This window comes from Martelella endophytica (genome assembly GCF_000960975.1).
In the GTDB taxonomy this organism is placed as follows: Bacteria; Pseudomonadota; Alphaproteobacteria; order Rhizobiales; family Rhizobiaceae; genus Martelella; species Martelella endophytica.
On record NZ_CP010803.1, the window covers coordinates 2,743,522 to 2,800,915 of the forward strand.

At 62.0% G+C, this 57,394-nt stretch carries 47 protein-coding genes, 2 pseudogenes and 1 riboswitch (2 of these 50 running past the window's edge); of the genes and pseudogenes, 22 read left to right on the forward strand and 27 right to left on the reverse strand.

All coding sequences use genetic code 11. From position 1 onward, the window contains the following. From TM49_RS12475 to TM49_RS12490, 4 genes are all read right to left on the reverse strand, one after another. Positions 1-894 carry the 5' portion of an ABC transporter ATP-binding protein gene (locus tag TM49_RS12475; RefSeq protein WP_045681666.1) on the reverse strand. 174 nt of this gene lie to the left of the window's left edge, so 894 of the gene's 1,068 nt are visible here — the first part of the coding sequence; it begins with the start codon at positions 892-894; its stop codon lies beyond the left edge, outside the window. After that, entirely contained in the window at positions 891-1,721 is an 831-nt protein-coding gene (locus TM49_RS12480; protein ID WP_045681667.1) for a carbohydrate ABC transporter permease, read from the reverse strand. The genes TM49_RS12475 and TM49_RS12480 overlap by 4 nt, the downstream gene beginning before the upstream one ends. Continuing rightward, a complete protein-coding gene (locus TM49_RS12485; protein WP_045681669.1) occupies positions 1,718-2,620 on the reverse strand; it encodes a carbohydrate ABC transporter permease in 903 nt (300 codons plus the stop codon). The genes TM49_RS12480 and TM49_RS12485 overlap by 4 nt, the downstream gene beginning before the upstream one ends. Before the next feature lie 107 nt (positions 2,621-2,727). Further along, positions 2,728-3,948, reverse strand: coding sequence for an ABC transporter substrate-binding protein (locus tag TM49_RS12490; protein WP_045681671.1), 1,221 nt, complete (start codon positions 3,946-3,948; stop codon positions 2,728-2,730). A gap of 193 nt (positions 3,949-4,141) precedes the next feature. Here TM49_RS12490 and TM49_RS12495 point away from each other — a divergent pair, with 193 nt between their 5' ends. Beyond that, positions 4,142-5,179 carry a LacI family DNA-binding transcriptional regulator gene (locus tag TM49_RS12495; protein WP_045681673.1) on the forward strand — a complete coding sequence of 346 codons (1,038 nt, stop codon included), beginning with the start codon at positions 4,142-4,144 and terminating at the stop codon, positions 5,177-5,179. Here TM49_RS12495 and TM49_RS12500 read toward each other — a convergent pair. After that, positions 5,170-6,063 carry an NAD(P)-dependent oxidoreductase gene (locus TM49_RS12500; RefSeq protein WP_045681675.1) on the reverse strand — a complete coding sequence of 298 codons (894 nt, stop codon included), beginning with the start codon at positions 6,061-6,063 and terminating at the stop codon, positions 5,170-5,172. The genes TM49_RS12495 and TM49_RS12500 overlap by 10 nt on opposite strands. 208 nt (positions 6,064-6,271) lie before the next feature. Between TM49_RS12500 and TM49_RS12505 the strand changes: the two genes are divergently transcribed. Both TM49_RS12505 and TM49_RS12510 read left to right on the forward strand, forming a co-directional pair. After that, positions 6,272-7,888 carry an FMN-binding glutamate synthase family protein gene (locus tag TM49_RS12505; protein ID WP_045681677.1) on the forward strand — a complete coding sequence of 539 codons (1,617 nt, stop codon included), beginning with the start codon at positions 6,272-6,274 and terminating at the stop codon, positions 7,886-7,888. A 173-nt stretch (positions 7,889-8,061) separates the two neighbouring features. Further along, on the forward strand, positions 8,062-9,669 hold the full coding sequence (locus tag TM49_RS12510) for an APC family permease (protein WP_082074727.1): 1,608 nt from the start codon (positions 8,062-8,064) through the stop codon (positions 9,667-9,669). 35 nt (positions 9,670-9,704) lie between these two features. Here the strand turns inward: TM49_RS12510 and apaG are convergent, their stop codons facing one another. Together apaG and TM49_RS12520 are read right to left on the reverse strand one after the other, a co-directional pair. Next, the gene (gene apaG, locus TM49_RS12515) at positions 9,705-10,097 is read right to left on the reverse strand and encodes a Co2+/Mg2+ efflux protein ApaG (RefSeq protein WP_045681681.1); all 393 of its coding nucleotides are present in this window, start codon (positions 10,095-10,097) and stop codon (positions 9,705-9,707) included. Positions 10,098-10,136: 39 nt separating this feature from the next. After that, positions 10,137-11,321 (reverse strand): O-succinylhomoserine sulfhydrylase, encoded by a 1,185-nt coding sequence (locus TM49_RS12520; RefSeq protein WP_045681684.1) that lies wholly within the window; start codon positions 11,319-11,321, stop codon positions 10,137-10,139. A 32-nt stretch (positions 11,322-11,353) separates the two neighbouring features. After that, a riboswitch (SAM riboswitch) is annotated at positions 11,354-11,431 on the reverse strand. Positions 11,432-11,501: 70 nt separating this feature from the next. Here TM49_RS12520 and TM49_RS12525 point away from each other — a divergent pair. The 8 genes and pseudogenes from TM49_RS12525 (at position 11,502) to TM49_RS12560 (ending at position 20,173) form a co-directional block, all read left to right on the forward strand. Next, the gene (locus TM49_RS12525; protein ID WP_045681685.1) at positions 11,502-12,590 is read left to right on the forward strand and encodes a 2'-deoxycytidine 5'-triphosphate deaminase; all 1,089 of its coding nucleotides are present in this window, start codon (positions 11,502-11,504) and stop codon (positions 12,588-12,590) included. A 21-nt stretch (positions 12,591-12,611) separates the two neighbouring features. Then, positions 12,612-13,388: an HpcH/HpaI aldolase family protein gene (locus tag TM49_RS12530; protein ID WP_045681687.1), complete on the forward strand. Its 777-nt coding sequence runs from the start codon at positions 12,612-12,614 to the stop codon at positions 13,386-13,388. Positions 13,389-13,421: 33 nt separating this feature from the next. Beyond that, positions 13,422-14,248 (forward strand): annotated as a pseudogene (locus TM49_RS12535) (TolB family protein). 326 nt (positions 14,249-14,574) lie between these two features. Further along, entirely contained in the window at positions 14,575-16,182 is a 1,608-nt protein-coding gene (locus TM49_RS12540) for a peptide ABC transporter substrate-binding protein (protein WP_045681689.1), read from the forward strand. A gap of 139 nt (positions 16,183-16,321) precedes the next feature. After that, entirely contained in the window at positions 16,322-17,239 is a 918-nt protein-coding gene (oppB, locus tag TM49_RS12545; RefSeq protein ID WP_045681691.1) for an oligopeptide ABC transporter permease OppB, read from the forward strand. A gap of 3 nt (positions 17,240-17,242) precedes the next feature. After that, positions 17,243-18,169, forward strand: a complete 927-nt coding sequence (locus tag TM49_RS12550; RefSeq protein ID WP_144409552.1) for an ABC transporter permease subunit — start codon at positions 17,243-17,245, stop codon at positions 18,167-18,169. Position 18,170: 1 nt separating this feature from the next. Further along, on the forward strand, positions 18,171-19,151 hold the full coding sequence (locus TM49_RS12555) for an oligopeptide/dipeptide ABC transporter ATP-binding protein (protein ID WP_045685195.1): 981 nt from the start codon (positions 18,171-18,173) through the stop codon (positions 19,149-19,151). Continuing rightward, complete coding sequence (locus TM49_RS12560) at positions 19,148-20,173, forward strand: ABC transporter ATP-binding protein (RefSeq protein ID WP_045681693.1); 1,026 nt, start codon at positions 19,148-19,150, stop codon at positions 20,171-20,173. Before TM49_RS12555 ends, TM49_RS12560 begins: the two co-directional genes overlap by 4 nt. Before the next feature lie 83 nt (positions 20,174-20,256). Here the strand turns inward: TM49_RS12560 and TM49_RS12565 are convergent, their stop codons facing one another. The 5 genes from TM49_RS12565 to TM49_RS12585 form a co-directional block, all read right to left on the reverse strand. After that, the gene (locus TM49_RS12565) at positions 20,257-21,309 is read right to left on the reverse strand and encodes an ABC transporter ATP-binding protein (RefSeq protein ID WP_045681695.1); all 1,053 of its coding nucleotides are present in this window, start codon (positions 21,307-21,309) and stop codon (positions 20,257-20,259) included. Position 21,310: 1 nt separating this feature from the next. Further along, complete coding sequence (locus tag TM49_RS12570; protein ID WP_045681697.1) at positions 21,311-22,600, reverse strand: MGH1-like glycoside hydrolase domain-containing protein; 1,290 nt, start codon at positions 22,598-22,600, stop codon at positions 21,311-21,313. A 2-nt stretch (positions 22,601-22,602) separates the two neighbouring features. Beyond that, complete coding sequence (locus TM49_RS12575; protein WP_045685197.1) at positions 22,603-23,850, reverse strand: carbohydrate ABC transporter permease; 1,248 nt, start codon at positions 23,848-23,850, stop codon at positions 22,603-22,605. After that, complete coding sequence (locus tag TM49_RS12580) at positions 23,850-25,148, reverse strand: carbohydrate ABC transporter permease (protein WP_045681699.1); 1,299 nt, start codon at positions 25,146-25,148, stop codon at positions 23,850-23,852. Before TM49_RS12580 ends, TM49_RS12575 begins: the two co-directional genes overlap by 1 nt. A 61-nt stretch (positions 25,149-25,209) precedes the next feature. Next, the gene (locus TM49_RS12585; protein ID WP_045681701.1) at positions 25,210-26,559 is read right to left on the reverse strand and encodes an ABC transporter substrate-binding protein; all 1,350 of its coding nucleotides are present in this window, start codon (positions 26,557-26,559) and stop codon (positions 25,210-25,212) included. Between the two features lie 359 nt (positions 26,560-26,918). On the opposite strand from TM49_RS12585, the gene TM49_RS12590 reads away from it, so the two are divergent. After that, entirely contained in the window at positions 26,919-27,710 is a 792-nt protein-coding gene (locus tag TM49_RS12590; RefSeq protein ID WP_045681702.1) for a DUF1206 domain-containing protein, read from the forward strand. A gap of 14 nt (positions 27,711-27,724) precedes the next feature. Here the strand turns inward: TM49_RS12590 and TM49_RS12595 are convergent, their stop codons facing one another. From TM49_RS12595 to TM49_RS12620, 6 genes are all read right to left on the reverse strand, one after another. Further along, positions 27,725-29,080, reverse strand: coding sequence for a mechanosensitive ion channel family protein (locus tag TM49_RS12595; RefSeq protein WP_082074728.1), 1,356 nt, complete (start codon positions 29,078-29,080; stop codon positions 27,725-27,727). Positions 29,081-29,213: 133 nt separating this feature from the next. Then, complete coding sequence (locus TM49_RS22660; protein WP_052699832.1) at positions 29,214-29,825, reverse strand: hypothetical protein; 612 nt, start codon at positions 29,823-29,825, stop codon at positions 29,214-29,216. A gap of 220 nt (positions 29,826-30,045) precedes the next feature. After that, positions 30,046-31,122 carry an ABC transporter ATP-binding protein gene (locus TM49_RS12605; RefSeq protein ID WP_045681706.1) on the reverse strand — a complete coding sequence of 359 codons (1,077 nt, stop codon included), beginning with the start codon at positions 31,120-31,122 and terminating at the stop codon, positions 30,046-30,048. Positions 31,123-31,142: 20 nt separating this feature from the next. Beyond that, the gene (locus TM49_RS12610; RefSeq protein ID WP_045681707.1) at positions 31,143-32,027 is read right to left on the reverse strand and encodes a carbohydrate ABC transporter permease; all 885 of its coding nucleotides are present in this window, start codon (positions 32,025-32,027) and stop codon (positions 31,143-31,145) included. After that, a complete protein-coding gene (locus TM49_RS12615) occupies positions 32,020-32,955 on the reverse strand; it encodes a carbohydrate ABC transporter permease (protein ID WP_045681708.1) in 936 nt (311 codons plus the stop codon). The genes TM49_RS12610 and TM49_RS12615 overlap by 8 nt, the downstream gene beginning before the upstream one ends. A gap of 157 nt (positions 32,956-33,112) precedes the next feature. Further along, positions 33,113-34,408, reverse strand: a complete 1,296-nt coding sequence (locus tag TM49_RS12620) for an extracellular solute-binding protein (protein WP_045681709.1) — start codon at positions 34,406-34,408, stop codon at positions 33,113-33,115. 212 nt (positions 34,409-34,620) lie between these two features. Between TM49_RS12620 and TM49_RS12625 the strand changes: the two genes are divergently transcribed. The 6 genes from TM49_RS12625 to TM49_RS12650 all read left to right on the forward strand — a co-directional run bounded on the left by TM49_RS12625 (position 34,621) and on the right by TM49_RS12650 (position 42,630). Next, the gene (locus TM49_RS12625) at positions 34,621-35,820 is read left to right on the forward strand and encodes an ROK family transcriptional regulator (RefSeq protein WP_045681710.1); all 1,200 of its coding nucleotides are present in this window, start codon (positions 34,621-34,623) and stop codon (positions 35,818-35,820) included. Positions 35,821-35,867: 47 nt separating this feature from the next. Next, positions 35,868-36,968 carry a Gfo/Idh/MocA family protein gene (locus tag TM49_RS12630; RefSeq protein WP_045681711.1) on the forward strand — a complete coding sequence of 367 codons (1,101 nt, stop codon included), beginning with the start codon at positions 35,868-35,870 and terminating at the stop codon, positions 36,966-36,968. A gap of 51 nt (positions 36,969-37,019) precedes the next feature. Then, positions 37,020-37,661 carry a ThuA domain-containing protein gene (locus TM49_RS12635; protein ID WP_045681712.1) on the forward strand — a complete coding sequence of 214 codons (642 nt, stop codon included), beginning with the start codon at positions 37,020-37,022 and terminating at the stop codon, positions 37,659-37,661. Between the two features lie 276 nt (positions 37,662-37,937). Then, positions 37,938-38,969 carry an aldo/keto reductase gene (locus TM49_RS12640; RefSeq protein WP_045681715.1) on the forward strand — a complete coding sequence of 344 codons (1,032 nt, stop codon included), beginning with the start codon at positions 37,938-37,940 and terminating at the stop codon, positions 38,967-38,969. Between the two features lie 108 nt (positions 38,970-39,077). After that, complete coding sequence (locus TM49_RS12645) at positions 39,078-40,847, forward strand: IlvD/Edd family dehydratase (protein ID WP_045681717.1); 1,770 nt, start codon at positions 39,078-39,080, stop codon at positions 40,845-40,847. A 358-nt stretch (positions 40,848-41,205) separates the two neighbouring features. Beyond that, a complete protein-coding gene (locus TM49_RS12650; protein WP_144409553.1) occupies positions 41,206-42,630 on the forward strand; it encodes a hypothetical protein in 1,425 nt (474 codons plus the stop codon). Positions 42,631-42,671: 41 nt separating this feature from the next. Here TM49_RS12650 and TM49_RS12655 read toward each other — a convergent pair whose 3' ends face one another. From TM49_RS12655 to TM49_RS12670, 4 genes are read right to left on the reverse strand one after another with little or no spacing between them, the layout of a single operon-like run. Continuing rightward, entirely contained in the window at positions 42,672-43,880 is a 1,209-nt protein-coding gene (locus TM49_RS12655) for an MFS transporter (RefSeq protein WP_045681721.1), read from the reverse strand. A 60-nt stretch (positions 43,881-43,940) separates the two neighbouring features. Continuing rightward, positions 43,941-45,410 carry a M81 family metallopeptidase gene (locus TM49_RS12660; protein ID WP_045681722.1) on the reverse strand — a complete coding sequence of 490 codons (1,470 nt, stop codon included), beginning with the start codon at positions 45,408-45,410 and terminating at the stop codon, positions 43,941-43,943. A gap of 7 nt (positions 45,411-45,417) precedes the next feature. Next, the gene (locus tag TM49_RS12665) at positions 45,418-47,337 is read right to left on the reverse strand and encodes a beta-N-acetylhexosaminidase (protein ID WP_045681724.1); all 1,920 of its coding nucleotides are present in this window, start codon (positions 47,335-47,337) and stop codon (positions 45,418-45,420) included. A gap of 34 nt (positions 47,338-47,371) precedes the next feature. After that, a complete protein-coding gene (locus TM49_RS12670) occupies positions 47,372-48,235 on the reverse strand; it encodes a MurR/RpiR family transcriptional regulator (RefSeq protein ID WP_045685199.1) in 864 nt (287 codons plus the stop codon). A 297-nt stretch (positions 48,236-48,532) separates the two neighbouring features. On the opposite strand from TM49_RS12670, the gene TM49_RS12675 reads away from it, so the two are divergent. Together TM49_RS12675 and TM49_RS12680 are read left to right on the forward strand one after the other, a co-directional pair. Beyond that, the gene (locus TM49_RS12675) at positions 48,533-49,015 is read left to right on the forward strand and encodes a hypothetical protein (protein WP_045681726.1); all 483 of its coding nucleotides are present in this window, start codon (positions 48,533-48,535) and stop codon (positions 49,013-49,015) included. A 55-nt stretch (positions 49,016-49,070) separates the two neighbouring features. Next, positions 49,071-50,531 (forward strand): M81 family metallopeptidase, encoded by a 1,461-nt coding sequence (locus TM49_RS12680; RefSeq protein ID WP_045685200.1) that lies wholly within the window; start codon positions 49,071-49,073, stop codon positions 50,529-50,531. Between the two features lie 143 nt (positions 50,532-50,674). Here the strand turns inward: TM49_RS12680 and TM49_RS12685 are convergent, their stop codons facing one another. The 5 genes from TM49_RS12685 to TM49_RS12705 all read right to left on the reverse strand — a co-directional run bounded on the left by TM49_RS12685 (position 50,675) and on the right by TM49_RS12705 (position 56,187). Continuing rightward, positions 50,675-51,808, reverse strand: coding sequence for an ABC transporter ATP-binding protein (locus TM49_RS12685; protein ID WP_045681728.1), 1,134 nt, complete (start codon positions 51,806-51,808; stop codon positions 50,675-50,677). Between the two features lie 88 nt (positions 51,809-51,896). Beyond that, positions 51,897-53,114 (reverse strand): ABC transporter substrate-binding protein, encoded by a 1,218-nt coding sequence (locus TM49_RS12690; RefSeq protein WP_045681729.1) that lies wholly within the window; start codon positions 53,112-53,114, stop codon positions 51,897-51,899. Positions 53,115-53,257: 143 nt separating this feature from the next. Continuing rightward, on the reverse strand, positions 53,258-54,115 hold the full coding sequence (locus tag TM49_RS12695; protein ID WP_045681733.1) for a carbohydrate ABC transporter permease: 858 nt from the start codon (positions 54,113-54,115) through the stop codon (positions 53,258-53,260). Further along, a complete protein-coding gene (locus tag TM49_RS12700) occupies positions 54,112-54,996 on the reverse strand; it encodes a carbohydrate ABC transporter permease (protein WP_045681734.1) in 885 nt (294 codons plus the stop codon). The genes TM49_RS12695 and TM49_RS12700 overlap by 4 nt, the downstream gene beginning before the upstream one ends. A gap of 12 nt (positions 54,997-55,008) precedes the next feature. Next, positions 55,009-56,187, reverse strand: a complete 1,179-nt coding sequence (locus tag TM49_RS12705; RefSeq protein WP_045681735.1) for a Gfo/Idh/MocA family protein — start codon at positions 56,185-56,187, stop codon at positions 55,009-55,011. Between the two features lie 314 nt (positions 56,188-56,501). On the opposite strand from TM49_RS12705, the pseudogene TM49_RS23925 reads away from it, so the two are divergent. Together TM49_RS23925 and TM49_RS12715 are read left to right on the forward strand one after the other, a co-directional pair. Next, positions 56,502-56,870: pseudogene (locus TM49_RS23925) on the forward strand (hypothetical protein). A gap of 41 nt (positions 56,871-56,911) precedes the next feature. Next, positions 56,912-57,394: the 5' portion of an alginate lyase family protein gene (locus tag TM49_RS12715; protein ID WP_045681737.1), read on the forward strand. It continues 33 nt past the right edge of the window; 483 of the gene's 516 nt are visible here — the first part of the coding sequence; its start codon is at positions 56,912-56,914; its stop codon lies off the right edge, out of view.

The following is a 57,394-nucleotide window of genomic DNA, read 5'->3' on the forward strand; positions in this document are numbered from 1 at the left end:
TGGCAGGTGGAACTGTGCCTCGGCATCGGAAACCAGCGTCAGATGTTCCGGCCGCATGCCAACTTCCACCGGCTTGCCGGGTTCAAGCTTTCCTTCATACGGGATCGTCTTGCCGTCGGCGATCTCGAGCTTCAGAGAATGACCGTCTTCGCCGACGACAGCGGGAATGAAGTTCATTGCAGGCGAACCGATAAACCCAGCCACAAAGCGATTGACCGGACGGTCGTAGAGCTCAAGCGGAGCGCCTTCCTGCTCGATGATGCCGGCGCGCATCAGAACGACACGGTCGGCCATTGTCATCGCCTCGATCTGGTCATGGGTGACATAGACAGAGGTCGCGTTCAGCCGGTCGTGCAGCGTGCGGATTTCCTTGCGCATATGGACACGCAATGCCGCATCGAGGTTCGACAGCGGCTCGTCGAACAGAAACGCCTTCGGATCGCGGATGATGGCACGGCTCATCGCCACACGCTGACGCTGACCGCCGGAAAGTTCGCGGGGATAGCGCGCAAGAAGCTGGGAGAGCCCGGTGGTTTCGGCCACTTCGCGGGCCTTTGCCTGGGCGTCCTTCTTCTTCATGCCGTGGGTGCGCAGCGAGTAGGTGAGGTTTTCCTCGACTGTCATATGCGGATAGAGCGCATAGGACTGGAACACCATGGCGATGTCGCGCTTCCTCGGCGGCGCATCGTTCATGCGCTGGCCAGCGATATTGACCTCGCCGCTGGAGATCTTCTCGAGGCCGGCAAGCGTGCGCAGAAGCGTGGACTTACCGCAGCCCGATGGGCCGACGAGAGCGACGAAGGAACCCTTCTCGATGCTGAGATTGATGTTCTTCAGGGCGTGGTAGCGGCCGTAATACTTCTCAACCGCGTTGAATTCGATCTGGGCTGTCATTTCAAAGCTCCCGAGGTCAGGCCGGAGACGATCTTGCGCTGCAGAAGAACAAAGACGGCGAGAATGGGGGTCACGTAGATCGACGAATACGCCATGATCTTGTCCCACTCGACCGTGTTCGGTCCCATGAAGGTGTTAAGTCCGACGCTGGCAGGCTGGTACATAGCGTCGGAGATGAACGTCTTGGAATAGACGAACTCACCGAAGGCCTGCATGTAGATGAGGATCGCGCTGACGAGGATGCCGTTGCGCGCCAAAGGCAGAACGATATGGAAGAACGCTCCCATACGGGAATTCCCGTCGACAAGGGCCGCTTCTTCCAGCTCCATCGGAACGCTCATGAAGGTGGCGCGGACCAGCACGACGAAGAACGGCATGCTCTTTGCCGAGATGGCGAGCACCGTGGCAAGGCGCGGATAGTCGAGAATGCCAAGCTGGGAGAAGCCGACGAAGATCGGCGTCACCATCAGCGATGACGGCAGAACCTGCAGCATGAGGATCAGAAACAGGCCGACATCGATCCAGACGCTGCGATAGCGGGCCAGAACATAGGCGCAGCCCGAGCCGAGAGCCGCGATGACGATCACCGAGAGCGTCGCGATGTACAATGAGTTCCACAGGTAGCTGCCCATGCCGCGCGACTGCCAGACATCGACGAAGTTCTGCCACTGCGCATGGGTCGGGATGAAGATCGGTGGCGATGCGAAAGCCTCGGACGAGGTTTTGATCGCGGTGACATACATCCAGTAGAGCGGGAACAGATAGATGACGGCGAGCGCGAGGGCGCAGGCAATCAGGATGGTGTTGCGAATGGATTGGTTGGTCATCCCCGTACCTCCCCGCGGGTCGAGCGGACATAGAATGCGGCCGCTACGACAACGATGACGATCATCAGCACGGAAACGGTGGCGCCACCGGCGAAGTCGAACTCGTTGAAGGACAATTGCCATGCCCAGTACTGGGCGACGTTCGATGCGTTGTTCGGACCACCATTGGTGATCGAGGCAAACAGGTCGAACTGCTGCAGCGTGAAGATGAGACCGAGCGAAAGCAGGGCACCGATCGTCGCGCGCATCATCGGCAGTGTGATGGTGAAGAAACGGCGCAACGGTCCGGCGCCATCAAGTGCAGCAGCCTCATAGAGGTCCTGCGGAATGGCGGACAGGCCGACCGAAAGCAGGATCATGTTGAACGAGGTGCCGAGCCAGATATTGGCGATGATGACACTCCACAGCGCGAAATCGGGGTTCGAGCGCCAGAAGATCTGTGTGTCGATCACGCCAAGCTGGATGAGAATGTAGTTGATGACGCCGAAGTCACCCGACAGCAGCCAGTTCCAGATTGCGCCGGCGACGAGGCCGGGCATGACCCAGGAAACAAGGAAGAGACCACGGATATAGGTCGATCCGGGAAACTTCTGCTGGAAGAAGAGCGCCAGTCCAAAACCGAGCACGAATTGTCCGATGATGGAGCCGAGAACAAAGATCAGCGTGTTGCCGAAAATGGGCCAGGTCTGTGGGTCCGAAAGGATCCGCTTGTAATTTTCCAGGCCGGCGAAGGGGCGGATGATCGAGCCGAGGCTGAACATGTCAACCTCCTGGAAACTCATGATCACGTTGTAGAGAATGGCTGCGCCCGATATCAAGATCAGAAAGGCGAGGGGGACGCCGATCAGGATGATGTCGAAGCCGCGCCCGTCCCAGAGAGTCGATAGCCGGTTTCGCATAGTAAACTCCTCAACCGCTGCCTTTTGTTGCAAGGCTTCGCCGGAGCCCCTACCCCGTCGGTGAAACGGGGTAGGGGTATCAGCTCGTCTGCGGTTACGCGTTTAGATCAATTGACGAGCTTGTCGATCTGCGACTGCGCCTGATCGAGGGCTTCCTGTGGCGTCGCGTCGCCGGTCAGAGCAGCCTGGAGGGCGTTCTGGATGGCCTTGGAAACCTTCGGCCATTCTGCCGACGGTCCACGCGGCTGGGCGTACTGGAGCTGTTCCTGGAACACCTTCAGAGCCTGATCCATCTCGGCATCGCCGGTCGACGGAATCTCGATGTCCTTTTCAGCCGGAAGCTGGCCGAAGCGCTGATACATGTCCTTGTCCTGCGAGGCCATGTATTCGAGAACCTTGAAGGCTTCTTCCGGGTGCTTGGTCGACTTGAAGACAACCCAGTTGTAGTCACCGATGGCCGAAGAACGCGGGCCGCCTTCTTTCTCGACTGGCAGAAGGGCAAGCTTCCAGTTGAAGTCGGCTTCCTTGGACAGGCGGTCGAGCTCCCACGGTCCGGAAATTGCCATGGCGGCGTTGCCGGTGATGAAGGTCGACATCGAGTTCCACTGGCTGCGCGAAATGGTATCCGGGGAGGCGAGACCTTCATCGAGGATCTGCTTCCAGAACGTCAACGCTTCAACGCCGCCCGGGCCGTTAACCTTGTCCCAGCTGCCGCCGGCCATCTGCACCCAGGGGAGGAACTGGAACGTGCCCTGTTCGCTGGCCTGTGCGGAGAAGGCGAGGCCGTAGACTTCCTTCGACGGATCATTCAGCTTGCGGGCGTCTTCAAGCAGTTCGTCCCATGTTGCAGGCGGGGTATCGATGCCGGCAGCCTTGAACATGTCTTCGTTGTAGAAAAGCGCGATCGTGTTGGTGGCTTTCGGAATGCCGTAGAGTTCGCCATCCCAGGTGGCCGAAGCGATCGGACCGGCATAATAGTCGTCGACATGGATGACGTCGGAGGTTTCTGCCATATCCGTCAGGTCGAGGAGGGCGCCCTTGGAGGCGAGCATCGCATTGAACGGCACGTCGACGGCGTAGATGTCAGGTGCCTTGCCGACAGCATAGGCGCGCATGACGTCGCTCATCAGATCGGCAAACTGGATCTGGCGGTATTCGACGTGAATTTCGTCCTGGCTGGCGTTAAAATCGTCAACGAGCTGCGGCGCCGGCTGGTCCGGGCGGTCAACAGCCCAAAGGTTGATGGTCACAGGGGCTGCAAAGGCGGGGGCCGACAGCGTGATGGTGGCGATAGCGGATGCGCAGACAAGCGCACTAAGATATTTCATAAAGGACCTCCCGATATCCCCTCCAAGTCAGAGGGGCGGTTTTGATTTGCGCCATTTCGCTTCTCCCGCAGCGTTCGGCCAAGGCCGAATGTTTCCGGCGGAAAACGCTTCAAACAGGCGCCGTAAACGTTTACGACGATAGACCTCTCTTCGGGAAACTGTCAATAGAGGTACGTAAAGCAGGGGAAGAATAATGAAGGGCATCAGGCAGCTTGCTGACCATCTGTCGATCTCCACAGGCACTGTCTCACGGGCTTTGAACGGCAAAGCCGATGTCAACGCCGAGACGCGCAAACGCGTTCTTGAGGCGGCGGAAAAGCTCGGCTACGTGCCGAATCAGGCCGGCCGCAGCCTGCGGCAGGGCGTGACCGGAACCGTTGGTCTTATCCTCAGCCAGGACGCCTCTATCGGTGCTGGCAGCGAAAATTTCTTCCCGCGTGTTATCGATGGTCTTCAGCAGGCGCTTTCCCGTCATGGTCTCGATCTCGTGCTTCTCCTGCGTCCTCGTGGCGAGAAGCAGGACGAGTTCCTGCGGCGGATGGTCGCTCGCCGGATTGTCGACGCACTCATCATCACCTCGACCCGCGTTTACGATCCGCGGTTTCCCTTTCTGACGAAATCGGGCATGCCGTTCGTGGCCCTTGGACGCTCCGAGACCAGCAGGCCGGAGAACCGCTGGGCCGACCTCGATTTCGAGGGTATCGCAGAACGCGCAGTCACGCGGTTGTTCGAGCGCGGCCATCGCCAGATTGCGCTTGCCGGACCGCGTCCGGATGCCAATCTTGGTGCGCTTTTCCTGAAAGGTTATCGCAGGGGACTTGATAGCTGCGGGCTGACTTTCGACCCGGATCTGGTTTTTCAGAGCGACGGTCAGGAGGCGGGCGGCTACGAGATCGGCAGCCGTATCCTTGAAAGCAAGCACAGGCCAAGCGCGATCGTGCTCAACGCGGAGATGATGTCGATCGGGCTTTATCGCCGGTTGGGCGAGGCGGGGCTGACGCCAGGAAAAGACCTCGCCATTATCGCGGAGCGCGAAAGCCCCGTCGGTCGTTTCCTGTCGCCGCGCCTCACATGTTTTCGTATCGACGCAGCGGCGCTCGGGTGCTCCCTCGGGGAGATGCTGCTATCGACCCTGCCGGCGTTTGCGGAACAATATGCAGATGTGCCACGCCAGCAGATCTGGCCGTTCGACCTGGTGGAGGGCGAGAGCGACCCGCCGCTTCAGGCCTGATCGGGCCGGGCGCCGTCCGTTCTTCTCTCGAACGCCTTCACCACGGCGATCATGTCGTCACTGCCTAGCCCCAGCGCCTCGGTCTCGGCATAAAGGGCCAGACTCGCCTCCATCAGTGGCGCAGCGATACCGGCCGCGTGCGCGGCATCGACGACAAGCCTGCTGTTCTTCAGCACATCCGATATGCCGGCCTGTCGCCCGAAATCTCCGGCCTTCAGCTTCTCCGCCTTGATGCGCGAGACGTCGCTTGCCATCGGCCCTGCGGCGAGGATGGCGGCGTATTGGGCGAGATCCAGGCCCTGACGTGCGGCAAAGTGGGCGCCCTCGGCAAGGCCGGTCACCATGGTGATCAGGAACACGTTGACGGCAAGCTTCATCGTCAGCGCCGCAGGCACCGGCCCGCATTCGAAATGGCTGCCGAGCATCGGCGACAGCAGCGGCGCGACAGCGGCCACGGTCTCCGGTCTGCCGGCGAGCATGCCGACCAGCGTGCCGGTCTCGGCCGGCTTGCGCGAACCGGAAACCGGCGCTTCGACATAGTCCCCGCCGGCGGCCCGGATGTCGGCATCGAGCGCCTTCGAATAGCCGGGCGTGAAGGTCCCCATGCTGACAATCACATGATCCGCGACCAGACTTTCGAAAGCGGGTGTGCCGCGGCCGAGCACCGCGTCCACGGCCGGTTCGTCCGCAAGCATCAGGATAACCGTCCGGCAGGCCGCAAACAGGTCTGACGGGTTTTCGGCAATGAGCGCGCCTTCCTGCTCCAGCGCAGCGGCGCGCTGACGCGAGCGGTTCCAGACCGTCAGCGGTGTTCCCGCGCGAAGCAGATTTCTGGCCATCGGCTCCCCCATGGTGCCGATGCCGATGAAGCCGATGGGTGTCATTGTCGCAATCCTCCGAAGCTTTGTGACAGTTTAGGCCGAGGTGGAGGATGAAAACAGTCTAGGCTTGTGATAGCGAGATCATCGAAATTGATGGCATTCGTCATGAATGCAGGCTATTTCCCGTTCTGGTTGGTGTACAGCGTGCACGCGGCCGGCCAAGTTGAGAAAAACACGTCTCGCCGCGTTCCGGGCGGCACAGGGAGGTTTCATGTGGGATGCTCTCATGCGGTGCATCATTCCGATCGTCGCCGCTATCGTCACCGTCATCGCCATCGCAGCGGGGTGGTTCTGGCCGCTGCTGATCACCGTGCCGACGCTGGCGATCGCCGTCTATGACTGGTTCCAGTCATCCTGGACGATCACCCGCAATTTCCCGGTCGCCGGTCGTATCCGCTGGATGGCACTGGCGTTGAGGCCGTTCATCCGCGCCTACGCGGTGGAGGACGACACCCACGGCACGCCCTATTCCTATGCCGCGCGTCAGCTGATCAGGGCCCGTGCGCATGGCCTGTCCGATACCATTCCCTTCGGCACGGAGCTCGAACTCTACGAGGACCCGCATCACTGGATCTGTCACAGCATGGCGCCGGAGGCCGAACCCGACCTGTCGCCGCGGGTGACGGTCGGCAACGAACAATGTTCGAAGCCTTACTCCGCCTCGATCCTGAACATCTCGGCCATGAGCTTCGGGGCGCTTTCCGCCAATGCCGTCAGGGCGATGAATATCGGCGCACGCGAAGGTGGTTTCTATCAGGACACGGGCGAGGGCGGTCTCAGCCGCTATCACCTCGAAAACGGTGGCGATGTGGTCTGGGAGCTCGGCTCCGGCTATTTCGGCGCCCGCGACAAGGATGGCCACTTCGATCCTGAGATGTTTCGCGACAAGACCGCCAATGATGCGGTCAAGATGACGGAGATCAAGGTGAGCCAGGGCGCCAAGCCCGGCCATGGCGGCATGCTGCCCGGCCCCAAGGTGACCCCGGAGATCGCCGAGGTGCGCGGCGTGCGCGTCTACGAGAACTGTCTGTCGCCGCGCGGCCATTCGTCGTTCTCGACGCCCGCGCAGATGCTGGAATTTGCGGCGCAGATGCGCGATCTTTCCGGCGGAAAGCCGGTCGGCATCAAGTTCTGTGTCGGCCAGCCGCATGAGCCCTTTGCGCTGGTGAAAGCGATGCTGACGACCGGCATCTATCCCGATTTCATCGTCATTGACGGCGCGGAAGGCGGCACGGGTGCCGCACCGCTCGAACTCGCCGACTGGGTCGGCATGCCGCTCTGGGATGGTCTCGTGCTGATGCGCAACGCCCTTGTCGGCGCCGGCGTCAAGAAGCATGTGCGGCTTGCCGCCAGCGGCAAGGTTTTTTCGGGCATGGGCATCGCCCACAACCTGGCGCTCGGCGCCGACTGGTGCAATGCCGCCCGCGCCTTCATGATGTCGGTGGGCTGCATTCAGGCGCAGCGCTGCCATACCGGCACCTGTCCCACCGGCGTCACCACCCAGGACAAGTGGCGCCAACGGGCGCTGGTGCCGGAAGAGCAGGGCCTGCATGCCGCCCGCTTCCACAAGAAGACGCTGGAAGCGCTGGCCGATATCGTCGCGGCCTGCGGTTTCAAGCATCCGAGCGACCTGCAGCCGCACCACATCATGCACCGGATCGGCTCGCACGATGCCATTCCGCTCGACAAGCTGCACACCTTTCTGCCCGAGGGTATTCTGCTCGATGAGCCCGATTCGACGATGTTTGCAGACTGGTGGCGGGCGGCAAGTTCCGACAGTTTCAGGCCTGTCGAAGACCTCGTGAAGCTGCGCGCGCGCGCAAGCTGAGGCTTGCCTATCCCCAACCGATGCCCTCCCGCATGATTTCATGTGGGAGGAGATTGACAGCCGAACCACAGCGTTCAAATACTCTAAATTGCAGAAATGCAATTCATTGTAGTGAACCAGCAGGGGTGGTCGACTGCAATCCTTTTGGCGCGTTGAACCTTGGGGGTAATACAATGGCAATGCGACGCGATATTGGGTTGGTTGGACTGACTTTTGTGGCCGTTGGCGGCGTGCTCGGTTCGGGGTGGCTGTTTGCCCCGCTCGACACCGCGCAACTGGCCGGTCCGGCTTCGATCATTTCCTGGCTGATTGGTGCGGTGGCGATGCTGCTTATCGCACTTACCTATGCCGAAAATTCCACTCTGTTTCCGATTGCCGGCGGTATCGCCCGCATACCGCAGTTCTCCCATGGCCGGCTCCTGGCGCTGGCGATGGGCTGGAGCGCCTGGGTCGGTTATTGCACGACCGCGCCGATCGAGGTGAAGGCCTCGCTCGGCTATGCGGCTTCCTACCTGCCATGGTTGACCAACAGTGCCGGCGGCCTGACCTTCTCTGGTTATCTCGCCGCAGCCGTTTTCCTCGCCGTCCTCACCGTTATCAACGTGTTTGGCGTCGCCTGGTTCGCGCGGGTCAACACCACCATGACCTGGTTCAAGCTGGTTGTTCCGGTGATCTTCATCGTGGTCATCGTCGCCTCCCGCTTCGAATCCTCCAATTTCACCTCGGCCGGCGGCTTCGCTCCGTTTGGGGTGCAAGGCATCTTCGCCGCGGTCTCGACCGGTGGCGTCGTGTTCGCGTTCATCGGCTTCCGCCATGCCATCGACCTTGCGGGCGAAGTGCACAATGCGCAAAGGGTCATTCCGCTCGCGCTGATCTTCTCGGTGCTGATCTGCCTTGCGATCTATGGCGGGCTGCAGATCGCATTCGTTGGCGCCATCGATCCGGCCTCGCTTGCCAGCGGCTGGCAGACCGTCGAGGCAAGCCATGAGCTCGGTCCGCTTGGCGCCCTTGCCACCTCGCTCGGCGTGCTCTGGCTGCTCAGCCTGCTGAATGTCGCTGCGGTGGTCTCTCCGGCCGGTTCCGGCCTCGTCTCGGTCTCGTCCAACGCCCGTCTGGCGCTTGCCATGTCGAACAATGGCGTGTTCCCGCGGATCTTCGCGACGCTGAACAGCTTTGGCGTTCCGCTATGGGCGCTGGTGCTGAACTATGTCGTGGCGCTCTTTATGCTGATCATCCTGCCGTTCCAGCAGATCCTGGCGCTCAACAGCGCCGCCGTGGTGCTCTCCTTCATCGCCGGCCCGGTCTCTATGGTGGCGTTCCGCTATCTGGCACCGAATGCCCGGCGCCCGTTCGTGGTGCCGGCTGCCGGCGCCGTCGGCGCTGTTGCCTTCGCGATTGCGACGCTGATGATCTACTGGTCGGGTTGGAGCACGATCTGGGTGCTGCTGACGCTGCTCGCTGTCGGTGCCGTGCTGTTCTTCGCGCGGTTTGCGATCATCGGCCGCGAGGACCTCGAGCCGAAGAGCGCCATCTGGTTCCTCGTCTACATGGCGGGGCTTACGATCGCTTCCTATTTCGGCGGCTTCGGCGGCGGGCTCGGCCTCATACCGCATCCGGTGGACTCGCTCCTTGTTGCCCTGTTCGGCCTTGCCATGTTCGGCTTTGCCGTGCGCGGCCGGGTGTCGCAGGAAGTGTTCGACCGGTTCCGCCACGAGCAGCGCGTGTTCGAACGCAAGGAATATGGTCACGCCGATGAAGAGGACCTGATGTCGCGCGAATAGCACCACAGAGGCGCCCTCCGAGGCGCCTTTTTCTATCAGTGGTAAGCCCGGTCTTCGTAAGGGGAATCGAGCGACATTGGCGGAATGGTGACCTGCAGCAATTCCTCCGCGCCGCGTTCGATCATGTAGTGGCCGACCATGATGCCTGACGGAGTATCGAGCGGCGCAGCGGAGCTGTATTCGAATTGGCCGCCGCTTTCGAGCAGCGGTTGTTTTCCGACTACGCCGCTGCCCTCAACGATTTCGGAGGCGCCGTCGGCGTTGGTGATCGTCCAGTGACGAGAAACGAGCCGCACCGGATGCGACCCGTGATTGATGATCTCGATATGGTAGGACCAGACGAACTCATCCTCGTCCGGGTTCGAACGCTCTTCAAGGAAGAACGCCTCTGCCCGAACTTCGATGCCATGCGTGACTGCCGTTTCCATGGCCTCCCCCAAGGCCCACGATTTCACGCCATCTTTCGCTCAAGTCGGCAATTTTGCAAGCGCCTGGGCGAAATCCTCCAGCAGGTCGTCGGTATCCTCGATGCCGGCGGAGAAGCGGATCGTGCCGCCCGAGATGCCGAGCTCGGCACGGGCCTCGTCGGAGAGGTTCTTGTGGGTGGTGGTGGCCGGATGCGTGATCAGGCTCTTGGAATCACCGAGATTGTTGGAAATCGAGACGATGTCGAGCGCATCCTGGAAGGCAAAGGCCGCTTCCTTGCCACCCTTCAGTTCAAAGGCGATCAGGGAGGAGCCGGCGGTCATCTGCTTGGCGATGATATCCGCCTGCGGATGGTCGGCGCGGCCGGGATAGACGACGCGCGCAACCTGCTTCTGGTCGGCCAGGAAATCGGCGATCTTGCCGGCGCTTTCAGTCTGCTGGCGGACGCGAAGCGGGAAGGTCTCGAGCCCCTTCATCAGAAGCCAGGCATTGAACGGCGACAGCGCCGGTCCTGTGTGGCGGAAATAGTCCTGCAACTCTTCCTCGATCCACTCCTTCGATGACAGCACGACGCCGCCAAGGCAGCGGCCCTGACCGTCGATATGCTTGGTCGCCGAATAGATCACCACGTCTGCGCCGAGTTCGAGCGGCTTCTGGTAGAGCGCGGTAGCGAATACGTTGTCGACGACGAGGCGGGCGCCGGCCTGATGGGCGAGCTTGGCAACGCCTGCAATATCAACGACTTCCAGCGTCGGGTTGGTGGGGCTCTCGAGGAAGAACAGCTTGGTGTTCGGACGGATGGCAGCTTCGAAATTGGCAAGGTCGCGGCCATCGACCAGTGTGCACTCAATGCCGTATTTCGGTGCCAGCGTTTCGACCACCCAGCGGCACGAGCCGAACAGCGCACGCGCCGCCACGATGTGATCGCCGGCGCGCAGCTGGCAGAGAATGGCGGCGGAAACGGCGGCCATGCCGGATGCGGTGGCGCGGGCTTCTTCCGCGCCTTCGAGCGCGCACATGCGCTTTTCGAACATGTCATTGGTCGGGCTGCCGTAGCGGGCGTAGATGAAGCCTTCTTCCTCGCCCTTGAAGCGGGCCTCGGCCGCGGCGGAATTCTCGTAGAGGAACCCTTGGGTCATGAAGATGCCTTCCGACATTTCGCCGAACTGCGAACGCAGGCTGCCGCCATGCACGAGCTTGGTTTGAGGACGCCAGGACTTCTTCATTGTCTTTCTCCAAACAAAAAAACCGGTCGCGAGGGACCGGTTACCCGGTCTTTTAGCAAGTTGTTTAACGTGGCTGCAAGCCGACCGGCCAAATCACCACAGGATAAGTGTCGCATAGTCCTTCAGGGCGCTTGCGTCAATTCCGAAAGCTTGGTTTTGTCGCGCCACAGGAGCAAAAACATGTCGCACACCCCCGGAATTCTCGCGGATAACGCCATTGCCGGTCTCTTCGAAACGGGCCGTCTCACCGCGGAGGCGGCGCTCGATGATGACCAGATCCAGCCGGCCAGCCTCGATCTTCGTCTGGGCGCAAAAGCCTATCGCGTGCGGGCAAGCTTCCTGCCGGGGCCGGGACACCGCGTCGCCGACAAGCTCTCCCGCCTCAGCCTGCACGAAATCGACCTTACCGAAGGGGCAGTGTTGGAAACGGGCTGCGTCTATCTTGTCGAACTGATGGAAGGCCTGTCGCTCGATCCCGCCATGTCGGCCTCCACCAATCCGAAGAGCTCGACCGGAAGGCTCGATATCTTCACCCGCGTTCTCGCCGATCATGCGCAGGAATTTGACATCATTCCAGCGGGTTACAACGGTCCGCTCTACCTCGAGATCTCGCCGCGCACCTTTCCGGTAATCGTACGCAAGGGCTCGCGCCTGTCGCAGATTCGCTTCCGCGTCGGCCATGCCGTGCTTGCCGAGGATGAACTGATGGCGCTGCATCATGCAGAAACGCTGGTCGCAAGTGACATGCCGAATGTTTCAGGCGGCGGCATCGCGCTGTCGATCGATCTCGCGGGCGAAGGGCTGGTCGGCTATCGCGGTAAGCATCACACCGGTGTCATCGATGTCGATCGCAAGGCGGGCTACGACGTCCTCGATTTCTGGGAGCCGATCGAGGGACGCGGCAAGGGCGAACTGATCCTCGATCCGGACGAGTTCTACATCCTCGTCTCGCGGGAGGCCGTGCACGTGCCGCCGCTCTATGCCGCGGAGATGACGCCGTTCGATCCGCTGGTCGGCGAGTTCCGGGTGCATTATGCCGGCTTCTTCGATCCGGGTTTCGGCCATGCCGGGGCAGGGGGCAAGGGCTCGCGCGCTGTGCTGGAGGTCAGAAGCCACGAGGTGCCGTTCATTCTCGAACATGGCCAGATTGTCGGCCGGCTGGTCTATGAGCGGATGCTGACGCCACCGGCGCGGCTCTATGGCGCCGGCCTCAATTCCAACTACCAGGCGCAGGGCCTCAAGCTTTCGAAGCATTTTCGCGCCGGCTGAACTATTTCCAGGGAGGAAGAGATGACGGTGAGCGCACCGAGAAACGCCTTCAAGCGCCGGCTGCTGGCCGGCGAGACGGTTTATGGGCTGTGGCTGATGTCGACGAGCCCGGTGATGGCGGAGGCGGCCTCGCTCGTCGGCTTCGACTGGTTGCTGTTCGACACCGAGCATTCCCCGATCGATATCGGCGGCGTTCAGCCGCTGCTGCAGGCCGCTGCCGCCGGCGCTTCCGCCATTCTCGCCCGGCCTGCCTGGAACGATCGTGTGCTGATCAAGCGGATGCTCGACATCGGGGCGCAGACGCTAGTCGTGCCCTTCGTCGAGACCGCCGACGAGGCGCGCCAGGCCGTGATCTCGACGCGTTATCCGCCGCTCGGTCGCCGCGGTGTTTCCGGCGGCACGCGCGCCAGTCGCTACGGTTTCGCTCCGGACTATTTCACCACCGCCAACGACGAGATCTGCCTTCTTGTGCAGGTCGAGACCCGCGAGGCGGTCGCAGAACTCGATGCGATCGCCGCGGTCGATGGCGTCGATGGCGTGTTTATCGGCCCTGCCGATCTCGCCGCCTCTCTCGGCCACCTCGGCAATCCCGGTCATCCGGACGTGGTGGCGGTGCTGAAGGATGCGCTTGCCCGCATTCTCGCCGTCGGCAAGGCTCCGGGCATTTTGGCCATGAACGCGGAAACGGCGCGGACCTATGCCGAATGGGGGTATCGCTTCGTCGGCGTCGGCACGGACATGGGGCTTTTCGCAGCCAATGCGAAGGCCGCCCTTGCCGCGGTCGCCAGCCCTTCATAGACGGGTTTGTGGGGAGTCTCGGGAGGAGAAGGCATGAAGAGCCATGTCGCGGTGTTCGACACCAGTACCGGCACGAGCGAAACCGTTCTGGTCCACGACGGCCACATAGAGGCGCCGAACTTTACGCGGGTGGTGCTGCGCTGCTGGTCAATGGCGGCGGCAGGCTCTATCGGCTGCCGCTGGATGCGCCGGCCTTGCATGCGATCGACTCCGGCTTTGCGGTGAAGCTCAACAATGACCATGGCATTTCCCCGGATGGGACGACGCTTGCCCTTTCCGACTCGACCGAGGAAGGTCAAAGCGCGATCTATACCGTCCCCGCCGCCGGCGGCACGCCGAAGCGCGTCACTGACAAGGTGCCGTCCTACTGGCACGGCTGGTCGCCGGATGGCGGCACGCTTGCCTATACCGCCCAGCGTGGCCCGTCCTTCGAGATCTACACATGCCCGGTCGGCGGCGGGGCGGAATTCCAGGTGACCGACGGTTTCGACCATTGCGACGGGCCAGATTACACGCCGGATGGCAACTGGATCTGGTTCAACGGGGAGAGGGACGGCGTGATCGATCTCTATCGCGTGCATCCCGATGGCAGTGGGCTTCAGCGGATGACCGATGACGAGCGCGTCAACTGGTTCCCGCATCCCTCGCCGGATGGCGCCAGTGTCCTCTATCTTGCCTATGAGAACGGCACCGAGGGCCATCCCGCCAACCGTCAGGTCGAATTGCGGATGGTGCCAGCTGATGGCGGTGCGCCACAAATCCTGACATCGCTGTTCGGAGGCCAGGGGACGATCAACGTGCCGTGCTGGGCCCCGGATTCGCGACGCTTCGCCTACGTCTTCTTCAGCGAGGTGGAATGAGCGCGGCCCCTTTGACAGCCACAACCATGACGCAGCTCGCTCTTGGCTCGAAGACGCCGCGCAGGTGGAAAGTCGCGGGCCGTCGGACGGTGAAGCATGATAGCGCTTCCAGGCGCAAGCGACGTCCAGCATTTTAAAAGTATCAACATTTATAAGCCATTAGAATTCTTGGCTTTCGTCAGATCGGTCAAAAAAATGTTGAGGAATTGACAATGAAGGCTGGATTTTGATCATTTGAATCTAATAGGTTTCGAGCACCTTATGGTCGTTTACTCAACAATCTGCACGCTGCCAAAAAGCTGTGCCATTTCGACGAGGAGTTCCACATGAAGAAGACTCTCCTGCTCTCCGCGTGTCTGAGCCTTGTGCTCGCCGCCCCAAGCCTTGCCGCCAGCCCGAAGCCCGACGAAAAGCTCGCCGACAACCAGACGATTAACTACTGGCTGCTCGATGCGAACAAGACCAAGGATCCGCAGAAGAACTCCGACGTGGAAGGCTCCCACATCGCCCGCCAGCTGTTCGAGGGCCTGTTCAACCAGTCCTACGAAGGTGAGCTGGTGCCCGGCGCGGCGCTCAGCTACGACGTCTCCGACGACAAGACAGTCTACACCTTCCATCTCCGTCCGGAGGCCAAGTGGTCGAACGGCGATCCCGTTACCGCCGACGATTTCGTCTATGCCTGGCAGCGCCTCGCCGATCCGGCGACCGGTTCGACCTATGCCTGGTACGAAGAGCTGATGAATGTGAAGAACTCCTCGGAAGTGATTGCCGGCGAGATGGAGCCCTCGGAACTCGGCGTCAAGGCCGTCGACGAGCACACATTCGAAGTCACGCTCAACAGCCCGATCCCCTATTTCATCAAGATGACCACCCACACCTCGACCTTCCCGGTCAACAAGAAGGTCGTGGAGCAGTACGGCGACGAATGGACGCTGCCGGGCAATCTCGTTGGCAACGGCGCCTACAAGCTCGTCGATGACAAGCTCGGCCAGGACATCACGCTTGAGCGCAACGAGAACTACTGGGGCAATGACGACACCGTCATCGACACCATTCATTTCCAGGCGGTCAACGACAAGAACCAGGCGCTGACCCGTTATCTCGCCGGCGAATTCGACTATATCGAGCTGCCGGCCGGCCAGTTCCCGCGCCTGAAGGAAGAGTATCCGGACCAGGCCCACGCCGTTCCGCGTTCGTGCACTTATGCTTTCCTCTTCAACCTTTCCGACAAGGGCCCGGAAGCGCTGAAGGATGTGCGCGTACGCAAGGCGCTGTCCTATGCGATGAACCGCGATGTGGTCGTCAACAACATCACCCGCGGCGGCCAGAAGCCCGCCTATAGCTGGACCTATTACGCCACCGCCGACTTCACCCCGCCGGTAACCGACTATTCGCAGTGGACCCAGGACGAGCGCAACGAAAAGGCCAAGGAGCTTCTCGCCGAAGCCGGTTACGGTCCCGACAATCCGCTCAACCTGACGCTCTCCTACAACACCTCGGACGATCACAAGAAGATCGCGATTGCCGCCCAGCAGTTCTGGAAGGCGATCGGCGTCAATGTCACGCTCAACAACACCGAGTGGAAGGTCTATCTGGACGACCTGAAGAACCACAACTTCGACATCGGCCGTTACGCCTGGTGCGGCGACTATGACGAAGCTTCGACCTATCTCGACTATTTCCGTTCGGGCGGCATGAACTATGGCGGCTTCACCGATCCGGACTACGATGCGATGATGAAGGCTTCGCTGACCGCCGAGAACCCGGCGGCCGACTACGACAAGGCCGAACAGATCCTCGCCGAGCAGATGCCGCTGGTGCCGATCTACTTCTATTCGACGCCGGTCATGGTGCCGGAGGATGTGAAGGGCCTGCCGGTCGAAAACGTTCTGCAGAACTGGTACGGCAAGGATCTTTACCGGGTTGCCGAGTAACGTCGAAACCGACTTCGCGGGGGCGGCGGGTTCCGCCGTTCCCCAACTGAAGCTCCCCATCCATCTTTGCCCAGCCTCGCCCCATATCAAGACCGGGCGAGGCGGGCGACGTGGTCCAGAAGGTCGAGCATAGCCGCACATGACCGGTTACATCATCAAGCGCCTGTTTGTGGCGATCCCGACGATCCTTCTGCTGATCGTCTTTTCGTTCTTTCTCATGCATGCCGCGCCTGGCGGCCCTTTCACCTCCGAGCGCGCCCTGCCGCCGCAGGTGCTTGCCAACATCAATGCCAAATACGGTCTCGACCAGCCGCTCATAAAGCAGCTCATCGACTATATCTGGGGCATTGCCACCCGCTTCGATTTCGGCCCGTCCTTCGTCTATCCGGACCAGACGGTGAATTCGATCATCGCCCAGGGTTTTCCGGTGACGCTGACCTATGGTTTCCTGTCGGCGATCGTTGCGGTGCTGGTCGGCGTGACGCTGGGTGTCGTGGCGGCCGTGCGGCACAACACCTGGCTCGACAGCCTCGCCGTCGGCGTTTCCGTCGGCGCGCAGGTACTGCCGAACTTCGTGATGGCGCCGATCCTGGTGCTGGTGTTCACGCTGTGGCTGCGCTGGCTGCCCGGCGGGGGCTGGGGCGGTCCCTCCTATATCATCATGCCGGTGATCGCGCTTTCGACCTCCTACATGGCCTCGATTGCCCGCATCACCCGCTCCTCCATGCTTGAGGTGATGAATTCGAACCACATCCGCACCGCCAAGGCCAAGGGCCTGCCGATGCGGAGGATCGTGATGAAGCATGCGCTGAAGCCGTCGCTCCTGCCTGTCATTTCCTATCTTGGCCCGGCCTTTGTCGGCATGATCACCGGTTCGGTGGTCATCGATGTCTTCTTTTCCACCGGTGGCATCGGCAAGTTCTTCGTCGATTCCGCGCTCAACCGCGACTACGCGGTGATGATGGGCATCACCATCCTGCTCGGCGCGCTCACCATCGCCTTCAACCTTCTCGTCGATATCCTCTATGCCTGGATCGACCCGAAAATCAGGTACTGAGCCATGATCATCGAGAAGCAGAAAATGCACAGCCTTTCCGAGGCGCTTGCCGAGCAGGCCGAAAAGGGCCACTCGCCCTGGGCCGATGCCCGCGTGCGGTTCTTCAAGAACCGACAGGCCGTCATCGGGCTCTGTCTGCTCGTCTTCGTCGTTGTCTTCGCGGTCGCGGGGCCGTTCATCGCCCGCTGGCCGATCGACGAGATCGACTTCATGGTGATGGGCGATATCGCGCGCGATGGCGGCCCTTCGTTTGCGAACGGCCACTATTTCGGCACCGACGACCTCGGCCGCGATCTCTTCGCCCGCACCGTGCTCGGCACCCAGATATCCCTCGCCGTCGGCCTCATCGGCGCGTCGATCGCGGTCCTGGTCGGCACCATTTATGGCGCGACGTCAGGCTATTTCGGCGGCCGCATCGACAATCTGATGATGCGCACCGTCGATATCCTGCTCGCCATTCCCTACATGTTCGTGCTGATCCTGCTTCTGGTGATGTTCGGCCGTTCCATTGTCCTGCTATTCGTCGGCATCGGGCTTTTGTCGTGGCTCGACATGAGCCGGATCGTGCGCGGCCAGACGTTGTCGCTCAAGGGGCGGGAATATATCGAGGCGGCGCAGGCAACCGGTGTGGCGCCGCGCACCATCATCCGCCGCCATATCGTGCCCAATCTTCTCGGCGTCGTCATCGTCTATGCGACGCTGCTGGTGCCGGGGATGATCCTGTCGGAGAGCTTTATCTCGTTCCTCGGCCTCGGCGTGCAGGAGCCGCTGACGAGTCTTGGCGCGCTGATCTCGCAGGGGGCGTCGACCATGAACTACGGCACGCTCTGGCAGCTGATCTTCCCGCTGTTCTTCTTTATCGTCACGCTGTTCTCGTTCTTCTTCCTGGGCGATGGCCTGCGCGATGCGCTCGACCCGAAGGATCGATGACATGGCGCTACTCGACGTCAACAATCTGAGTGTCCGCTTCACCACCAATTCCGGACCGGTCTATGCCGTGCGCGGCGTCAACATGCAGCTCGATCGCGGCGAAACGCTCGCCATCGTCGGCGAAAGCGGCTCGGGCAAGAGCCAGACCGTTTTCGCGATGATGGGCCTGCTGGCCGCCAACGGCGAGGCCTCCGGCTCGGTGACGTTTGACGGAACCGAAATCCTGAATGCCCCGCCGAAGGTCATCAACCCGATCCGCGCCAATCGCATGGCGATCATCTTCCAGGATCCGATGACCTCGCTGAACCCCTATATGCGGGTATCGGAGCAGATGGCCGAGGTGCTGCAGCTGCACAAGGGTATGAGCCGCCGTTCCGCCGTTGCCGAAGCCGCGAGGATGCTTGATGCCGTGCGCATTCCGGACGCGAAATCGCGGGTCAATCTCTATCCCCACGAATTCTCCGGCGGCATGCGCCAGCGGGTTATGATCGCGATGGCGCTGCTCTGTCGCCCCGATGTGCTGATCGCGGACGAGCCGACCACTGCGCTCGACGTGACGGTGCAGGCGCAGATCATGAAGCTGCTTGCCGACCTGCAGCGCGAATTCGGCATGGCGCTGATTCTGATCACCCACGATCTCGGTGTCGTCGCCGGTTCGTCGGAGCGCGTGATCGTCATGTATGGCGGGCAGATCATGGAGAAGGGACCGGTCAATCCGATCTTCAAGGATCCGACCCATCCCTATACCCGCGGTCTGCTGAACTCCATTCCGCGCGTCGACCGGCAGGATGAGGCGCTGCTGTCGATCCCCGGAAACCCGCCGAACATGGCGAAGCTGCAGCAGGGCTGTCCCTTTGCCCCGCGCTGCGAATTTGCCGGCGAGGACTGTGTCGAGCATCTCGATCCGCTGACGGAATTCGCCCCTGGCAGGCTGAGGGCCTGCAACCGCCCGGTCTCCGTGGTCACGGGAGAAAACGCATGACGACAGAAACGCTTCTGAAAGCGGATGACGTCCGCGTCACTTTCGAAATCCACCGCCGCGGCAGCATGCCCTGGACCAAGCCGCAGCCTCTGCATGCCGTCAATGGCGTCAGTTTCGAACTGAAGCCCGGCGAGACGCTCGGCATCGTCGGCGAGAGCGGCTGCGGAAAGTCGACGCTCGCCCGCGCCATCATCCGCATGGTGCCGGCCACGGGGGCGGCGACATGGGCAGACGGGACCAACCTTCTGTCGCTGACACCGAAGGCGATGATGCGCTATCGCAACGACATCCAGATGATCTTCCAGGATCCGCTGGCGAGCCTCAATCCGCGCATGCAGGTCGGCGATATCATCGCCGAGCCGCTTCTGACGCATAATCCCGGCATGTCGCGGAGGGAAGCGCGCGAACGGGTCGGCGAGATGATGAGCCGCGTCGGCCTTCTGCCGAACCAGATCAACCGCTATCCGCACGAATTCTCCGGCGGCCAGTGCCAGCGCATCGGCATTGCCCGGGCGCTGATCGTGCGGCCGAAGCTGATCATTTGCGACGAGCCGGTCTCCGCACTCGACGTCTCGATCCAGGCGCAGGTGATCAACCTGTTGATGGAGCTGCAGCGGGAGCTTGGCCTCGCGCTGATGTTCATCGCCCACGACCTCTCCGTCGTGAAGCACATCTCGACACGGGTGATGGTGCTCTACCTCGGCCGGGTGATGGAGGTGGCGCCGAGCGCCGATCTCTACACCAACCCGCAGCATCCCTACACGCAGGCCCTTCTCTCGGCCGTGCCGATCCCCGATCCGGATATCGAGCGCAGCAAGAAGGTGCTTGCGATCGAGGGTGACCTGCCGAGCCCGCTCAATCCGCCATCGGGCTGCGTCTTCCGCACCCGCTGCCCGCGCGCCACTTCGCTCTGCGCCGAGAAGGAACCGCCGCTCGCGCCCGCGACAGGCAATGAAGCGCATCAGGTGGCGTGTCATTATCCCGGCCCGGCGAAGGCGGAGGAGTTGCAGGAGGCTGTGTAGGGAGAGCCCGCAAAGCCCCCAACCAATCTCCCCCCTTGAGGGGGAGATTGAATTGAGAGGGCGGAGCAAATCGTCAACTCAGATCAAATCGCCAGTCCCGCCTCATTGAAGAAATGCAGCTTCTCCGGGCGGAGCCGCAAGCCGATTTCCTTGCGCCGCATGCCGGCCTCGATCTCGGCGACGCGCACGATCAGGCGGCCGGCCTTGCCGCAGTCGACATAGAGATAGGTGTCGGAGCCGAGATATTCGTCGATCTCGACCGTGCCGGTCACTTCGCCCTTGCCGGGTTCGACGAGCTCGATGTGCTCGGGGCGAATGCCGAGCGAGGTCGGCGTTCCCTCCGTACCCTCCGGCAGCACGCCGCCCCCGTGGCCCTCGATCGCGTATTGTCCGTCGTTGCCGGAACACGGCAGAATGTTCATCTTGGGCGAACCGATGAACTGCGCGACAAACAGATTGTCGGGGTGATCGTAGAGTTCGCGGGGCGTGCCGATCTGCATGATCCGGCCATCCTTCAGCACCACGATCCGGTCGGCAAGCGTCATCGCCTCGACCTGATCGTGGGTCACGTAGATCATCGTCGTGCCGAGCGTCTCGTGCAGACGGGCAATCTCGAAACGCATCTCGACGCGTAACGCCGCATCGAGATTGGACAGCGGTTCGTCAAAGAGAAAGCCCTTCGGCTCGCGCACGATCGCGCGGCCGATGGCGACGCGCTGGCGCTGGCCGCCGGAAAGCGCCTTGGGCCGACGATCGAGATAATCGTCAAGCCGCAGGATCTCGGCAGCACGGCCGACCTTCTCGTCGATTTCCTTCTTCGGACTGCCTGCGGTCTTCAGAGAGAAACCCATGTTCTCGCGCACGTTCATGTGCGGATAGAGCGCGTAGGACTGGAACACCATGGAGAGCCCGCGCTCGGATGGCAGCCGATCGGTGACATCGTCGCCGTTGAGCAGAATGCGGCCGCGGCTCGTTTCCTCAAGGCCGGAAATCATCCGCAGCAGAGTCGATTTTCCGCAGCCGGAGGGGCCGACGAAGATGACGAATTCACCGTCTTCGATCTCAAGGTCGATACCCTTGATCACCTGCAGCTCGCCGAACCATTTCTCCACGTTCTCAAGCCGGATAGAGCCCATACTATTCTCCTTCAGCCTGCAGCATGTCGTCGCCCATCGCCCAGGCGAGATGAATGGCCGCCGTCCAGGTAAACAGCTTGCCGCCCAGACCCTCGCCGGAAAGCGGATCGAAATATTCATAGAAGCCGGATTTTTCGACGGCCTTGCGGGTATCGCCGCGCAGCCGCTCTGAAAGCGCCGTCTCGCCTTTTTCCGCAAGGCCGATGGCGATCATGTAGTTGACCACCGACCAGATCGGCCCGCGCCAGTAGCGCCGGCTTTCGAACCGGTCGTCGCGCGGATCCCAGCTCGGGAAGCCATAGGTGCAGCGGTCTAGAACGGCAGCGATTTCGGCAATCGAGCGCGCCTGCTGCTCCGGCGTTCCGGCATCGCCGTAGAGCGCCATGGCGGAGGCATTGGTGAAGGCCGTCGACAGTCCGCCGGAGCGCAGGTCCTTGGCGACGAAACCGCCGACCTCCTCGCTCCAGAAACTGCCGCAGCCTTCCTTCGAGCGCTTCAGCCATGCCTCGCATTCTGCGCGGATACCGGGTTCATCGAATTCATCGGCAAGTTCGGCCAGATCGCGATCGCCACGCATCAGCGCAAACTGGACGCAAGGGTCGACCATGAAGAATGGGCCGTTGCGCGCGATCTCCAGATGGTCCCATCGGCATTCATGGCCGAATTTCACGATGGCGAGGTAGCGGTTATATTGCTCCGCCGTCGGCCGTTCGGACGGATCGACATGGGTGATATCGCGGCGCGGAAGATCACCGAGGTCCTCCGGCACGGCCACCTCAGCCATCCCGATATCCCAGTCCGGGCAGTTGTCGCGGCCGGATTCCCACGGGTGGATGATGCCGACGACGCCGGTTTCGTCCGGGTCGCGGTAGGTGTGGAACCAGTGGTGCCACCTGAAGAGCCTGTCGAACAGCGCTTTCGCCCTGGTGCGATCCATCGCGCCGCCGGTCTTCAGCATCGTCAGCATCGCGCTTGCGGCGACCGGCGGCTGGGAATGGCCGGAAGAGGGGGGCACGGTGTTCGATTTCCACATTTCCGGGCCGGGGAAATAGTCGGGATCGGTCTTGTGGAAGATGATGTGCGGCACCATGCCGTCGGCCCACTGGCCGGAAAACAGTGTCTCGATCTCCTGCCATGCCCGATCGCGATCAAAGGTGGCAAAGCCGAGGGCCGCGAAGACGGAATCCCATTCCCACTGGTAGGGGTAGAGCCGTGCTGTCGGCACGGTGTAGCCGCCCCGGTCATTCATCCGCAGAATGTCGATCGCCTGTTGCTTGAGGGAGGCGTGCATGGTCATCCTTTCACGCTGCCGGCGGTGAGCCCCGCCACGAGGAAGCGCTCGAACCAGAGGAAGACGAACAGCACCGGCACGGTGGCGATGACCGCACCCGCCATCAGATGCTGGCGTGGCACTTCGGAGGAATTGAGCGAGACGACACCACGCGAGAGCGTGAACATGTCGATGTCATCGAGAAACATGAAAGCGAACAGGAATTCGTTCCACGCGATCATGAAGACGTAGAGCGCGACGGAGGCCAGCGCCGGCAACGCCAGGGGAAGGGTGATCTTCATGATCACGCCCGGCCGTTTCAGCCCGTCCATCAGGCCGGCTTCTTCGAGCTCCGAGGGCAGGCCGCGGAAATAGCCCTGCAGCATGTAGAGCGCGACGGGGATGGTGGTCGCCGGATAGACGATCATCAGACCGAGAAGCGAGTTGCGAAGTCCGAACTGCGAGAATACCGAATAGAGCGGGATCACCAGCACGATGGCCGGCACCATGTAGATCAGCAGGATCGAGCGCGACAGGAAGGCCTGTCCGGGAAATCTCAGCCGCGCCACAGCATAGGCGCCGGGCACGGCGAAGACCAGCGTGATGATCACGGTCGCGACCGAGACGATCGCCGAATTCATCAGGAAGGTGCCGAAATAGTATTTGGTGAACAGCTCGATATAGGAGCTGAACAGGCCGGACAGTCCCTGACCGAGATCGATGGAGAGATCGAGCGGATTGGCGACCAGCGATTGCTGGTTCTTGAACGACGTCATCACCATCACATAGAAGGGCAGCGCCACGACGATGGTGAAGAGCGTCAGCCCGAGCCCCTTCATGAAGCGCAGGAAGATGATTTCGAGGTGATAGCGGCCGATATTGCCGGCGCGCTGATCATGAAGGCCAGCAATGATTGACCACCAGACCGCAGCCAGGAAGCCGACGAGCGCCAGCACCTGCAGACCGGTCGTGTAAAGCATCGACAGGCCAAAGGGTTCGCCGAATGTCAGAAGCATCAGCACGGCGAAAACCGCGATGATCAGGGCAGCCTGCACTTTTGCGCCACGGGCCCTTGGCCGGTCGCGTGTCTTCACCGGCGCCAGCACGTAGATTGCAGCGCCCACGGCCCCGGCGAGGGCCGCGATCAGGATTTGCGGTGCGCTCGCCTCTCCGGCGAACAGCGTGAAGATCAGGCCGATGACGATCATCCAGACAGCACCCCAGAAGGCCCCGAGCAGGACGGCAGCGATGAAACCGGTTCCGATGCGCATCATCCCTCGTCCTGCGGTGAGAATTTGAAGAAGACCAGCGAGAAGAACAGCAGCACGGCGAAGACCACCACTGCGACCGCGGCACCCGCGCCGAGATTGGAGACGGCAAAGGCCTGTTCATAGACATCGACCGTCAGCGTTCGTGTGCCCGCTGCCCCGCCGGTGAGCAGGAAGATGTCGTCGAACTTGTTGAAGGTCCAGATGAAGCGCAGCAGGAACAGCACGGCCAGAATGCCGACAAGCTGCGGCAGCGAGATGTACCAGAACTGCTGCAGCGGCGTCGCGCCGTCGATTTCCGCGGCCTCGTAGACATCGGTCGAAAGCGACTGCATGCGCGCCAAAATGAACAGGAAGGACAGCGGGAAATACCGCCACGCCTCGAAGGCGATCACGGTTGTCAGTGCCACGGGGAAGTGGAATGTCAGGCCGAAGACGGAGATCGGGATATTGCGCTGACCGAAGAAATCGATCGGCGCGCCGATCATGCCGGAGCGGACCAGCAGCGCATTCAGCGTGCCCGAATAGGGATCGAGCAGGATGATCCATGTGAAGGCGACGGCGATGACCGGGGCCACGTAGGGAAACAGAAACAGTCCACGCAGTGCCGCGCGCCCGCGAAAACTCTGGTTCAGCAATTGTGCGGCGAAAAGCCCCAGCACCAGCGCGCTCGCCGTGCCGAACACGGTGTAATAGAAGGTCACCCTCAGCACCTTCCAGAAATCCGGCGAGGAGAAGATGCGGGTGAAATTGTCGAGCGTGAACTGGAAATTGGTGAGGATGTTCTCGGCAATGCCGAAGGTCTTCGGCTCGCTCTCACGCAGCTCCACCGGCGAGGTGATATAGGCCGTATCGGCAATCACCTGCATGCGGATACGATCGCGGAACTTCTGCGGCAGGTCGCCGAGCGTGCAGGTGATTTCGCGACCGTCGAGGGTGCAGCGCTCGTCAAGCCCGGACACTTCCAGCCCGTCGGGAATGATGTCGATGAAGCCCGCTTCGTAGATCGAGGCATCCTGCGAGGTGTTGCGAAGCCGGTATTCGATCTCGGCCTCGTCGCCTGCCTGTTCGAGATCGCCCCTCAGGCGCTCGTTGACATTGAGCTGCGGCGGGCGCAGGTCGGCCAGCTGGACGGGTTTGAACGAAATCCAGAAATTCGCGATCAGCGGCAGCAGCACGACCGCCAGCACGATCAGAAAGGTCGGCGCCAGCATGGAATAGGCAAAGCGCATCTCGCGCCGGGCCATGCGGCCGATGGTCTTCGGCGGCCCCTTCGGCTCTGTTTCGGTCGTTTCTGTCATGCGCTCTGCTCTTAACGGAGGGAGCCGGGCCTCAAGCAAGGCCCGGCGGCTTTCAACAAGATCAGTTGATCTCCGAAAGCTCCGCGTTGAGCTTTTCGACCGCCTGCGGCCCGTCAATCTCGCCGTCGATATACTGGCGGACGACCTGGTTGATCACCTGGCTGTTGACCATCTTGGAGGCAAGCGCGAGCTGACCTTCCTTGACGCCCCAGCGGTTTCCGCTCTCAAGCCCGGTGACGATCTTCTGCACCGTTTCCGTCGGGTAGACTTCACCAAGCGGTGCCTTGCGGTCGACGCCGACGGGCAGGGTTGCCCATCCGTCGACAAAGCTGTTCGGCTCCTCGGCGGTGCCGCGGCGAACAGGGAACTTGCCTTCGGGGGCCATAGACAGCGTATCGAGGTAACCCTCGTTCATCGAGAACTTGATGAACTCTTCCGCGACGTTGATGTTGGCATCGGCGGTGACGCCGAGATAGCGGACATCGGCCCATGCGGCGCCATCCGGGTTCGAAGGGCCGGAGAAGGTGGTGACGACGTCGGTCTTCTGTGCCAGTTCCGTCGAGGTCGGATCATCGTTGATGGTCGGCGGCGCACTGTCACGCAGGCCGGCCAGCTCATCGAGAATGAAGGGCGACCAGATGATCATCGCCGCCTTGCCGGAGAAATAGAGCGAGCGCGACTGGTCCCAGTAGAGCTCGCCGGCGGGCGAGGCGTCGGCAAGCTGCTTGTAGAATTCGAGAACCTCGATGGTCTTCGCCTCGTCGAGCGGCTTGAAGCCGTCAGCATCAACCGGGGTCACGCCATTTGCCAGGAAGATGTGTTCCAGCATCTGGCTCATATAGTTGTCATCGATCTTCGTGGCGGCGACGAAGCCGTACATGTCCGGCGGATTGTTCAGCGCTGCGATCGCCTTCTCGATATTCTCGTAGGAGTCCGGTGCGGCAAGGCCCTTCTCGTCGAACAGATCCTTGCGGTAGATGATCATCTGCGTCCAGCCGTCAACGGGAACGGCCGCCGTCAGGCCATCGAACTGGGCCATCTCGATTGCGCCCGGCGCGAAAGTGTCGATGCCGAGGTCACTGACGATTTCGTCGTTGATTTCCGCGTCGAGGATGCCGGCCTCTGACCAGGGCAGGACATATTGCAGCGTCAGATAGATGACATCCGGAAGATCGCCACCGGCAAAGGCCGCAGTCGCGCGGGTGCCGAGTTCGCTTTCCGTCACCGGAATGATCTGAACCTCGTTGCCGGTCTCTTCCTTGAAGGCATCGGCGATTTCCTGCTGCTTGGCCAGCCGCTCGGGCTGTTCCTCGGTGGTCCAGAAGCGGATCGTGTCGGCATGGGCCGCTGTTGCGGCCATGGTGGCGGCGCTGGCGGAAATCACCAGTGCAGTCGTCAGTCGGGTCAGCATCTATGTCCTCCTCGGCATTGCCTCCCAGCAATGCGCTGATGCCCGGTCGGTCATGGTGCATTCATCAGGACACACGGGACCGGGCCATTCAGGCTGGCAAACCAGCCGGCGATGTTCGCCTCGGCACATGGCAGGGAGCCATGCCACAACCCCGTTTCGAAGGTTTGCTGCAACGCGGAAAAGCGGGATGCGGAACGCCATCGACGCTGGAAGTGTAGCGTCGTTTCGCGCTGGGGGTCAAGGCGAATACCGGTTCTGGGTTGTCCTTGCCGCAGGCGCGGAAGGCATTGCGGCTAATGGCGGAACAAAGGGTACAGCCGGGCGTTGCGTCACAGACATGACATTGAGAAAGGCTGCCCATGGCGAAGAGCTCGAACTGGCTGAAACATCTGGCACGGACCGGATATCTCTCACGGGGGCTGGTCTACACCATCATCGGTCTCTTCGCCGTGCTTGCAGCCTTCGGCTCGGGCCAAAACAAGGATACGAAGGGGGCCCTGCAGACCTTGCTCGGCCAACCCTTCGGCACGGTCCTGGTCGGCCTGCTGATCATTGGCCTCGTCAGCTATGCGGTCTGGCGGCTCACGCAATCGGTGACGGATACGGATCACCATGGCCATGGGCCGAAAGGCCTTGCCGTGCGGGCCGGCCTTCTTGCCAGCGCCTTTACCTACTCGGCGCTCGCATTCTACGCCCTGTCGCTCGTCGTGTTTTCCGGCGGTGGCGACGGCGGCGGCTCATCACCGGCGAAGATGATGGCCGGCGTCATCGGCCTCGGGCCGGTCTCGCTGGGGCTTGCGGCGATCTTCGCAGGCGTCGCGGTGGCGCACTGGATCAAGGCAGGCACGGGCAAATATGCCGATCACCTGAAGGCTTCGGACAGAGTCATGACCTTCCTGCACCCGATTTCCGTCGGCGGGCTTTTCGCCCGCGGCGCCGTCTTCGCCGTGCTTGCGGTGATGCTGGTGGTGCGTGGCCTTTCCAGTGGCTCCGGATCGGATACGCCCGGCGTCAAGGATGCGCTCGAATTCGTTCAGGAGCTTCCCTTCGGCGCCATTCTGCTGGCCGCGATGGGTGTCGGACTGCTGCTCTTCGCAGCCTATTCGTTTGCCGAAGGCATCTGGCGGGAAATCAATCTCGAGGACGCGTGAGGCGCAATAACGCTCTATTGGCGTCCGCCGAACTCGGTGGGCGCGCGTTCATCGAGAAGGTCGCCAGCGCCCGTGGCATCCCGCTCGCGGGCGACCCGCCTCTGGAACTCCTCATCGACGGCAGTATCCTTGGCAAGCGACGTTTCCGGCGGGGTTGTTTCCGGGGCAGGAGCTTCCGGCGCCGGCAGGGCTTCCCTGACGCCTGAGGGTATGTCGCTGTCGAAGCGCAGCCGGTAGATCGGTTCGGGCAGCGAAAAGCCGTTCGCCTCGAGTGCCCGCTTGACCAGCCGCATTGCCTCGGAACGCGCCTTCAGCAGATTGGTCCGGCGCTGGTCGACCCAGCCGACAAACACCAGCACGACATTGGAGTTGCCGAGATTGTCGATCCAGGCGTCGGCAGGCGGGTCTTCAAGCACGAACGGCTGCGCCTCGACCGTATCGAGCCCCACGGCCAGAGCCCTGTCGAGATTGCTGTTGGCGCCGACTCCGACTTCGAAGGTGAAGCGCCGCTGCGGATTGACGGTGTAGTTGGTGATCGCGCTCTTGAACACGGTCGCATTGGGGATGCGGTTGTGGTTGCCGTCGATGTCCATCAGGATCGTCGCGCGGGATGTGAGGCTGATGACGAAGCCCTCGAAAGTCTCGATCTTCACATAGTCCTGTGGCCGGAACGGCTGGCGGACGCTGAGGAGGATACTGGCGATGTAATTCTCCACCGTATCGCGCACGGCGAAGCCCACGGCCAGGCCGACAATGCCGGCCGCGCCGAGCAGCGTGCCGAGCAGGGCGGTGGCGCCGAGGACATCCAGCGCCAGCACGCCGCCGACGACGATGAAGACAATCCGCACCAGCTGGCGGAGCAGATCGGCAATGAAGGCATTGGGCGCGAGGCGTGTAAACGGCCATCCGCGCCGCGCCAGGAACGCGCCGAAGAGCGCGACAAGAGCCCAGAAGATCAGCGCGACGGCAATCAGCGGAAGGTAGCTCACCGCCTGCAACGTGCGATCATGAAGCCGCTCATAGACCGGCGTCAGACGCTCGCCGACGGAGGTCTCCTCGCTCAGGCGATTGGTGACGGCGACGACACCGCTGACGCGCGCGGCGATCTTCTCGGCCTGGGTCATCAGGCGGTTTTCAGCGACAAGGCCGGTGAGGGTCACCACGCCTGAGCGGACCGATACGGAAACCGTTTCAAGCCCGTCGATCTCGTCGAATATCCCCTCGATCCTTGTTGCGATGGCCTCGTCCGGGATGGTCTCGACGCCAGCGGCGATTGCCGGCCCTTCGGCGTTGGATTGCGCTGTGACGGCGAACGGGAAAAGCAGTGACAGGAGCAGGGCGATCGGTCCAAACATCCTGACGAGCGGCATTCCTGTTCTCCTCACTCTTGCGCGTCGTCCCAGCTCTGTAGCCTGGCCTGAAGGGCGCATCTTTCTGAATAGTAGAATAGCGGAAGCCGCCAAAAGGCGGCCCCCGCATTGCGTGCAAAAATATGCTTGCGATCTAAAGGCCCGTGCGGCGAAAGAACGAGGGCACGAAGGTGTCGACCGAAAGGCCCTGGTCGCGGTGTTCGCCGCCGGCGATTGCCGCAAACCATGCACCGGCTGCACCAAGTGCCGCACCAGCGCCGGTTGCAAAGGCCGAAATCGTCGAGGCCGTATGCATCATCTGCATCGTTTCGGCGGTAACGTCGCCGCCGGCCGCGGGTGCGGCGATCGCGGCGATAGCTGTCATCAGAGCGGTTCCGGCGCCGAGCACGAACGTCGCGAGCGCCCAGACGACGATACCGTGAATGCCGTCACGAAATTCGCTCTCGGCTTCAACAGCGTCGCCGAAATGCGAGCGCATGCGGCCTGCGACATAGCCGCCGGCCGAGGCGCTGGCGAAGCCGACGAGGACCAGCCACAGACCGACGAGGAACAGACCCCATGACAGGCCGGTTTCCGGATTCGGATCACTGACAGCAAGGCCAATGCCCGTTCCGAACTGGGTCAGCACGATGGCGAGCGCGCCGGTGACGACCGCGCCGCCAAAAATCGCGCCCCATTCGAGGTAGGACACGCCGGGGGCGGGCGCCGGCGGAGCGGCGGGGGTTACATCATCAAGCGCTGCCATGATCAGGCCAGCCCGAGAACAGAAAGGATAAACATGACGACCACGATCAGGCCAACGAGATAAATAATACCGTTCATTTCTCACTCTCCGGTTGATTTGATATGAAATAAACGGATGTCCCGGCCGAACGTTCCGGCCGTTCTGGAATTTTGGACAAAGAAGAGTGCGAGGCGGCGGCCGGTACCCTGCTACCGAAGTGCAGATTCCGGCCACGCACGGCTCAAAGGGCGGCGCCACTTTCTTGGTCGAAGAGGTGAACGCGTTCGGGATCGATCTTGGCCTCGAAGGGCTGGCCGTGGTGGATATCGCGCTCGCCGTCGACGATGGCGGTCACCTGCTGGCCGCCGAGTTCGAAGACGACGTGGCTCTGAGCGCCGGTCGGCTCCACCAGAAGCGCCGTTCCGTTGATGACGGAGCCGCTGCCGATATCGGGATTGAGGTGCTCCGGCCTGAGGCCGACGGTGACCGCCTGTCCACGTTGCATTCCGGCGTGGTTCCGCGAGATCGCGAGCAGCGTGCCGTCGGAGAAGCGGACGGCCGGCGCATTGTCGAGCGTGTCGACGGTGCCCGGCAGCAGGTTCATCGCCGGCGAGCCGATGAAGGCGGCGACGAACAGGTTGGCAGGTTTCTTGTAGAGCTCGATCGGCGTGCCTTGTTGTTCGATGTGCCCCTTGTTGAGGACGACGACCCGGTCTGCAAGCGTCATCGCCTCGATCTGGTCGTGGGTGACGTAGATGGAGGTCGTCTCGACACGCTGGTGCAGCGTCTTGATCTCAGAGCGCATCTGGACGCGCAGCTTCGCGTCGAGGTTCGAAAGCGGTTCATCGAACAGGAAGACGGCCGGGTTGCGCACGACCGCGCGGCCCATGGCGACGCGCTGGCGCTGGCCGCCGGAAAGCTGCGACGGCTTGCGGTCGAGGAGCGCCGTCAGATCGAGCATCCGGGCGGCCTCACCGACGCGCGCCTCGATCTCCGATTTCGGACGTTTGGCGAGGCGGAGGTTGAAGCCCATGTTCTCCGCCACGGTCATGTGCGGATAGAGCGCGTAGGACTGAAACACCATGGCGATGTTGCGCTCGCGCGGCGTCAGTTCGTTGACGACCTCGCCGCCGATGGAGATGTCGCCGCCGGTGATCTCCTCAAGGCCCGCGATCATGCGCAGGAGTGTGGATTTGCCGCAGCCGGAGGGGCCGACAAGGGCGACGAATTCGCCATCCTTGATGTCCATCGAAACGCCATGGATGACTTCCAGCGCGCCATAGGACTTCCTGACAGAATTGAGTTCGACGGATGCCATGTCTCAAGTGCTCCCCGGGTTCACGACTTGACGGCGCCGGCGGTGAGTCCGGCGATGATGTGTTTCTGGGCGACGAAGAAGGCGATGATCGTCGGCAGGATGGTGAGGGTGATGAAGGCCAGAACAAGCTGCCATTCGGTGGCGAATTCGCCCTTGTAGACCATGATGCCGAGCGGCCAGGGATAGCGGTTCTCGGTGTTCAGCATGATCAGCGGAATAATGTAGCTGTTCCAGCTCTGCACGAAGGCGATGATGCCGACCGTGGCGATGATCGGCCGCGACAGCGGCATGGTCACATGCCAGAAGAAGCCGATATAGCCGCAGCCGTCGACGAAGGCGGCGTCGAACAGCTCTTCCGGAAGATTGCGGAAATAGTTGCGGAACAGAAGGATGCTCATGCCAAGCCCGAAGGCGACCTGCGGCAGGATCACGCCCCAATAGGTATCAAGCAGGCCGAGATCGCGGATGCGGATATAGAGCGGCAGGATGGCGGTCGCCGCCGGAAACATCAGCCCGATCAGGAAATAGTTGAGCAGATATTCCGATCCGAAGAAGCGGATATGGGCGAAGCAGAAGGCGGCGCAGGCGGCAAAGACGATGGTGAGGAACACGGTGAACACCGCGATCAGCAATGAATTGCCCATCTGCAGCCAGTAGCGCTTCGACATCAGGATGTCGGTGTAATTGCTCCATTGCCACTGCTCCGGAAGGCCGAAAGGACTGCCACGCAGATCCGGCAGTGTCTTGAAGCCACCAAGCGCTGTGGTGATCAGCGGCACGATGACGATGCCGGCGACGATCAGCAGCGATACATAGAGATAGGTCTGGGTTCCGACATTGAGCTTTCGGCCCTCGCCGCCGGATGTCGCGGCATCGATCGGTGCGCTTTCTGTGAGCTCAGTCATTTTTCATGAATATCCGTTTGTAGCTGAATGCCAGCGTGACGCAGATGATGAATAGGATGACGCCGACGGCGCTGCCGAAACCGACCTGCATGCGGGTGACGCCGAAGGTGTAGAGGAAGGTCACCATTGTCTGGGTCGAGTTCGCCGGCCCGCCGCCGGTCAAGGGCATGATCAGGTCGAAGAGCTGCAGCGAGCCGATGACGGCGAAGAACACCGAGAGACGCACCGTCGAGCCAAGCATGGGCAGCGTCACCAGCCGGAACTTCTGCCAGCCGGTGGCCCCGTCGATATCGGCAGCCTCGAGGATGCTCTTGTCGATCGCCTGAAGGCCGGCGATGAACAGCATCATGTGGAACCCGAAATACTTCCAGACGATGACGCCGAGGATGGCGGGCATGGCGGTGTTGGCGTCGGCGAGCAGGAAAGGGGGCTCGGCGCCGAAGAAATGGAAAATGCCGGCCACAAGCCCGAAATCGCCGTCATAGACGAAGCGCCAGATCATGCCGGCTGCGACATCGGCAAGCACATAGGGCAGGAAAAAAATCAGGCGGAAGAAGAGCGCGCCCTTGATCCGCTTCGTCACCATCGTCGCCAGCCATAGCGCCAGCGGCAGCTGGATGACGATCGACACGACGATGATCAGGCCGTTGTTGACGAGCGCCTTGGTGAAGGCCGAATTGCGGAAAATGAGCTGGTAATTGCGGAAATCGACCCATTTCGTGGGCGTTCCGTAGCCGTTCCAGCTGAAGAAGGAATACCAGGCGGCCTCGCCCATCGGCAGGATCACCAACACGGTGAAGACGAGCAGCGCCGGTGGCAGGAAGATGATCAGCACCGGCCACTTGGTGTGAGCGAGCGAGCGCCGCCGTCTCGGGGCCGGAGGCGCCGGGCCGACAGGCGGCGGAAGAATGGTATCTGTCGTGGTCATTCGCATTTTCCCGTCTGGGGCGGCGTCTGCCGCCCAGGCACAGTCGGGAACGCGCGTACCATCCTGCTCGAGCGATGAGCCGGCGGCGCGCAAGCCCCGTCTGCCGAAAGGCTTGTGACCCGGGCGCCGGCATCACACCGGCGCCCGGTTTCGGGACTTACATGTTTTCCAGTTCGAACGTGTCCTGGATCTGCTGGGCGGCGTCCTCGGGCGAGATCTGCCCGGACATGATCGCAACGCTCATGTCGTTGACGACGGCGCCGACATTGGGGCCGAGGTCCTGGTCCAGGTAGTTCTGGTGCCAGGTTTCCCTGGACAGCGCGTCGGCACTGATCTTCAACAGCGGGTCGGTGATCGTCTCGGCGACGCCCTTGGTGACCGGAATGGTCTTGGCGACGGCGCTCCAGCGCTTGGCGACATCCGGGCTGGTGAAGTATTCGAGGAAGCCTTCCGTCTCGGCCGGGGCATCCGCTGTGACGGCCCAGCCGGTCAGACCGCCGAGATTGTCGGTGACGACGCCGGGCGCGCCTTCGACGGTCGGGAAGGGGAAGATGCCGATATTGCTCGGATCGAGGCCCTTGCCGTCTGTCGCATTGCTGGCCTGAGTGCGGCCGGTGCTTTCGAAGGACAGGATCATCGCCGCGCGGCCATCGCCATAGGTGGCGAGCGCGTCGTTCCAGGTGGCGCCGAGATAGCCGTTCTGGAAGGGCTCGAGCGCGCCGAGTTCGGCGGCAAGCTCGCCTGCCTTGACGAAGGGTTCGCCGGCAAAGCCGTCGCCTTCGCCCGCCTTTGCGGCGGCAAAGCCATCCTTGCCGGCCTCGCGCATGGCGAGATAGCTCCAGTAGAAATGCAGCGGCCACTTGTCGCCGCCGCCGCCGGCGATCGGCGTGATGCCGGCGTCCTTGAGTTTCTTCACCGCGGCGATGAAGTCGTCCCAGGTCTTGATCTGGGTGCCATCGACGCCAGCCTGGTCGAAGAGTTCCTTGTTGTAGAAGAACGAGACGACGCCGGTCTGTGCCGGTGCGGCCCAGACCTTGCCGTCGATGGTCATGCCATCGATGGACGAGGCATTGAGCTGGTTGCGCCACTGGCCGCCATTGGCGTCGAGCGCCGGCGTGATGTCGCGCAGCACGCCGGTTTCTTCCTGCGCCTTCAGCACGCCGCCACCCCAGGTGTAGAACATGCTCGGCACTTCCGACGACTGCAGCAGGGTCGGAAGCTTGGCCTTGAACGCCTGGTTTTCGAGGAATTGCATGTCGACAGTGACGCCGGGATTGGCCTGCTCGTACTCGTCGACGATCTGGTTCCAGAGCGCGATCACCGGCTCCTGGTTTTCCAGATGCAGCCATTTGATGGTAGTATCGGCGGAAGCCGTGACGGTGGTTGCCGTAAGCGCGGCAACACTCACCGCAACGGCGGCGCTGTTGCGCAGCCATTTGCGTATCACTGACATTTGCACTCCTCCCAAAGTACTTTTTTCAGTCTCCGAATTAAATAAACGACCGGACCCGACTTTTGTCAACTCCCATTTTCGTGCGCGACCTGCGGAACGTCCCGTAAAGGCAATGAATATGGAAAAATTTGCTTGCGCACCGAGGATGATCAGGACTAAAACTCCCTCAAATTAATTCGCGACGCGGAAAAATAACGCGCGTTGGGAGGACCATGAAGACCGCCGATCCGGAACTCATGCGGGCCATCAATCGGCTGAGCGTGCTGGATACCATCCGCCGTCACGGGCCGATTGCCCGCATCGAGATCAGCCAGAGAACCGAGCTTTCCACCAGCACTGTTTCCGCCATCACCGGTTCGCTGATCGATGACGGGCTGATCCTGTCGCGCCACGAGGGCGACCTCAGGAATGCCACGGTGCGCGGCCGCCCGCGGGTGATGCTGGAGCTCAACCCGAACGCCACGCGCGTGGTCGGCGCCAAGATCGCGGCGACGCGGATGACCTTCACCGTCACCGATTTCTGCGGCGATGTGCTTTCGGAATTCTCGCTGCCGGTGCGCATCGAGCGCATGCCGATCGACGTCATTGCCGATCTTGTCGAGGATGGGGTGCGCTCCTGTGTCATGGAGGCCGGCCTCACGCTGGCCGAAATCGAAGTGGTGTGCCTCAGTCTCCCGGGCGTCGTCGAACATCGCACCGGCGTCGTGCGCTCAAGCCCGATCTTTTCTGACGAGAATGTCGATTTCGCCGCGGTGATGTCGCCGCGCTTCGGCATCCGCACCATCGTCGAAAGCGACGTGCATGCCGTCACGCTCGCCCATCACTGGTTCGGCAAGGCGCGGCATCTGGAGGACATGGTGCTGGTCTCGCTCGAGCGAACGCTGGGTCTCGGCGTTTTGCACGATAACAGCCTGTTTCGTGGTGCCGGTGGCCTCAGCCACAATCTCGGCGACCTTGTGCTCGGCACCAGCGCCGACAGTGTGCAACGGCTCGCGGGTCTTGCCGGCGAAAGCGCCATTCTCGGCGACGGACCGCAGGAAGGGCTTTATGCCGAGGCGATCCGTCTCGGGCGCGGCATGTCGCAGGTGCGCACGCTGATCGCGGCGGAGGACGACCGCATCATCGCGGCGGCCGCGCGCGCCGGAGAGGCGGTCGGCGTCACCATCGCCAATATCGTCACCCTGTTCGCGCCGCCGCTGGTCATCGTCGTCGGCTCCAGCCTGGCGCTCGGCCAGCCATTCGTCGAGCGGCTGCGGGAAGCCTATGCGGCGGCCATGCCGCCTTCGCTTGCCGATGTCAGCGAACTCGTCTTCGACGATGCAACGGAATTCTTCTGGGCGCGGGGCGCTGCGGCCGTGGCGCTCTACGAGCTCTACGAGTCGCCCTGGGGCACGACGGGGCCCGCCTTGTGAACCTGATCTGAGGACAAAGCGGCGTGGAGGCCGCGGGAGGAGACAGTATGGAAAAAGTCGGTATCGGCATCATCGGATGCGGTAACATCTCGGGCGCCTACCTGAAGGCGATGGCCGGGTTCGACATTCTCGACATTCGCGGGGTGGCGGACATGAACCAGGCCGTGGCCGACGCCAAGGCCGCCGAGTTCAACGTGCCGTCGACGACGATCGACGCGCTGATGGACGATCCGAAGGTCGAGATCATCCTCAACCTCACCATTCCGCGGGCTCATGTGGAGGTCGGTCTCCGGGCGCTCGCCGCCGGCAAGCACACCTATTCGGAAAAGCCGCTCGGCATCAATTTCGCCGAAGGCAAGAAGCTTGCTGATGCGGCCGAAAAGGCCGGGCTGCGTATCGGCGCCGCACCCGACACCTTCCTCGGCGGGGGCCATCAGACCGCCCGACAGGTGGTCGACAGCGGCGAACTCGGTCTGGCCGTCGGCGGCACGGCGAATTTCATGCGGCCGGGGCACGAATCCTGGCACCCGAACCCGGACTTTTACTACGATATCGGCGGCGGCCCGATGCTCGACATGGGGCCTTACTACATCACGGACCTCGTCAATCTGTTCGGCCCTGTGAGCAAGGTCGCCGGCTTCGCCACCATGCTGCGCAAGGAGCGGATGATTACCAGCGAGCCGCGCCGCGGCGACATGATTTCGGTGAAGGTGCCGACCCATATCGCCGGTGTGCTGTCATTTGAAAACGGCGCTGTGGTTCAGGTGACGATGAGCTTCGATGTCGCCGGCCACAAGCATCTGCCGATCGAGATTTACGGCACGGAAGGCACGATGCTGGTGCCGGATCCCAACTTTTTCGCCGGTCCCGTGGAGGTCCTGAAGAAGGGCGGCGAATTTGCCGATCATCCGGTGACCGAACCCTACGCAGACGGCAACTACCGCTCGCTGGGCCTTGCTGACATGGCCTACGGCATTCGCAACAACCGCCCGCACCGGGCAAGCGGCAGTCTGGCGCTGCATGTGCTGGAGGTGATGGAAGCCTTTGGCGTCGCTGCTGAAACCGGTCGAACGGTCGACATCACCACCGCTACGGAGCGGCCCGAGCCGCTTTCGGCCTCGCTGTTCAACGGCCGGCTCGGTCGCTGAACGAAATTCAGTATGGCCGGCGCTTGCGCCGGCACTCAAGGAGGAAGAACCATGCGTGAAGCACTTATCGTCTGGGGTGGCTGGAGCGGCCACGAGCCCGAAGAATGCGCCCACATCATCCGTGACATGCTGCAGGAGGACGGTTTCAAGGTCTATCTCGAACATTCGACCGAGGCCTTTGCCGATCCGCAGATCCATGACCTGAGCCTGATCGTGCCGATCATGACGATGTCGAAGATCGAAAAGGAGGAGGTGAAGAACCTTTCCTCGGCGATCGAAAGCGGTGTCGGCCTTGCAGGCTATCACGGCGGCACGGGCGATGCCTTCCGCGACTCTGTCGATTATCAGTTCATCGTCGGCGGCCAGTGGGTGGCCCATCCCGGCAATATCATCGATTACCGCGTCAACGTGACGAAGCCGGACGACCCGATCATGGAGGGGATATCCGATTTTCCGTACACCTCCGAGCAATACTACATGCACGTCGACCCCTCCAACGAGGTGCTGGCGACCACCACCTTTGCCGGCGACCATGCCTACTGGATCGACGGCGTGGTCATGCCGGTCGCCTGGAAGCGCAAGCACGGCAAGGGCCGCGTGTTCTATTCCTCGCTTGGCCATGTCGCCAAGGAATTCGAGGTGCCGGAAATGGCCACCATCTTCCGTCGCGGCGCCAACTGGGCGGCGCGGTAAGCGAGCCTTAACAGAGGCGACTGCTCGTAGCGGTGTCGTCCCGTTTTGCGTCATGCTCGGGTCAAGCCCGAGCATGACGCGTGAGAGGTGGGGCCGTAGATCGGGCCGGCAACATTGACGACGTCCCGGCCACAATTATGCAATTCTGGAGAACAATTATATCTCGATAATCAATTTGCGTGATGGAAGTGGCTGTTCTATCCCGAAAGCAGGTCCCGGTGAATTCGCGGGACGGAGGAGGGCCATTGGCCCCTGGGAAAATCGAAGGAGTGAACAATGGAATATCGCAAACTCGGCAATAGCGGCACGGTGGTCACCAATTACTGCCTCGGCACCATGACCTTCGGCGATGAATCCGACGAGGCGACGTCGTTCCGGCTGATGGACAATTATATCGAGGCCGGCGGCAATTTCATCGACACCGCCAATGTCTATTCGACCGGCATTTCCGAAGAGATCATCGGCCGCTGGCTGAAGGACAAGCCCGGCATGGCGACCGAACTGGTGATTGCCACCAAGGGCCGCTTCCCGATGGGCGATGGCCCGAACCGCATCGGCCTGTCGCGCAAGAACCTGTCGGAAGCACTTGAAGCCTCGCTGAAACGCCTCGGCGTCGAGCAGATCGACCTCTACCAGATGCATGCCTGGGACGCACTGACGCCGATCGAGGAGACGCTGCGCTTCCTCGATGACGCGATCTCTGCGGGCAAGATTGCCTATTACGGCTTCTCGAACTTCGTCGGCTGGCATGTGACCAAGGCCGTGTGGCTGGCGAAGATGAGTGGCTTTGCCGCGCCGGTGACATTGCAGCCGCAATATAACCTGCTTTCGCGTGGCATCGAGCACGAGATCGTGCCTGCCTGCCAGGATGCAGGCATGGGGCTGTTGCCTTGGTCGCCGCTCGCCGGCGGCTGGCTTTCGGGCAAATACAAGCGCGACCAGAGGCCGACGGGCGCGACCCGTCTCGGCGAGAACCCAGAGCGCGGCATGGAAGCCTATGACAAGCACAATTCCAAATCCGCGACCTGGGATATTCTCGGCGCGGTCGAGGATATCGCCAGTGCACACGGCGTCAGCATGGCGCAGGTGGCGCTGGCCTGGCTTGCGGCCCAGCCGGCTGTGACCTCCGTCATTCTCGGCGCCCGAACCGAGGCACAACTTGCCGACAACATGGCGGCGGCAAAGCTGAGGCTTTCGGACGAAGAGCTGAAGCGCCTCACCGAGGTCAGCACCCAGCCGATACCGGACTATCCCTATGGCATCGGTGGCGTCGGTCAGCGGCATCGCAAGATCGAAGGTGGTCGCTAACGCTTGATGAAACCCTGAAGACGGGTTTATGACTGAGAGGTCATGGCGACATTCGCCGTGGCCCGCTGGCCATTGGAGGGCCGGCTTTTGCCAAGGGAGAGAGGCACAATGGCTGACCGCCGCTTGCGTTCGCAGGACTGGTTCGACAATCCGGATCATGCGGACATGACAGCGCTCTATCTGGAGCGCTTCATGAATTACGGCATCACGCCGGAGGAACTGCGCTCCGGCAAGCCGATCATCGGCATCGCCCAGAGCGGCAGCGACATCAATCCCTGCAACCGGCATCACCTGGAACTGGCGCGCCGGGTGCGCGACGGCATCCGTGATGCCGGTGGCATCGCCATCGAATTTCCCTCGCATCCGCTGTTCGAGAACTGCAAGCGGCCGACCGCGGCGCTCGACCGCAACCTCGCCTATCTCGGCCTCGTCGAACTGATGTACGGCTATCCGCTCGACGGTGTGGTGCTGACGACGGGTTGCGACAAGACCACGCCTTCGTCGCTGATGGCGGCCGCGACCGTCAACATTCCGGCCATCGTCTATTCCGGCGGGCCAATGCTCGACGGCTGGCACGAGGGCGAACTGGTCGGCTCCGGCACGGTTATCTGGCGTTCTCGCCGCAAGCTCGCGGCGGGCGAAATCAACCGCGACGAATTTCTGGAGGCGGCACTCGATTCCGCGCCCTCGGCCGGTCATTGCAACACCATGGGCACCGCCTCGACGATGAACGCGATGGCCGAGGCGCTCGGCATGTCTCTGACCGGCTGCGCCGCCATTCCCGCCCCCTATCGCGAGCGTGGCCAGATGGGCTACCGCACTGGTCGGCGCGCCGTCGAACTGGTGCTGGAAAACATCCGCCCGCTCGACATCCTCACCCGCGCGGCGTTTCTCAACGCGGTGAAGGTGAATTCCGCGATCGGCGGCTCGACCAATGCCCAGCCCCATCTGGCGGCGATCGCCAAGCATGCGGGCGTGGCGCTGAACGAGGACGACTGGCAGGAAAGCGGCTACGACATACCGCTGCTTGCCAATGTCCAGCCCGCCGGCGAGTTCCTCGGCGAGCGCTTCCACCGCGCCGGCGGCGTGCCGGCGATCATGTGGGAGCTGATGCAGGCCGGCAAGCTCAATGGCGACTGTCCGACCGTGACGGGCAAGACCATGGCCGAAAATATCGCCGGTCGTCAATCGAACGATCGGGACGTCATCAAGCCCTACGATCAGCCGATGCGCGAGCGCGCTGGCTTCCGCGTCATGCGCGGCAACCTGTTCGATTTCGCGATCATGAAAATGAGCGTCGTCTCCGAGGAGTTCCGCGCGCGCTACCTGCAGGAACCGGGCCACGAGGGCGTGTTCGAGGGCAGGGCGGTGATCTTCGACGGCTCGGAGGACTATCACACCCGCATCAACGATCCGGCGCTCGATATCGACGAGCGCTCAATTCTGGTGATGCGCGGCGCCGGGCCGCTCGGCTGGCCGGGGTCGGCCGAGGTGGTCAACATGCAGCCGCCGGACCATCTGATCAGGAAGGGCATCACCAGCCTGCCGACGATCGGCGACGGTCGCCAGTCGGGCACGGCCGATAGCCCCTCGATCCTGAACGCAGCACCTGAAAGTGCGGCAGGCGGCGGCCTGGCATGGCTGCGTAACGGTGACACGATCCGCATCGATTTCAACGAGGGCCGCTGCGACATGCTGGTAGACGCTGACGAGATCGAACGTCGCAAGCAGGATGGCGTTCCGAAAGTGCCGGAAGACGGCACCCCCTGGCAGCGGATCTATCGCCAGACCGTCACCCAGCTTTCCGATGGCGCCACCATTCGCGGCGCCGAAGAATTCCGCGACATTGCGTCCCGTCCGCCGCGCCACAATCACTGATTGTTTCGTCGCCTTCCCGTGAAGAGAGTGGTCGCTTCGCCTGACTTTTTGATGAGCGGCGAGGTGTTTCTCCTGGGCGCGCTCTTCGGCGTCTTGTTCTTGACGTCATATCAGTGGATTAGCACGATAGCCGCTGTTCTAGGTATTGGCCGGGTCGGACAACCAGCCTTTAGTTCAGCTGTCGTCTGCGCCTGCTGCTGATCCTGTTCGCTCGTCACGCTGTGTCGCCACCATGAATCGGAGGTTGATTTCTGCTTCGAATTAATACAACCTAAAGATGTATTTTGGAGATGCTGGCAGTCTGCGTGGGCAGGTTTTCTACAGAGACTCGCCAGGCAGCAGAAAAAGGAAAACCGACATGGGACTGAAGGCTATACATAGTGCGACGGCGAACTGGAGCGACCCGACGCGGATTGGCTCCGACACAACCTCATCCGGACCACGTTGCACGCGACTGAACGGCGTGGACTGGGTGTTCTGGCGTACAGAAACGGGCAACAGGGTTTGGTACTCCACTCTCACGGAAACCGGTTGGAGCAGCCCGCAGCAGCATCCCGCAGCAGCAACGACGTCTGCGCCAGCGGTCGCGGCCTTCAAGAACGGGATTTTCCTGGCGTGGCTCGGCGGTGGCAACAGCATATGGACGTCCTGGTTTACTGGGACGGAGTGGACCGACCAGTTCCCGACTGGCGGGGTCACATCAAACTTAGGTCCGGCGCTGGCTGTGTATGATGATCTCTTGTACATGGCGTGGGCGGGTAGGGACAACAGCGTCTATTACAAGACCTATGATTTGCAGTATTGGGGTGGTCAGCAGGAGCTGTCAGACACCTACAACATAAGCGACACTCCGGCGCTGGCTGTCAGTGGCAATGCCCTTCACCTGGCCTGGTATGACGGCAAGCAGAAGAATATTCTCCATTGCTCATACGATGGTTCCAATTGGTCGACGGCGAATGCCGTCACCGGCCCCAATACGCAGAACGGACCCGCTTTGGCGAACTCGGACGACGGGCTGGCGATGACATGGAGGAATCGGGCCGATAACAGCGTCTATTGGTCGACGTGTTCGAGTGACACGCAGGATTGGAGCGAACCGGTTGCCATAGCCGGCGCGGCGACGAATGACTCGCCGGGAATGTACGGCGACGACAAGGACGTCCGGCTCGTCTGGCGCGGTGCCGCCGAAGATGGTGTGTGGACGTCCGATCTGCCCGCTGGCGGGGCCCCCAATCCGCCACCGACTGAACCACGTCCCATTCCGCCTGAAATTGAAGGAATTTTGGCAGATCAGGCCTGGGGCGACGCTCAGACAAACACCTATGTCACGGTTACGGTGACGCAGCCGGATGGCTCCGTGAAATACTACGATCCGGTACCGACCGATGGAACCGGAGATTGGGAGCTCAGTTTTGATCCGGTCTTGCAACCGCTGGCGACGGTATCGCTTACCGCGAGCTTCGGGCTCGGCGGTAAGCCTTCGGACCCCTACGTGAGAGTGTTCGAGCAAAGTTATGTCGCCAGTGTGGATATCGACAGCGTCGGAGAAACTTCCTTCGCAGGCAGCGCCAAGGCGGGCCAGAAGGTTATTGGCTGGCGGAAGAGCGATGGGACCAAGATGGTCGACTTTACCACTTCCGCAACGAGCCCCCCTTTCAATCAGCCTTACGTCGACAACTTGAAACTCCCTGACGACGATCTGCTATGCGTCGTTGCAGCGGATCCTAAAACGGGGTCGATGTCATTGTTCAACCGCAAGCCCGAGGGGTATGTCGCCCCGTAAGACACGCGACGTGTTTAACGAAGCCGTCTCCGGCGGGTGGGCTATCCGTCCTTCCGCCGGCTCGGCATTCCGTCGAGATAGAGCACCAGGGCTGCGCCGACGAAACCGGCAAAGGCAGCGAGAATAGCGGCGCCGGCGTAGTTCGAGATGTGGGTGCCAAGCGCGAACAGGCCGGCGCCGATGCCGGCGCTTGAAAACATGTTCACCGAGATCAGCGAGCTTCCGAGTCCCGGCTTGTCGGCGATGAGGTTCTGCAGATAGGTCACCGGAATGGAGATGATGGCGGCGGCGCCAAGCGCTGCGATCACCGTCAGCGCATAGGCCTGCCACGGCGCGGTGACATTGCCGAGCAGGAACAGGTAGATGGTGTAGATCACGGTGCCGATGACCAGCGTGACCACATTGGGCACGACGCGCTCGACATAGCCCCAGAAGATGATGAAGACGATCTCGAGAGCTGCAACAATGCCGACGAGAACGCCGACGTCCGAGACGGCGCCGCCGGCCTGGTTGGTGACGATCAGCGGCAGCACCGTGGCGTTCATGTGCAGCATGGCCGTGATCAGCGCGATGGCGACGAGGCGTATCCAGAGCCCGGCGCCGGCAAAGGCGGAAAACGCCTTGAAGAACGGTTCCGTGGGACGCAGCCGCGGTGTCTTGTCCATCTTCGGCATGCCGAAGGTGAAGAGCAGGACGCAGGCGAGCGCGCTGATCGCTGAAAACAGGAAGGACGGCAGCATGTTGTCGGCGTCGGCGAGGGCTGCCCCAACGATACCCGGCACCAGCACCCAGGAGAGCGACAGCACCGCCCGGACACCGGAATTCACGGCCGCCATTTCCGCAGATGGCATGCCGGTGATCTCGGTGCGCACATTGGCGAAGATCAGCGGATAGAGCGCGGTGAAGAGCGGCACGAAGATCACCTTGGAAATGGTGAAGGTCGCAAGCGATGGCAGCAGGTAGACCATGCCGAAGCCGAAAACACCGGCAAGTCCGGTCGCAATCAGCGTCAGCCGGTAGCTGCCGAGCCGGTCGGTGAGATTGCCGATGAGCAAGCTTGCGGCCACAGAGACCACGGCTCCGAGCAGCATCACCAACGCATAGGCGCGGTCGGCCATGCCGAGTTCGTCGATGCCGATGATCGAGAGATAGGGCGAGGTCGCCGCTCCGGCAAAGCCGAAGAAGAACACACCCGCCGAAGAAATGCGGATCGCGGGATTGCCGAGAATGAGCGAAAGGGTTTTAGGCATTGCGTGACAAAGGCGTGCCGCCGGGGCACGCCTTTCCATGTCCTGAGGGGTGATTGAAGCTCACATCTCACGCTTTGCGTCATCCGCGCAAGCCCATCTTTTCGAAGGGCTGGGCAGCGGGCTATAGGCAAAATCCTTCTCGAACGGATAGCTTGGCTTCTGTCGGCGGAAATTCGGCAGGGCCTCGATATCCTGGTTGATGGCGCCGTCGGTGAGCGCCATCAGGTTCGGGTTGGCGATCGGTGCGAGCTCGGGCGAAAGGTAACCGGATTTCACCACCAGCAGCCGCACGGTTTTCGGGTCGAGGCCGAGTTGCGTGAAATCCGCGATGTTGTGATAGGGCCGCCGGCGTGCCGAAAGCACGATGGTAAGCCCGCCGGTTGTCACCACCGCCTGCCGTTCGTCGGCGCCTGCCGGATCGTCGAGGTGAATGACCTTGACCGGAGCCGTCACCGAAGGGCTCTTCTCATCCAGTGTCCCGCCGATCGAAAGATCTATTTCAGCGCCTTCTCCGGCAGCAAAGCATTTCTCCACCGCCGGGCGATCGGCGATGCCGGCGATCAGAGCATCGGAATAGTCGCGTTCGATCAATGCCTTCAGCACATCGGCGCGATCGCCGACACCGCCGCCTGTCGGGTTGTCGCCGGAATCGGCGAGGATGACGGGTTTGGTTTCCGCCTTTTCGGCAATATCGAGCATGTCGTCGAGCGGGCCGGTGACGGGGCCGAAGGAAAACGCCTCGCGGGCGTTCCAGTAGGAAAGTGCGATCTCGCTTGCAGCGGTCTCCGCGGCCACCCAGTCGGTCGCCGTCACGACAGCACATGCGGTGCCGCGCGGCTCGTCGGCCCAGACGTAGCCGACCATCAGGTTGGCATCCCAGATGCCGTCGCGGGTATCGATATCGGGAAGTTGCCGGTAGAGCGAGGCGGCGGGCTCGTCCTCGGTCGAGGTCCGCTCGCCGGGCAGCAGCACCGGTACCGGCGCCCAGATGACGCCGGGTCGTATTCCGGTCTCAAGCGATTTCACCAGCATCGAATAGGCCCGGACCATCGTCTCGCGCATGTCGATATGCGGCGCGGTTCGATACGCCGCGAAGATATCGATCTGGTCAACGATTGTCTGGCTGACATTGCCGTGGAGATCGTAGGAAACCGCGATCGGGCAATCCGGACCGACCGTTTCGCGCGCCGCCGAGATCCAGTCGGCCTCGGCATCGTCCATGCCCTCGACGTTCATCGCGCCGTGCATGGCCAGATAAAGCCCGTCGATGGGGAGGCTGGCCTTCAGGCGTTCCAGAAAGTCAGCCTTGAACGCCTCATAGGTCTGTGCCGAAACCGGGCCGCCCGGCACGGCGCGGGCGTGGAGCAGCGGCAGGATTTCGACGTCCGACGCATCATGGAGAAAGCTGAAATAGTCCGCTTTCGGCAAGTCGGCGCCGGCCAGCACGCGGAAATTCTCCGCCTGCATCAGCGCCGGATTGCCGGTCGAGCACTCCGTGTGGATACCACCTACGGCGATCCTGAATGTCATGTCCGCCTCACAGTTTCGGGCTTGCAGGGGCAAGGGCGGCAAACCGCAGCCAGTCCTTGCGAGCCTTCGGAGTCCAGCCGGCTTCGGCGACGGCCGAGATGCGCGGGAAGACGAGATGGTTGAAATAGCCGCGCGAGAGGAAGTGCTCGCTCCAGATGCAGGACTGCACGCCGCGCATCTTCGGCTTCAGTTCCTCGGGGAATTCGCCTTCGGCCTCGTAATGGTAGCTGTGCTTCGGTGGCACGGTGCCGGCCCAGCTCGCGCCCGGCTCCTGAAAGGCCTCGTCCTGCACCATGTCGAGATAGTAGGCCTGGCCCGGCGTCATCACCACGTCATAGCCATCCTTTGCGAGGGCAATGCCGACTTCCGGCTTCTGCCAGGCCATCAGCAGCGTGCCGTCGCGCTCCACGCCGCCGCCGTGGGAGACCTCGTCCCAGCCGGCAAGTGTCTTACCGCGCTCGGCCAGCATCTTCTGGATGCGTTTCATGAAATAGGACTGCAGGCCGAATGTGCCTTCGATGTCTTCCTTTTCCATCAGCGCCTTGGCGAGCGGAGAGGCGAGCCAGGTATTGTTCGCCACTTCATCGCCACCGATATGGATGTAGCGGGCTGGAAACAGCGCGACCATCTCGTCGAACACCTTGCCGAGGAAGGCATAGGTCTCTTCGATCGCCGGGTTCAGCGCATTGTTCGGAAAACCCTGGACCGAATGATAGCTCTCCGGCGCCTCCTGCCCGTCGGCAAGCTCGGGAAGGGCGGCAAGGGCGGCCGTCGAGTGGCCGGGAATGTCAACTTCGGGAATGATCTCGATACCAAGCGACGCGCCTCGCGCGACAACTGCGAGAACATCGTCCTGCGTGTAGAAGCCGCGCACCGGCTTGGCGCCATTGCCGAGCTGCGGCGGCATCTGCGTGCCCGGCGCACGGGTGGCGCCGATTTCGGTCAATGAGGGGTAGGCCTTGATCTCAAGGCGCCAGGCTTCATCGTCGGTGAGGTGCCAGTGGAAGATGTTCATCCGGTGCCAGGCGAGGATATCGAGCAGGCGGAGGACGTCCGTGGTCTCGTAGAACTGCCGCGACACGTCGAGGTGCGTCCCGCGCCAGCCATAGCGCGGCTGATCCTCTATCGTGCCCGAGGCAGGGAAGCGGAATGCCGAGCCCTTGCTGCGCGCGGCCGAGAGCATCTGCGCCAGCACGGTCAGGGCATACTGACGGCCGGTGGCGGTGGCGGCACGAATGGTGACGGTCTCGCCGAAGGTGATCGCGTAGGCTTCCTTCCCGAGGCTGTCGTCGGCTTCGAACGCCAAGGCCTTGCCGCCTTGCACCGGCGCGAGGCTGAAGGGTACGTGGCCGCTTTCGAACAGGCGGGAGAAAAGCGCGATGACGGTGTCGACCGATTTCACCGCTGCAATCTCTGTGCCTGCAACCGGGTATAGGGCAACGGGCGGCATTTCCGCCGGCTCGAGCGAAAGTGCTGCCGGCCAGGGCAGGATGAACCATGGCTCCTTGGCCTCGCCTTCGGGCAGCAGGGGCTGCGGCCTTTCGGCCGTCGAGCCTGCAAGCATCAGGTCGTCCACAGCGATGTCGACATAGCGATCGCCATCGAGGATGAGGTAAGCGGACTTGGCACCATCAGTGCGGTGCTGGGCCGGCCGGGTGAGGCCATTCACCGAGAAACGCCAGCTTTCGCCTGGCGAAAGCGTCAGTCCGTCAGGCGCCCTGAACTCGTGATAATTGGCGTTGCGGTGGACGAAAACGGCATTCTCGAAGGTCGATTTCGTGCTCACCCGCGTCAGCGAGGTGTAGGCAAGCGAGAAACCGGAGAGGGGCTCGTCGGAGAGGTTATGAAGGCTGAAATCGAAGGCGCCGGTCGGATCGCCGTCAACCGGGCGCCAGCTGTTTTCAAGGCGAAATGCGGATTTGGTCATGAAACCCCTCTTTTGTTATCGGTGATGTCAGGTGTCAGTCGCCGAGAAGCTGGCTGTCGTCCTTGTCGCGATGAAGGACGAGCTGCTTCTTGATGTTTCTGAGCGTGGGGGCGGACTGCTCGCGGCTCAGATAGGCGACAAGATTGGCAAGTATGTCGATGAGCGCCAGATAGGCAAAACGGGTGGAGGTCGGGCGGTAGATGTTCTCGCCCTCGGGAAGGTCGACGCCGATCACCACGCCGGCGGCAGAGGCGACGGTGCTGCCGCTCTGGGTCAACGCGATGGTGGCGATGCCTGCCTTGCCGGCGATGTCGAGCGTGCGTGCAAGCTCGTGATTGCGCCCGGAAAACGAAGAGCCGATGATTACGTCCTTCGGTCCCGCAGCCGCGGTCAGCATCAGCTGCATCGAATGATCGGCGCTTGTGGTGATGCGCTTGCCGAGGCGGAACAGCCGGTTCTGAAGCTCTGCGGCGATCATCGAGGAGTTGCCGCCGGAGCCGAAAGCGTAGATCATTTCGGCTTCGACGAGCATTCTGGCCGCGGTCTCGACGCTTTGAAGATCAAGCGACCGGTGCATCAGGAACAGCGCGTTCTGCGCCTTGGTGACGACATCGGCGGCGACATCCTCGGCGCCCGAGCTGCGCGCCTCCGGGTTCAGGTAGCGCACGCCGACATAGGCGGTCTTGGCGAGCTGGACCTTGAAATCCGCGAAGTTCTGGCAGGAAAGGCGGCGGCAGAAGCGGGTGACCGTCGGCGGCGAGACACCGGCGCGTTCGGCAAGCTCGACGATCGAGGCGTTGACCGCGAATTCGGAATCATTGAGCAGGATGTCGCAGATGCGCTTCTCGGCCTGCGAGAATTGATCGCGCTCTTCCTGCAGCACCATATAGATATCCATATCGTTCCCCTGCAGCATCCTGCCCGTGAGCAGAAGCGCTTTACCGCAACCGGTTTCGAACGCCGGAAGGATCGGTCAGGGCCGGGAAGCCGGTGGCCGTTCTGCCGGAAAGCACCGACGGATCCGCACCTGCAGGCCGCAGGATGGACCGTCAGTTTTCGTCACCTCAACCGGAGCGGTTTGCAACGCCATTTCATGCAAATTATTTTCTTTATTCGTTGACATGGCACCATAAAAACGGTCTTCTGGCTAGAGAAAAACCCCGTTTACGAAAAAAATTTAGACAAGTGGCGAGATATGCGCGATCCCTTCCGCAATCCTTTTCCCGAACACGATGAGGATCGCCGCGCGATCTGGGAAATGCTTGTTCCGCGCGACATCGAAGCCTTCCTTGCCGCCGACTGGAGCATGGTCGAAGACGACTTCGTTTCGATCGGCTTCTACGCGCTTGATGCCCGCCGCAAGCAGAACCCGGACGACTGGCGTCTCGGCTTCCCCGATCTTCCGCATTACCGCGACGAGTGGCTTCGCCAGGCGAATGACTTCGCCCGCGGCCGCTATGCCGACGATCCGAAGACCGCCATCTTCAATGCGACGACGCTGGAGGAAATCGAGATTTCCGGCGATGCTGCGCTGGTGCGCAAGAAATTCGATGGTGGCATTCGTCTCGAGGATGGCAGCTTCGACGCCATGAACTGGCAGACGCTCTATTACTGCCGTCGCGAGGACGGACGCTGGAAGATCGCCGGTTTCACCGGCTACCTGCCGCACCCATTCTGATATCATGACAGTGCGCATCGTTCTGGACCCGGACGGTGCGCCAGGGGGGAAGACGATGCGGATTTTCACGGCGGCGCTTGCGACCGAATCCAATACATTCTCGCCGATCTGCATCGACCGCAGCGCCTTCGTGGCCTCCTTCTATGCCGCGCCCGGCGAGCACCCGGCAACGCCGACGCTCTGCACCGCGCCGATCACCGTCGGTCGCGAGATGGCACGGGAGAAGGGGTTCGAGCTGATCGAGGGAACGGCCGCCTGGGCCGATCCCGCCGGCCTCGTCAATCGCAAGGCTTTCGAGGGTCTGCGCGATGAAATCCTCGACCAGTTGCGCGCCGCCATGCCGGTCGATGCTGTCGTGCTGGGGCTGCATGGTGCGATGGTGGCCGCCGGCTATCTCGATCCGGAAGGCGATCTGCTGAGCCGTGTGCGCGAAATCGTCGGACCGGATGTTCTCGTCTGCGCCGAACTCGACCCGCACAGCCACCTGACGGAAAAGCGCGTTGCGGCGGCGGATTTCTTCGTCGTCTTCAAAGAGTTCCCGCATACCGATTTCGTCGATCGCGCCCGCGATCTCTGGCGGATTGCGCTGGATACGCTTGAAGGCAAGGTGAAGCCGGTGATGTCGGTCTTCGACTGTCGCATGATCGACGTCTTCCCGACATCGCGCGAACCGATGCGCAGTTTCGTCGACAACCTGTTCGCGCTGGAACAGTCCGATCCCGATGTCCTGTCTCTCTCCGTCATTCATGGTTTCATGGCCGGCGACGTGCCCGAAATGGGTACGAAGATGATAGCTGTGACCAACGGCAAGCCGGAGAAGGGGGCAACGCTTGCCCGCGAGCTTGGGCTGAAGCTCTTCGAAAAGCGCGGCACGTTTCGCATGCCGGAAGTCGACGAGAAGGAAGCGCTGCAGAAGGCGCGAGCGCTTGTCGACAAGCGCCCGGTCGTCATCGCCGACATGTGGGACAATCCCGGTGGCGGAACGGCGGGCGATGCCACCGTGGTGCTTGCCGAAATGCTGGACCAGGGCATCGAGAATGCCGCCGTTGGCACGATCTGGGACCCGGTAGCCGTCAGCATCTGCATGGCGGCGGGCGAGGGGGCCGAAATCCCGCTGCGTTTCGGCGCCAAGTCTGCCCCGTTTACCGGCGATCCGATCGACGGGCTGGTGCGCGTGGAGAAGATCAATCCAACAGCCGAGATGCGTTTCGGCGACAGTATCGTGCCCTTCGGTCCGGCCGTCACCATCCGCCTTGCCGGCATCGACATCATCCTGAACACGGTGCGTGCGCAAAGCTACGATCCGTCGCTGTTTTCCGTGATGGGTATCGATCCGACGTCGCGCGATATCCTGGTGATCAAGTCGACCAACCATTTCCACGCGGCCTTTTCCCGGATCGCAGGTGAGATCATCTATTGCGCCGCCGGCCGGCCCTATCCGAACAATCCGGCGCTCACGGCCTACCGCCACGCCCGCCGCGACATCTGGCCGATGGTCGCCAATCCGCACGGGTGATCAGGGGCGGCAGGCTGTCGCCGCGCTCTCGCGGCTGACGGGTACATAGTCTTTTCGCAAGGGTCGGCGCTTGCACCCAAATCTTCTCTCCCCGCCGGGGCAAGAAGATTTGGGGTCCGTGCGGGAGCGCCGAACAACCCGGATTACGTCGCCTCGGGCACCATCACCGTTTCGAAATCGAAGTCCGTCAGCTCGACGCGGCGTTCCAGCGCGTTGCCATCTTCCGTGAAAAGGTGGCAGTCGGCGGCGCGGACGCCGATGGTGACCTCCTCGTCGACGCGCACGGGCGCCGAGCCCGGCGTCAGCGAGCAGAAGGTTACATCCTCGCCGAAGGTGGCGTAGGCGATCGTGTTGATGCCGAGGCGCTCGATGACGGTCGGAGTGATCTTGATCGAAATATCGCCGCCTCCGAGGCGCGTATGCTCCGGACGCACGCCGAGAGTCAGCGTCTGGCCTTCGAGGTCGGCTTTTGGCTCGACCGGGACGGTCAGCGTTTGCCCCTTGTAATCGACGGTCACGCCGGCCTCGCTCACGCCGGTGCAGGTGACGGGCAGGAAGTTCATCGGTGGGTTGCCGATGAAGCGGGCGACGAACAGGTTCTGCGGCTTGTGGTAAAGCTCCAGCGGCGCGCCGACCTGGGCGATGTCGCCGGCATTCAGCACGACGATGCGGTCGGCCATGGTCATGGCCTCGATCTGGTCGTGGGTCACGTAGATCATGGTGGCCTTCAGGTCGTGGTGAAGGCGGGTCAGTTCTATGCGCATCTCGCCGCGCAATGCGGCGTCGAGGTTGGAAAGCGGCTCGTCGAACAGGAAAATCTTCGGTTTTCGGACAATGGCGCGGCCGATGGCGACGCGCTGGCGCTGGCCGCCGGAAAGCATGCCCGGCTTCTGCTGCAGGCGTTCGCCGAGCTGAAGGATACCGGCTGCCGCCTCGACCCGCTCGCGCACCTCCGCTTCCGCCATCTTCTGCACACGCAGCGGAAAGGCGATGTTTTCGTAGACGGTCATGTGCGGATAGAGCGCGTAGGACTGGAACACCATCGAGATGCCGCGCCGGACGGGCGGCAGATTGTTGACGCGGGCGTCGTCGATGGTGATGTCGCCGGACGTGATGTCCTCAAGCCCCGCGATCATGCGCAGGAGCGTGGACTTGCCGCAGCCCGACGGGCCGACGAAAACGACGAACTCGCCCTCGTTCACCTCGAGGTCGATGCCCTTGATGACATCGTAGATGCCGTAGTTCTTGTGAATATTCTTGAGATTGAGCTGGCCCAAAGGTCTCTCCTGCCGCGTGTTTCCCGCAATGGCCGCCGTGGCCAGCGAAGAAAGGGCCGCCCGGCGAAGACGCCGGGCGGCGGGGCTGTTACTTGTACTCTTCGATTTCCGAGGCGGTGGACGACAGCACGTCGGCCGGCTCCTTGGAGCCGATGACGACGGACTGGACCATATCGACCATGGCGTTCTGGAACGCCTGGTAGTCGGTGAAGAGCGGCTCCGGACCACCGAACTCGATGCCGTCGAGGAACGGCTTCCAGGTCGGGTCTTCGGCAACCATCTCCTCAACGCCCGGAACCGGACGCAGCGGCGTCAGACCGTGGGTCTTTTCATAGTAGAACTGGTTGTCGGGATTGGTCAGCCACTTGGCGAGGCTGATCGCCTGTTCCTCGACGCCGGTGCCATCGAAGACGGCAAGGCTGTCGGTGATCAGCAGCGTGCCGGGACCCTTGGCCTTCGGGCCCTGCGGCAGAAGCGCCACGCCCCAGTTCAGGTCGTCATTGACGCGGTTGCGCACCCATGGTCCCTGTTCGATCATGGCGACCTTGGCGTCGTTGAAGAGCGGCGTCAGTTCGTCCTGCTCGTAGGCCGTGGGGCCTTCTTCGGCGACGTCGACCATCTTCTTGTACCACTGCAGCGCCTCAAGGTTCTGCGGGCTGTCGAGGACGATGTTGCCGTCTGCATCCACGACCTGACCGTCATTGGTGTAAACCCAGTGCAGGTACTGGTGCATGGTGTTGTCGAAGCTCTTCGCCGTCAGGCCGAAACCGGGGGTGCCGGTCTTGTCCTTGATGGTCTTCGCCATGTCGTAGAGTTCGTCCCACGTCTTCGGCGGGGTCTCCGGATCGAGACCGGCTTCCTTGAACAGGTCCTTGTTCCAGTAGAGTGCCTTGGTCGAGAAGGCGACCGGAACGCCCCACTGCTCGCCATCGAAGGAAACGGTGTCGACGATGTGCGGGTAATAGCTCGCCTTTTCCTCATCCGTCATCGGGAACGGAACGATCAGGCCGTTTTCGGAGAGCTGCTTCAGCGTGCGCGAGCCCATGTAGGCGAGCGCGATCGGCGTGCCGGCGGCTGCAAGGTTGGTTGCCTTTTCCTGGCACTGGCCCCAGCCGACGACTTCCGTCTCGACCTTGAAGCCCGGATTGTTCTTCTCCCACTCGGCGATGAAGCCGTCATAGCCTTCGGCAAGCTCGTCGCCGCACTGGATCATCGAGACGACCTGGTCGTCGGCCGAGGCCATTGGTGCCGAAGCGACCAGCGCGAGTGCTGCGACGCCGAAGCAGAGTTTCCTGAAGTCACGCATTTCTTATTCCCCTGTGTGTCGTCCAGTTAACCGAGGGCCCGTGGACGGTGCGGGCCGTAGACACGCGACAGAACGGATCTGCCGTTGGTTATGGCGGTCGTGTTTCTCCCCCGACCGCCAAGGTCGAGCGGGCTTTAGGCCCGTCAGCTCTTCACAGCACCCGCCGTCATGCCGGCGACGAGATAGCGCTGCAGGAAGATGAAGACGATGAAGACCGGCAGGATGCCGACGAAGCTCGCGGCCATCAGCTCGTTCCAGATCACTTCCTGGCGGCCGAAGAAGGCATAGAGGCCGACGGGTAGCGGCATGTATTCGGTCTTCGAGTTGAACGTCAGCGCATAGATGAACTGCTGCGCATAAATGGTCAGGAATGCGGCGATCGCGACCACCGCGATGCCCGGCATGGCAAGCGGCACGATGACGCGGCGGAAGGTGTAGAAACGGCTCGCGCCATCGACAAGCGCGGCTTCTTCCAGTTCGCGCGGGATGCGCAGCATGTAGGTGCGCAGCAGCCAGATGCCGGTCGGGATGGTGAAGGCAACGCCTGGAACGATCATCGCGAAATAGGTGTTGATCAGCCCGAAGGAGCGCATCAGGCGGAACAGCGGGATGAGCAGCACCGCGCCAGAGAACATGTTGACGGCGAGGAACATGCCGAGCAGCGGGCCGCGCCCCCTGAAATCGAAACGGGCGAAGGCGTAGGCCGCGGGCGTCACGAAGATCACCGAAAGCAGCGTACCAACGCCGGCGATGAAGATCGAGTTGAGGATGTAGCGGCCGAGCAGCGGCACCCGCTCCCACATGTTGATATAGGCATCAATCGACGCCTCCTCGGGCCAGAACTTATAGGGCGAGGAAAACAGATGGTTGAGCGGCTTCAGCGAGACCATGAAGCCCTCGACGAAGGGCGCCAGCACGAATGCGAGGAACAGAAGCAGGCCGGCATAGATGCCAATCAGCTCGTACCAGCGATAATGATGGATGCGGGCGGTCGGTTTCATCGGGCGGCCTCTCCGGAAAAGCGGCTGACGGCGCGGAAATAAAGGAAGCAGAAGATCGACAGGAAGATGCAGATCAACACCGCGCGCGCGGCGCCTGCGCCGAACTTGTAGGAGCCGATCGCGACCTTGTAGGTGTCGATGATCATCGTCGTGGTGGCGCTCGACGGGCCGCCCTTGGTCAGGATCCAGATGATGTCGAAGGAATTGAAGGTCGAAATCAGCGATAGCATCGACATCGTCACCATGGCCGGAACGATGAGCGGCAGGGTGATGCGGCGGAAGCGGTAGAAGCGGCCGGCGCCGTCGGTCCAGGCTGCCTCGTAGAGGTCGCTCGGGATCGACTGCATGGCCGCGAGCAGGTAGATCGTCACCATCGGCACGCCGATCCAGACATCGGTGACGATCGTGGCGATGAAGGCCGAGGTGCCGGTGGCAAGGATTGGGAAGGGGCCGTCAAGGATGCCGAGGCGCTGGGCGACGCCGGAGATCATGCCGAACTGGCCGTTATACATCCAGCCCCACATGAAGATACCGATCGCCATCGGCACGATCCACGGCGGCATGGTCAGCACCCGGAACATGGTCTTGCCGGGAACTGCGGCATTCAGCAGCACCGCGCCGCAGGTGCCGATCACCATCTTGGTTGCCACCGAGAAGAAGGTCCAGATGAAGGTGCGGACAATAACGCTGCCGAAGCCGCGCTCGAAGATATCGAAGTAGTTCTTCAGGCCGACCCAGTCATAGGTGCGCCTCAGCGAGGCATCCGTGAAGGAGAGCTTGATCGTGTCGACCAGAGGGTAGGCGACGATCAGCGCCAGATAGAGGAGAGCGGGAAGGAGGAGGGCCCAGGCGAAGATTGTTGCGCTTCGTTTCAGATCCATTTTCGCTCTCCCTCAGCCGGCCGACGCCGCGACCTGCGCCTCACCATGCAGAAGCGCGTCATAGCGCGCCCAGACGGGCGAAAGGTCGACGACCTTGTGCTCGTTGCGGGCCTCGTCCATGGCGAGCGCGAGAATGCCGGCCTCGATGGCGTCGAGCGCGGAAACGGGAAGCGGTACGCCGCGGGTGATATGGGCGATCACGTCCTCCGCCATCTGCTCGTCGGCACCGTAATGCGCCGAGCGTTCGGATGGTGCCGTATAGGTCTTCGACACCGTCTTCTCGCTGGTGCGGGCATCATGGACATTGAAGAAGCCCCGTACGAAATCGCCCTCGGCCATGCCCTTGGCGCCGATCACGCAGAAGCGGCGGAATTCGTCCGGCACGTTGAGATTGGTGTGGAAGGTCATCGCGACCCCGTTCTCATATTCGATCGTCGCCGTCTGGTAATCGATGATGTCGGCGTCGCTGTCGAACACCTTGTCGGCGCCCATCCAGCCGCTCGGCTTGCGGTGATAGACCTCGATGTCGTTGGCGCCGGTGCCCTGCGGGGCATTGGCCGGCGTGAAGCTCTTGCGGCCGCCGAAGGAGGCGACATAGCGCGGTCGTGCGCCGACGACGCCGTTATAGAGGTCCAGGTCGTGGCAGCATTTTTCCAGCATGAACGGTCCGGCATAACGGGCATAACGGCGCCAGTCGCGCATGAAAAACGCGCCGTGATAGGGCGCAATATGTTCGGAGGCCTCGATGGATACGATGTCGCCGAGACGGCCTTCGGCCTGGGCGGTGCGCAGATCGCGGTAAAGCGGAGAGTAGCGCAGCACGAGGCCGACTAGCAGCCGGTCGTGGCCATAGGTGTTGAGCAGAGCCGCCAGTTTATAGCTTTCCTCGATCGAGGTGACGATCGGCTTCTCGGTAAACACGGTCAGCCCGGCTTCTAGGCCGATGCGGATGTGATCGAGATGCATGAAATTGGGCGAGCCGATCATCAGAAGGTCGAAGGTTTCGGCCGCGATCATCGCCTCCGGCGTCTCGTAGGACGTGCCGGGCGAGATATTGTCCTTCTGGAGCGTCTCAAGGCCGGCCGGATTGGGGTCGACGTAGCCGACGATCTCGAAGTCCGGGTCCATTTCGCGGAACACCGCGCCAAGATAACCAAGACGGAATCCGAGTCCGATAATAGCGACTTTCATAGAAAACTGTTCCCGACATTTTCGTAATTTATTTTCTTCAGACTGGTGCAAGAAACCCAGGACGTCAACAAATTTTCATACGGAAAATGAATTCATGAAAATGATTTTCATGGGACGCGCGCATTTGGTGTTGCAAGTGTAGCATGCAGCGCTTGGCGAGCAAGGCCATTCAGATGATTAAAGGCAATGGCCCTGTCATTGGGCTTTTTGCGTCTGGCCTGTTGAAAACCCATTGGCCGAAAGCGATGGAAAAGACCGGAAAACTGGCTACTGAACGTGTCGAAAGGCGTTTGGACCGATCAAGGGAGACGTGCATGGCGAAGATCAGCGTATTCGGCATAGGTTATACGGGCACAGTCTCGGCCGCCTGCCTTGCGGACCAGAAGCACGAGGTGGTTGCGGTCGATATCGATCCGGCCAAGGTCGAGGCGATCAATGTCGGCCGGACGCCGATCGTCTAGGATGGGCTTGGCGAACTGGTGGCCCGCAACCGCACGGCCGGCCGGCTCTCCGCGACCACGGACATTGCAGCCGCCTTTGCCGGAAACGATCTTTCGATCATCTGCGTCGGGACACCGGGTGAGGCCGACGGCGCGATCGGGCTGTCCCAGGTTCGGGCGCTGAGCGCCACGATCGGTGCGGCCCTTGCTGAAAAGACCGGTTTTCACAGGGTTATGACGTAAAAATATACGATCCCTTCGTAAAAGCGGCGTGTGATGAGAAAATGAGTGGTGCTGGCCGCGGCAAGGTCGATGATCTCGAATCCCGGCTGGTCGATACTGTGGATCACTTCAACTATTGGGACAATGAAGCGCCGCCGATGGCCCGGCTTGGCAATCTGCGGCTCTGGGCGGCCTATGCCGTGACCGAGGCGGGCCTGATCCTCGATCGTCAGGATTTCATTGACTGGGCGCTCGAGAGCCAGCGCGCGGTTCTTTCGACGGAGGAGGCCGACGGCAGCTTGCCCTACGAAATGCGGCGCGGCGCCTATGCGCTGCACTACCAGCTTCACGCGCTGGCGCCGCTGGCAGCATCCGCGGCGCTCCTCTGTCATGCCGGGCAGGGTTATTCGGAGGCGGAGCAGGGGCGATCAGGAGGGCAGTCGAATTCGCGCTCGCCGCTATCGCCGATCCGTCGAAGGTTGTCGCGATCACCGGCGTCGCCCAGACGGTCCCTGCGGGCCTCGAAAATCAGGAGAGCTTTACCA

Bases quoted from the DNA above. Each gene is read 5' to 3' on its own strand.
- TM49_RS12480 (WP_045681667.1), bottom strand. From the start codon at position 1,721: ATGACCAACCAATCCATTCGCAACACCATCCTGATTGCCTGCGCCCTC.
- TM49_RS12485 (WP_045681669.1), bottom strand. From the start codon at position 2,620: ATGCGAAACCGGCTATCGACTCTCTGGGACGGGCGCGGCTTCGACATC.
- TM49_RS12490 (WP_045681671.1), bottom strand. From the start codon at position 3,948: ATGAAATATCTTAGTGCGCTTGTCTGCGCATCCGCTATCGCCACCATC.
- TM49_RS12495 (WP_045681673.1), top strand. From the start codon at position 4,142: ATGAAGGGCATCAGGCAGCTTGCTGACCATCTGTCGATCTCCACAGGC.
- TM49_RS12500 (WP_045681675.1), bottom strand. From the start codon at position 6,063: ATGACACCCATCGGCTTCATCGGCATCGGCACCATGGGGGAGCCGATG.
- TM49_RS12505 (WP_045681677.1), top strand. From the start codon at position 6,272: ATGTGGGATGCTCTCATGCGGTGCATCATTCCGATCGTCGCCGCTATC.
- TM49_RS12510 (WP_082074727.1), top strand. From the start codon at position 8,062: ATGGCAATGCGACGCGATATTGGGTTGGTTGGACTGACTTTTGTGGCC.
- apaG (WP_045681681.1), bottom strand. From the start codon at position 10,097: ATGGAAACGGCAGTCACGCATGGCATCGAAGTTCGGGCAGAGGCGTTC.
- TM49_RS12520 (WP_045681684.1), bottom strand. From the start codon at position 11,321: ATGAAGAAGTCCTGGCGTCCTCAAACCAAGCTCGTGCATGGCGGCAGC.
- TM49_RS12525 (WP_045681685.1), top strand. From the start codon at position 11,502: ATGTCGCACACCCCCGGAATTCTCGCGGATAACGCCATTGCCGGTCTC.
- TM49_RS12530 (WP_045681687.1), top strand. From the start codon at position 12,612: ATGACGGTGAGCGCACCGAGAAACGCCTTCAAGCGCCGGCTGCTGGCC.
- TM49_RS12540 (WP_045681689.1), top strand. From the start codon at position 14,575: ATGAAGAAGACTCTCCTGCTCTCCGCGTGTCTGAGCCTTGTGCTCGCC.
- oppB (WP_045681691.1), top strand. From the start codon at position 16,322: ATGACCGGTTACATCATCAAGCGCCTGTTTGTGGCGATCCCGACGATC.
- TM49_RS12550 (WP_144409552.1), top strand. From the start codon at position 17,243: ATGATCATCGAGAAGCAGAAAATGCACAGCCTTTCCGAGGCGCTTGCC.
- TM49_RS12555 (WP_045685195.1), top strand. From the start codon at position 18,171: ATGGCGCTACTCGACGTCAACAATCTGAGTGTCCGCTTCACCACCAAT.
- TM49_RS12560 (WP_045681693.1), top strand. From the start codon at position 19,148: ATGACGACAGAAACGCTTCTGAAAGCGGATGACGTCCGCGTCACTTTC.
- TM49_RS12565 (WP_045681695.1), bottom strand. From the start codon at position 21,309: ATGGGCTCTATCCGGCTTGAGAACGTGGAGAAATGGTTCGGCGAGCTG.
- TM49_RS12570 (WP_045681697.1), bottom strand. From the start codon at position 22,600: ATGCACGCCTCCCTCAAGCAACAGGCGATCGACATTCTGCGGATGAAT.
- TM49_RS12575 (WP_045685197.1), bottom strand. From the start codon at position 23,850: ATGCGCATCGGAACCGGTTTCATCGCTGCCGTCCTGCTCGGGGCCTTC.
- TM49_RS12580 (WP_045681699.1), bottom strand. From the start codon at position 25,148: ATGACAGAAACGACCGAAACAGAGCCGAAGGGGCCGCCGAAGACCATC.
- TM49_RS12585 (WP_045681701.1), bottom strand. From the start codon at position 26,559: ATGCTGACCCGACTGACGACTGCACTGGTGATTTCCGCCAGCGCCGCC.
- TM49_RS12590 (WP_045681702.1), top strand. From the start codon at position 26,919: ATGGCGAAGAGCTCGAACTGGCTGAAACATCTGGCACGGACCGGATAT.
- TM49_RS12595 (WP_082074728.1), bottom strand. From the start codon at position 29,080: ATGCCGCTCGTCAGGATGTTTGGACCGATCGCCCTGCTCCTGTCACTG.
- TM49_RS22660 (WP_052699832.1), bottom strand. From the start codon at position 29,825: ATGGCAGCGCTTGATGATGTAACCCCCGCCGCTCCGCCGGCGCCCGCC.
- TM49_RS12605 (WP_045681706.1), bottom strand. From the start codon at position 31,122: ATGGCATCCGTCGAACTCAATTCTGTCAGGAAGTCCTATGGCGCGCTG.
- TM49_RS12610 (WP_045681707.1), bottom strand. From the start codon at position 32,027: ATGACTGAGCTCACAGAAAGCGCACCGATCGATGCCGCGACATCCGGC.
- TM49_RS12615 (WP_045681708.1), bottom strand. From the start codon at position 32,955: ATGACCACGACAGATACCATTCTTCCGCCGCCTGTCGGCCCGGCGCCT.
- TM49_RS12620 (WP_045681709.1), bottom strand. From the start codon at position 34,408: ATGTCAGTGATACGCAAATGGCTGCGCAACAGCGCCGCCGTTGCGGTG.
- TM49_RS12625 (WP_045681710.1), top strand. From the start codon at position 34,621: ATGAAGACCGCCGATCCGGAACTCATGCGGGCCATCAATCGGCTGAGC.
- TM49_RS12630 (WP_045681711.1), top strand. From the start codon at position 35,868: ATGGAAAAAGTCGGTATCGGCATCATCGGATGCGGTAACATCTCGGGC.
- TM49_RS12635 (WP_045681712.1), top strand. From the start codon at position 37,020: ATGCGTGAAGCACTTATCGTCTGGGGTGGCTGGAGCGGCCACGAGCCC.
- TM49_RS12640 (WP_045681715.1), top strand. From the start codon at position 37,938: ATGGAATATCGCAAACTCGGCAATAGCGGCACGGTGGTCACCAATTAC.
- TM49_RS12645 (WP_045681717.1), top strand. From the start codon at position 39,078: ATGGCTGACCGCCGCTTGCGTTCGCAGGACTGGTTCGACAATCCGGAT.
- TM49_RS12650 (WP_144409553.1), top strand. From the start codon at position 41,206: ATGGGACTGAAGGCTATACATAGTGCGACGGCGAACTGGAGCGACCCG.
- TM49_RS12655 (WP_045681721.1), bottom strand. From the start codon at position 43,880: ATGCCTAAAACCCTTTCGCTCATTCTCGGCAATCCCGCGATCCGCATT.
- TM49_RS12660 (WP_045681722.1), bottom strand. From the start codon at position 45,410: ATGACATTCAGGATCGCCGTAGGTGGTATCCACACGGAGTGCTCGACC.
- TM49_RS12665 (WP_045681724.1), bottom strand. From the start codon at position 47,337: ATGACCAAATCCGCATTTCGCCTTGAAAACAGCTGGCGCCCGGTTGAC.
- TM49_RS12670 (WP_045685199.1), bottom strand. From the start codon at position 48,235: ATGGATATCTATATGGTGCTGCAGGAAGAGCGCGATCAATTCTCGCAG.
- TM49_RS12675 (WP_045681726.1), top strand. From the start codon at position 48,533: ATGCGCGATCCCTTCCGCAATCCTTTTCCCGAACACGATGAGGATCGC.
- TM49_RS12680 (WP_045685200.1), top strand. From the start codon at position 49,071: ATGCGGATTTTCACGGCGGCGCTTGCGACCGAATCCAATACATTCTCG.
- TM49_RS12690 (WP_045681729.1), bottom strand. From the start codon at position 53,114: ATGCGTGACTTCAGGAAACTCTGCTTCGGCGTCGCAGCACTCGCGCTG.
- TM49_RS12695 (WP_045681733.1), bottom strand. From the start codon at position 54,115: ATGAAACCGACCGCCCGCATCCATCATTATCGCTGGTACGAGCTGATT.
- TM49_RS12700 (WP_045681734.1), bottom strand. From the start codon at position 54,996: ATGGATCTGAAACGAAGCGCAACAATCTTCGCCTGGGCCCTCCTCCTT.
- TM49_RS12705 (WP_045681735.1), bottom strand. From the start codon at position 56,187: ATGAAAGTCGCTATTATCGGACTCGGATTCCGTCTTGGTTATCTTGGC.